This is a genomic window from Bradyrhizobium sp. 137, assembly GCF_023074095.1.
In the GTDB taxonomy this organism is placed as follows: domain Bacteria; phylum Pseudomonadota; class Alphaproteobacteria; order Rhizobiales; family Xanthobacteraceae; genus Bradyrhizobium.
The window spans coordinates 1-56,775 of record NZ_JADPKU010000122.1; the positions used below are offsets into that span (position 1 = coordinate 1).

Below are 56,775 nucleotides of genomic sequence, written 5' to 3' on the forward strand. Positions count from 1 at the left end.
CGACCAGATCGGCGAGGTGCTGCGCCTGCCCGAGGACGGCAAGGAAGACAACCCCGTCAACCTCGACCCCCGCATGGCCAAGCTCGCCGGCGGCGTCCACCGCCTCGACGGCCAGCTCATGGTCGTCCTCGACGTCGATCGCGTCCTCGAGCTCGAAACCAAAGTGCAAATGGCTGCGTGAGCCAACCGAAACATCGAAGCCGGAGAACCGAAATGAAGACGTGTTTGGTGGTCGATGATTCCAGTGTCGTGCGCAAGATCGCGCGCCGGATCCTGGAAGGTCTCGAGTTCGAGGTCACTGAGGCCGAGGACGGGTCGAAGGCGCTCGAAATCTGCCAGCGCAAGCTGCCCGATGCGGTGCTGCTCGACTGGAACATGCCTGTGATGGACGGCTTCGAGTTCATGGGCCACATGCGTCGCCTGCCCGGCGGCGACCAGCCCAAGGTGGTATTCTGCACCACCGAGAACAACGTGGCTCATATCGCCCAGGCGCTCAGCGGCGGCGCCAACGAGTACATCATGAAGCCCTTCGACAAGGACATTATCGCCGATAAATTCGCTGAAGTTGGTTTGATCCCGGTCGGACAAGCCATGGTCTGAGTGTGTCTGGCCCGCGTGTTTTGGCCAGAGTGTCCCCTGTACAGTTTCGAAGAGGCCATCAGTGACGCCGACTGAGTATGAGTATTTGCGCAAATTCCTAAAGGATAATTCCGGTCTCGACCTATCCGCAGACAAGCAATATCTGATCGAAAGCCGCCTGCTGCCGCTCGCCCGCAAGGCCGGGTTCTCCGGCATCGCCGAGCTTGTGCAGAAGCTGCAAGCCGGCTCGCGCCCGCTGATCACCGACGTGGTCGAAGCCATGACCACCAACGAGACCTTCTTCTTTCGCGACAAGGTGCCTTTCGATCATTTCCGCGACACGATCATGCCCGAGGTCATCAAGGCGCGCGCCGGCCGCCGCAGCGTGCGCATCTGGTGCGCCGCCGGCTCGACCGGGCAGGAGCCCTATTCGCTGGCGATGTGCCTCAAGGAGATGGGCGCGGCCCTCACCGGCTGGCGCATCGAGATCATCGCGACCGATCTGTCGCAGGAGGTGCTGGAAAAGGCCAAGGCCGGGGTCTACAGCCAGTTCGAGGTGCAGCGTGGCCTGCCGATCCAGATGCTGGTCAAATATTTCAAGCAGACCGGCGAGACCTGGCAGATCAATCCCGAATTGCGGGCGATGATCCAGCATCGGCAGCTCAACTTGCTGCACGATTTTGCCCAGCTCGGCACCTTCGACGTGATCTTCTGCCGCAACGTGCTGATCTATTTCGACCAGGACACCAAGATCAACATCTTCAACCGTCTGGCGCGCCAGATCGAGCCCGATGGCTTCCTGGTGCTGGGTGCGGCCGAGACCGTGGTCGGGCTGACCGACACGTTTAGGCCGATTGCGGAACGGCGCGGCCTCTACAAGCCGAACGATCCGCGCACGGCGGCAGCCAAGCCGGCTCTGGCCGGCGCGGCCCCGCGCCTCGCGGTGATGGCAGGACGCTAAGCATGGCCGAGGATGGAAAAGGTGCGGAGCGCGTGACGTTCAGCCGTGGCTATGACGTCTGCATCATGGCGATCGACGGTACCTGGCGGCGCGACTGCAAGCTCAACGCGATCTCCGATACCGACGCCATCCTCACGGTGGAAGGCTCGATCCAGGGGCTGAACCTGAAAGAGTTCTTCCTGCTGCTGTCGTCAACTGGCCTCGCCTACCGCCGCTGCGAGCTGGTGCGCGTCAACGGCGCCGAGATGGACATCCAGTTCCTGCGTGGCAAGAACCGGAAGAAGCGCGGCGCGGCCGGCGGCCATGACGCCGCGGCCTGATCAGGGCGTGGCTGCCGCCGCGCTTTCCGCCACGTTGCTTTACATTTGCTGAAACATCCGAACCAATTTGCCGAAGCAGCTTTACGTCGTCTAAGCGCGAGCCGTGTAGCCATTGCTGGTCTCAATCTCAGGATACGGCAATGCCCAGAAGCTCTCTCTCTCCGATCCCGTCAAACCTGCCCGACGTCGCCGAGCGGCGTGCGCTTCAGCTCCTGGTGGTCGATGACGATGCCACGCAGCGCAGCCTGATCACGGTCGCCGCCAAGCAGGCCGGCCACGAAGTCACCGTGGCGCCGTCGGTGGCGGAAGCGATCAAGAAGCTCCGCGCCGCGCGCTTCGACTGCGTGACGCTCGATCTCGTGCTGGAAGATGGCGACGGAATCGACGTGCTGCGCGAGATGAAAGAGGCGAAATTCGCCGGCGCTGTGATCGTGATCAGCGGTATGGACGGCAAGCGCCGCAGTGCCGCCCGCAGCTTCGCCCGTTCCGTCGGGATCGAGCTCCAGAGCCTGCCGAAGCCACTGGATCTCGCGGCCCTGCGCATCAGCCTCGCCAATCTCAGCAAGACCGCGATGGGCTTGCCCGCAATCCATACTTGGGGTGGTGTCGCCACCGAGGCGATCGTGGAACGGCACCGCGCCTGAAGCATGATCCGGACCCGAAGGGCCGCGTTAGCGCAAAGTGCGAAGCGGTCATCCGAAAAGATCATGCTCAAACAACAGCCTAAAGGCGCGATGACGATTGATCCTGATCTCGTCGCGCTTTAGCTGCGGAGCTGCCATGCGATCGGATGTGGCGGCTGCGCCGCCGCGCTGATCGCGATCCTATACGTCGCTGGATTCCGATAGGCATTGCAGGGCGTGGCGAAGCCCGGCCCGGCAGGCGCCGAGGGCGGCGCTCGCGCTGGCGTATGGGGGCGTGACGTCGTCGAGGATGAAGACGTCCGCGGAACTTTCCGGATCATCGCCGTGTTCTTGATCCATGGCTGCGGCGATCCGGCGCATGCTGGTCTCGATCTGCGCGATCAGCAAGCGAAGGTCAGCCGCAATCAGCTCACGGCTCTCGACTTCGGGCGTTGCGACCAACGGCGGCGTATCGGCCAAATTTAGCATGGATATTCTCCGTCCTCTGCAATTAGGCGCCATGCCGCTACTTGTGCGTTAAGTCCGTGTCCCGTACAAATACGGGTGGGCCGAATCCGCGCCGAACGCCATAACGGTTGGCGCGGACGCGAGTCCTTCATGCCAACCGGATGTGGCACATGGCCGAACAAAGCTCTCGCGGTGAAATCTTCGTGGTCGACGACGACCCTGCCGTTCGCGACACCTTGTCGATGGTGTTGAAGGCGGCGGGCTATGAGGTGATCTGTTTTGCGGACGGCGCAGCGCTGCTCTCCGTCGCCCGAAACCGCACACCGGCTGCGATCCTGCTCGACGTGCATATTCCCGGAAAGTCGGGCCTCGACATTCTCAAGGAATTGCACGGCGAGGACTATCCGGCGCCGATCTTCATGATCTCCGGGCAGGGCGACATCGCGATGGCGGTGGGCGCGATCAAGAGCGGTGCGCTCGACTTCATCGAGAAGCCATTCCGCGGCAGCGAGATTGTCGGCCGACTAGACGAGGCGATCGGCGCCTATGCACGACGGCAGGCGGAGAACGCGTCGCCGAAATTCGGCTCGCTGCATTTCCCCGGACGCGAGCCGTTGACGCGCAGGGAGCGCGAGGTGCTCGAGCAGTTCGCCTCCGGTGCATCCAACAAGGAAGCCGGCCGTACGCTCGGCATCAGCCCGCGTACCATCGAGGACCACCGCGCCAACATCATGAAGAAGCTCGGCGCGCGCAATGCCGCCGACCTGATCCGCATCGTGATGACCGCAGCCCAGCGCGCCTCGTAGGACGAGATCTCTCTTTCGTGCCCCGGACCCAGCGCGTCACGCAGTGATGCGCTGCCGAGCCGGTGTCCATCTTTTCAACTGATCGCAAGAAGTTTCTGGGTTCCGACTCTGCGGCGCAGCGTTCTACGTTGCGCACTTATCTGGGACACGCGAACATGCCTCACTCGCTCAATGCCTTTCGGATGATCCGCGCCAGATCGGACTTGCGATAAGGCTTGGCCAGCAGCAGCACGCCCGCATCCAGCCGGCCATGATGGATGATCGCATTCTCGGTATAGCCGGACGTGTAGACTACCCTGAGATCGGGGCGGGTCTTCTGGAGCTCGTCGGCGAGCTGACGTCCGTTCATCTTGCCGGGCATGATGACGTCGGTGAACAGGAGGTCGAACGGCTTGCCTGCGGCGACGATCGCGAGCGCCTCGGCCGCGTTCGCGGCCTGCAAGGTGACGTATCCCAGCGAATGCAGCTGAGCCAATACGTAGTCACGGACCAGCCGGTCGTCCTCGACCACAAGGATGGTCTCGTGCCCGCCCTCGATTGGCGCCGCCGTCACACCCTCGCCGACCGCCGTCGGTGTCTTGCCCGGCGGCAAGTACATCTTGATCGTGGTGCCGTGGCCTTCCTCGCTGTAGATCTTGATGTGCCCAGCGGACTGCTTGATGAAGCCGTACACCATTGAGAGTCCGAGTCCGGTGCCCTTGCCCGGGCCCTTCGAGGTGAAGAAGGGATCGAACACCCTGGGCAGCATGTTCGCAGGGATTCCGGTGCCGGTGTCGCTCACGGCAATCAGCGCATAGTGCCCCGGCGGTACGTCGTTGGCGCTGGCATAGACCTCGTCGAGATAGGCGGCGCCCGTCTCCAGGATCAGCTTGCCGCCGCCTGGCATGGCGTCGCGGGCATTGAGCGCGAGGTTGAGGATCGCGGTGGTGAGTTGGTTGGGATCGACGATCGCGACGCAGCTCTCGTCCTCGAATGCCGATTCGATCTGGATCTGCTCGCCCAGCGTCGGGCGCAGCAGTTTCGCGGTGTCGACGATCAGCGAGTTGATGTCGACCTCGCGCGGCTGGAGCGGCTGCTTGCGCGCGAAGGCGAGCAGGTGCTGGGTCAGATCGGCGCCGCGCGCGGCCGCCTCGTCGATCATCTTGGTGATGGCCGCGAGCTGCGGCTCCTTCTCGACCGCCTCCGCCAGGATCTCGATGGTTCCGGTGATGACGGTGAGGATGTTGTTGAAGTCGTGCGCCACGCCGCCGGTAAGCTGGCCGACGGCCTCCATCTTCTCGGCATGACGGATGCGCTCCTCGGCGGCGATCTTATCGGTGAGGTCGCGGTAGAAAACGTTGAACAGCAGGCCCTCGCGGCGCTTCAGCGCGGTGACGCTGAGCTCGGCCCTGAACTCCTTGCCGTCGCGGCGGCGGCACATTAGCTCGCGGCGCCGATTCAACGTCCTGTCGCCCTCGTTTTCCAGGAAGTGCTTCAGGCCGGTCCAGACCCTTTCGCGTTCGCTTTCGGCGACGATCAGATCGATCGTGTTCTTGCCGAGCACCTCGTCGCGGCGCCAGCCGAACAGCCGTTCGGCTTGCGAATTCCAGTTCAGGATGCTGCCGGTCTCGTCGGTCTGCACGAACGCATCGAGCGAGGTCTCGACGATGTTGCGGGCGAGACGTTCGCTCTCGCGCAGCGATTCCTGCGCGAGCCGCGCCTCCGTCATGTCGCGTCCGACGAAGAAGAAGCGCTGCGCCTGCTCGGACCAGTTGCCGAGCCAGGACAGCCAGACCTCGTGTCCGTTCTTGTGGAAGCAGCGCGTATCAGCGAGCTTCGGCCGCTCGCCGCGCCGCATCACGCGCATGTTCTGGCGAGACTGCTCCAGATGGTCGGGATGAACGAAGTCGGCGCCGTTGCGGCCGATCATCTCCTCCGGCGGGTAGCCGAGAATGGCCTCGCTGCTCGGGCTGATCTGCGCGATGTGGCCGTGCGCGTCCATCACCATGATCAGGTCCTGCGACGTCTCGAAGATCTGCCGCCGCTCCTCGAGCTGCTGCTGCAGCGCCCGTTCGGCCCGCCGCGCCTCGGTGAGGCTGCGCGCAGATCCGGAGGCACCGACGATCTCGCCCGACGGTCCCCTGATCGGCGAGAGGCTGAGCGAGATCTCGACCGGAGTGCCGTCCTTGCGCAAGCGCACCGTCTCGAACCGTTCTATTGGTTCGCCCCGGGCGATCCGCTGCAAATAGAGCTTGCCCTGCTCGCGGCGATCGGCAGGTACGATGATCGCGGTGGATTTCCCGATCGCCTCGTCCGCCGAATAGCCGTAGAGGCGTTCGGCAGCCGGATTCCAGCCCGTGATGATCGCATCGAGCGTCTGCATCACGATCGCATCGTCGGATGATTCCACTGCGGCGCTGAACAAGCGCTCGCGCGCCGCATGATGGCTTCGGGCTGCCTCGGTGCGGCGATGCTCCTCGATCTCGCGTTGGAGCGCGGCCGTTTTCGCCCGGGTCTCCTCAACCATCTGGGCAAAGGCCCGTGCCAGCACGCCGGTCTCGCCGCTGGCATCGACCGGTATGTCCGCGGGACGCCCGTCGCCGATGGCTTCCACGGCCGCGGTCAGGCGCCCGATCGGGCGCGTCAGCGAGCGCGCCAGGAGCACCGCGAGTAAAGCCGCAGCGAGCACGGCAAGCCCGCCGACGAGCAAGGACGTCCTTTGAATGGCTGCCGGCACGAGGCCGAATACCGGCGGGGGAATCGTCTCGATGATCGCAACCCATTCCTTGCCCACGAGCAGCGCCGGCGCGATGGCCGCCCCGCTCGGGCGGCCCGATCCGTCGGTCATGAGCCGCGTGGATCCTTCCAGCGTCCCGGCCAAGGCTGCAAAATATGGAAAATCCTTGCGCCAGTCGTTGGGACGATCATGCAATGCGCCGAATTCCCGCGTGCGATCGGGATGGACGAGATAGTCGCCGCGCGAATTCACGACGTAGATCTCTCCTCCTGAGGCAGCGGTCGCTCGGACGCGCTCGAGGGCCGGACGCATGTCGATATTCGCAATGATGATGCCGAACGGCCTGCCGTCCGACGTGAACAGGGGTGTGGCGACGCGCAACGTCGGAACGTGGGAGGCGGTGGTTCCCCCCTGGCGCGTGGCGAGATTGATCGGGGAAACATAGATTTCACCCGCCGCCAGTCGAATCGTCTCCTGGAAGTAGGTTCGTTCGCCCTTGCGCTCCAATTCGTCGCTGGGGACGATCCGCGCCTTTCCATTCGGGCCGGAGCGATCGACGCGGACCAGCTCGCGCTGGTCGTCGTCCAGACCAATGATGCGAAACTGTCCATAGCTGGGCTTGGCGTCGATTTCGGCGGCGAGCCGCGCTGCGATGCGCTCGCGCCAGGTTTGTTCCGAAACGCCGTCGGATGGGTCGATGCCTCCACCAATGTGAGCGCGGATCAGGCCGTTGATGGCTGCGGCAGAGCGGTAGCCGAGCAGATCGCCGCGCGCGCCGGCAACGTAGGATTCGAGATTGGTCGCCAGCAGCCGTGACTGGGCTTCGACGCGTTCCAGCACCCGCGGAATGACGGCCTGGGTGGTGTTTCGATAGCCCAACCATCCGACTGCGGCCACTGTCACCGCCACCAGCAGGATCATCGCGATGGCAAGCCGCGTTGCGAGCGTCATGGGGATATTCGCACCGCCTCCCGAATGGCCGCGGTTCCGGCCTGTAACGGAATGAAGCTCCTTGTCATCGCTGGCCGGTGCTGACATCGGGATTCCCCAGCGATGCCGCCTGTGCCGTGCCTAGGCAACCATCGACCGCCGCGAGCAGTGCGCCTGGTCGGAACGGCTTTTGCAGGCTTGCCTCTGCGCCGAGCTTGGTTGCCATCTTCAGGAAATCCGGCTCCGCATAGGCGTCCGGCGCGGCCGAACGGCCGGAAATGACGATGATCGGGATGGCCGGGGCCAGCGCCCGGATGTGGCGCATCGTTTCCAGCCCGTTCATGCCGGGCATGAAAATATCGAGAAACAACAGGTCGAACCGGCTAGCCTCGAACAGCGCTAGTCCCTTGCGGCCATCGCCGGCGACGGTGACGTGATGACCGGCCCTCTCAAGGAGCAGCCGGATCGTGATCTGCACGGCCGCGTCGTCATCCACGATCAGGATGTTGGCCACGTCTGAAATCCTCCGGACCGGATGGAACATTCCCAGCGGCCCAAATCAAATCATCAAACACGAAATTGTTGCGCGGATTCTGCCCAGCCTGCAAGCACTTCGCGAGCGACACCATTCCGTTCGAGGCCAACCGATCCCGCCGACTATATGCATGCTCTCGTGCATAAGGGGCCCAGCTCGGGACTTCTAGTCGGTCAGATACTCGGGATAGCGGCTTCGAATCTTGTCCAGCTCGCTCAGCGTGCCCGACAGATGCATGCGCAAATGCTGTTGCGCGGCCTCGGCGTCTCCAGCCTCGATCGCGCGCGTGATCAATCTGTGGTGACGGACGATGTTCTGGGCCTTGCCAGGCGAGGGCAAATGCAGCCGTCGCAGTCGATCGATATGTCCGCTGCGGCTGCGCACCAGCGTCCAGAGCTCCTGCTTGCCGGCGGCCGCATAGAGCTGCGCATGAAAATCATTGTCGCCGGCGATGAAGCTCTCGAAGTCGCCGGCCTTGGCGAATTGCTGCTGCAGCGCGATCGCGTGGTCGAGGCGGGTGACGAGAGCCGCGTCATGCCTTTCCGCGAGCAGACGGACGATTTCGAGCTCCAGCGCCTGGCGCAGAAAATGCGCCTGCTCGGCGCGACCGACATCGACCCGGCTGACCACGGTCGCGTGCTGCGGAAACACGTCGACGAGCCCTTCTTCCTCCAGCCGCATCAGGGCGTCGCGGATCGGCGTCGAGCTGACGCCGAATTGCGCTGCGAGATCGGTGCGCGACAGCGGCGCGCCCGGCGGCAGCTCGAGCGCGAGAATCGCGTTGCGCAGCCGCTCGAACACCTGCGGCGCGGCCTGCCGGGCCCGGTCGAGCCGCGCGCCGGCGCGGGCGGCGGCACGGGGTGCGGGATGGGCTGATTCCATGGCGACGGCTCCGGCGGGCTTGCCATTGATGTACTAATGCATTAGTGCATCAATACTATCGCACGTCAATGGCGGCCGGAGGAAACGAACAACAATGATGAAGCAATTGCAGAGTGGGTTTGCAGCCATCGTCTTGATCGCCGCGATCGCCCTGGCGGGCTCGCCGGCCAAGGCTCAGCAGAAGTCCGAAATCGCGCTGTCGCGTCAGCCCGGCATCTTCTACATGCCGAGCCACATCATGGAGAAGCTGAAGCTGATCGAGAAGCACGCGGCTTCCCGCGGCGTATCCGGTGTCACCACCAAATGGATCACCTTCTCCGGCGGCGGGGCGCAGACCGACGCGCTGCTCGCCGGCGGCGTCGACATCCTCAACACCGGCACCGGCAATCTGCTGCTGCTGTGGGATCGCACCCGCGGCGGCGTGAAGGGCATTGTCGCCACCTCGGCGCAGCCGATGACGCTGATCAGCCGCGACGCCAACATCAAGTCGATCAAGGATTTCGGCCCGGGCGACAAGATCGCGGTGCCGACCGTGAAGGTTTCGACCCAGGCGATCGTGCTTCAGATCGCGGCCGCCGAGGCTTTTGCTCCCGACCAATGGTCGAAGTTGGATGCCAGCACCGTGCAGCTCGGTCACCCCGATGCCTATGCGGCGCTGTCCAACCCGAAGCACGAGGTGCACAACCACTTCTCGATCCCGCCCTTCACCTTCCTGGAGCTGAAGAACGTGCCGGGTGCGCATGTGGTGCTGTCGTCGCCCGACGTGATGGGCGGACCGCTCAGCCAGGCCCAATTCTTCACCACGACGAAGTTTGCCGACGCCAATCCAAAAATCATCCAGGCCGTGCGCGACGCCACCAAGGAAGCGCAGGATCTGATCCGCAGCGATACCAAGCAGGCGGTCGAGATCTACAAGGAGATCACCGGCGACAAGACATCGGTGGAAGAGCTGCTCGATCTCCTGAAGGAGCCCGGCATGATGGAGTGGAATCTCGAGCCGCAGGGCACGATGAAATTCGCCGCCCATCTCTACAAGACCGGAACGCTGAAGAATCAGCCCAAGGCCTGGACGGATTACTATCTTCCCGTCGCCCACGATCTGAAGGGCAACTGATGGCACTGCTCGACGTCAGCGGCGTGACGCTGCGCTACAAGACCTCCAGTACCGTCGTCACCGCCACGGAAAAAGTGAGCTTCACCGTCGATCGGTCCGATCGCTTCGTGTTGCTCGGTCCCTCCGGCTGCGGCAAGTCGACCCTGCTCAAGGCCGTCGGCGGCTACATGATTCCGGGCGAAGGCCGCATGACCATCAACGGCCGCGAGATCGTTGGTCCCGGCGCCGACCGCATGATGATCTTCCAGGAGTTCGACCAGCTCCTGCCCTGGAAGACCGTGCTCGCCAATGTGATGTTCCCGCTGCTCACTGCGAGAAAGCTGTCGCGCAAGGACGCCGAGGCGAAAGCGCGAGCCTATATCGAAAAGGTCGGCCTCACCCGCGTTGTCGATGCCTATCCGCACACGCTCTCCGGCGGCATGAAACAGCGCGTCGCGATCGCGCGCGGCATGGCGATGGAGCCGGACATCCTGCTGATGGACGAGCCGTTCGCCGCGCTCGACGCGCTGACGCGCCGGACCTGCCAAGACGAGCTGCTCCAGCTCTGGAGCGAAACCAAGTTCACCGTGCTGTTCGTGACCCACTCGATCGCGGAGGCGATCCGCATCGGTAACCGCATCCTCTTGCTGTCGCCGCATCCCGGCCGCGTCAAGGCCGAGGTGGTCGATGTCGACAAGGTCTCCAATGGCGACGGCAGCGCCGGCCGGCTCGAGAAGGAGATCCACGATCTCCTGTTCGCCTCCGAAGCCGTGGCGCATTGAGGGAGTCTCTGATGGGTGAAGCGAGAATCCTGCTGCGCGACGCTTCGGCTGCCGCATCTACCGGCGCCGGCGACGTCGAGCGCAAGCTCAGCGTGCCTGAGCTGCTGTGGAACGACGGTTTCGTCCGCAAGACCGTTATTATTCTGTTCCTCGCGGCGGTCTGGGAGGCCTACGGCGTCACCCTCGACAATCCCCTGCTGTTTCCGACGTTGCACGACACCTTCGTCACGCTGTTCGAGCGGGTCAAGGACGGCACCATTCCGATGCGGGCCTGGACCTCGCTGAAGGTGCTGTTCATGGGCTACTCGGCCGGCATCGTGCTGGCCGCGATCTTTACCGTGCTCGCCATCTCGACCCGCATCGGCACCGACTTCCTCGAGACCGTGACGGCGATGTTCAACCCGTTGCCGGCAATCGCGCTGCTGCCGCTGGCGCTGATCTGGTTCGGCCTCGGCAATGGCAGTCTCGTCTTCGTGCTGATCCATTCGGTGCTGTGGCCGGTCGCGCTCAACACCCATTCCGGCTTCAAGAGCGTGTCCAACACGCTGCGCATGGTCGGCCGCAATTACGGCCTGCGCGGTCTGCCTTACGTCGCCAAGATCCTCATACCCGCGGCCTTCGGCTCGATCCTCACCGGCCTCAAGATCGGCTGGGCGTTTGCCTGGCGCACGTTGATCGCGGCCGAGTTGGTGTTCGGCGTGTCCTCGGGCCAGGGCGGGCTCGGCTGGTTCATCTTCGAGAACCGCAATCTGCTCGACATTCCTGCCGTCTTCGCAGGCCTCTTGACCGTGATCATCATCGGGCTCTTTGTCGAGAACCTGATCTTCCGCGCCATCGAGCGGAACACCGTCCAGAAATGGGGCACCCAATCATGACCAAGAACAAGAAGAAAACGCCCGACCAGCTCCGCAGCGCGCGCTGGTTCGCGCCCGACGATCTCCGCTCGTTCGGCCACCGCTCTCGCACCATGCAGATGGGCTACGCGCCGGAAGAGTGGAAGGACCGGCCGATCATCGCGATCCTCAATACCTGGTCGGATGCGCAGCCCTGCCACATGCACTTCAAGTCGCGCGTCGACGACGTCAAGCGCGGCATCCTGATGGCCGGCGGCCTGCCGCTGGAGCTGCCGGCACTGTCGCTGTCGGAATCGCTGCTCAAGCCCACCACCATGCTCTACCGCAATCTGCTGGCGATGGACGCCGAGGAATTGCTGCGCAGCCATCCCGTCGACGGCGTGGTGCTGATGGGCGGCTGCGACAAGACGACGCCGGCGCTGCTGCTAGGGGCAACCTCGATGAACATCCCGGCGATCTATCTGCCGGCCGGTCCCATGCTGCGCGGCAATTGGAAGGGCAAGACGCTCGGCTCGGGCTCAGACGGCTGGAAATATTGGGACGAGCGCCGCGCCGGAAAAATCTCCGACAAGGACTGGCTCGATATCGAGGCCGGCATTGCCCGCAGCTACGGCACCTGCATGACCATGGGCACGGCCTCGACCATGACGGCGATCGCGGAAGCGATCGGCATGACGCTGCCCGGCGCGTCCTCGATTCCGGCCGCCGATGCCAACCACATCCGCATGGCCTCCGAATGCGGCCGCCGCATCGTCGAGATGGTGTGGGAGGATCTGACGCCGAAGACGATCCAGACTCGCCAGGCGTTCGAGAACGCGATTGCGGTCGCGATGGCGATGGGGTGCTCGACCAATGCCATCATCCATCTGATCGCTCAGGCCCGCCGCGCCGGCCAGGACATCAGCCTTGACGATTTCGAGATCGCGAGCCGCAAGGTACCCGTGATCGCCAACGTGCGGCCGAGCGGCGATACGTACCTGATGGAGGATTTCTTCTATGCCGGCGGCCTGCCGGCGCTGATGGGCCAGATCAAGCCGCATCTGCATCTCGACTGCGTCACGGTCACCGGCAAGACGCTGGGCGAGAACATCGAGGGCGCCGAGGTCCACAATGCCGATGTGATCCGCTCGGTCGACAATCCCATCTACAAGGAAGGCGCGCTCGCCGTGCTCAAGGGCAATCTCGCGCCCGACGGCTGCGTCATCAAGCCCTCCGCCTGCGCGCCGCGCTTCCTCAAGCACACCGGACCTGCGCTGGTGTTTGACGATTATCCCGCGATGAAGAAGGCGGTCGACGATCCCAATCTCGACGTCACCGAGGATCACATCCTGATCTTGCGCAATGCCGGGCCGCAGGGCGGACCGGGCATGCCGGAATGGGGCATGCTGCCGATCCCGACAAAACTCGTGAAGCAGGGCGTGCGCGACATGGTGCGCATCTCGGATGCACGCATGAGCGGCACCAGCTATGGCGCCTGCATCCTGCACGTTTCGCCTGAATCCTATATCGGCGGCCCGCTGGCGCTGGTCCGGAACGGCGATCGCATCACGCTCGACGTTGCCGCGCGCACCATCAATCTCGATGTCCCCGAAGCCGAGCTGGAAAAGCGCCGCGCCGCCTGGAAACAGCCCGAGCCTCGCTTCGAGCGCGGCTATGGCTGGATGTTCACAAAACACATCAAGCAGGCCAATGATGGCTGCGACTTCGACTTCCTCGAGACAGATTTCGGCGCGCCGGTCGGCGAGCCTTCGATTTACTAGTTTCACCGTCGTTCCGGGCCGATGCGAAGCATCGAACCCGGAACCTCGAGATTCCGGGCTCGCTTCGCGCCCCGGAATGACGAACGAGAGAAAGCACGCCATGACCAAACTTTCCGAAACGACCCGCATCAAGCTCAAATCCGTCTCCACCGCCACGGTCGCCACCGCGCTGTTCAAACGCGGCCTGCGCATCCAAATGATCCAGGACGTGCATCCCCTCAGTCCCGACCAGCCGGCCATGGTGGGCGAGGCCTTCACGCTGCGCTACATGCCGGCGCGCGAGGATCTCAACACCATCGACGTCTTCAAGGACCGCTCCCATCCGCAACGCAAGGCGGTCGAGGATTGTCCGCCCGGGGCGGTGCTGGTGATGGACAGCCGCAAGGACGCGCGCGCGGCCTCGGCAGGAGCGATCCTGGTGACTCGCTTGATGAAGCGCGGCGTCGCCGGTGTCGTCACCGATGGCGGCTTTCGCGATTCCGCCGAGATCGCAAAGCTCGGCTTCCCCGCGTTTCATCACCGCCCCTCGGCGCCGACCAATCTGACACTGCATCAGGCAATCGAGATCAATGTTCCGATCGGCTGCGGCGATGCGCCGGTGTTCCCCGGCGACGTCATTCTCGGCGATTCCGACGGTGTCATCGTCATCCCCGCGCATCTCGCCGACGAGATCGCCAACGAGACGTTTGAGATGACGGCATTCGAGGACTTCGTCACTGAGGAAGTCGGCAAAGGCCGCGGCATCTTTGGTCTTTACCCCGCGACAGACCCGCAGACGCTGACTGATTTCGCGGAGTGGCGGACGAAGAACGGGCGCTAATTTCTTCGCTTGTCCCGGTTGCGGTCGGGCAATGGCACATAGGAGCGATTTCGTCTGTGGCCATCCTTCGAGACGCCCGCCGTTGGCGGGCCCTCAGGATGAGGAAGCGAGTGTGCGGCGGCAGTTCAACGAGCACCAACGCTGCTTAGCCTCATCCTGAGGAGACCGCGAAGCGGTCATCTCGAAGGACGAGGCGCGCGCCCGGGTCGCGCTAAACGCCATATGGTTGCCGGAAAGGGGGAGAGGCAGAAGATCACGCTTCCGCCATCCCCGCCGCCCACAGTGCGAATGCGTAGACGATCGCGACTTCATCGAGCCGGTCGAAGCGGCCCGAGGCGCCGCCATGGCCGGCGCCCATGTTGGTACGCAGCAACACCGGGCCGCCGCCGGTCATGGTGGCGCGCAGGCGCGCGATCCATTTGGCAGGCTCCCAATAGGTGACGCGCGGATCGGTCAATCCGCCCATCGCCAGGATCGCCGGATAGTCCTTCGCCGCGATATTGTCATAAGGCGAGTAGGACAGGATGGTGCGAAAATCCTTCTCGCTTTCGATCGGGTTGCCCCATTCCGGCCATTCCGGCGGCGTCAGCGGCAGCGTGTCGTCGAGCATGGTGTTGAGCACGTCGACGAACGGCACTTCGGCAACGATGCCGGCGAACAGTTCGCCGGCGCGATTGGCGACCGCGCCCATCAGCATGCCGCCGGCCGAGCCACCATGGCCGATAATGCGTTTGGCGCTGGTGTATTTCGCATCAATCAGCGCCCGGGCGCTGGCGGCAAAATCGTCGAACGAATTCGTCTTCTTGTCGCGCTTGCCGTCGAGGTACCAGCCCCAGCCCTTGTCGGCACCGCCACGGATATGGGCGATGGCATAGACGAAGCCGCGGTCGACCAGCGACAGCCGGTTGGCGCTGAACGAGGCCGGCATCGCCATGCCGTAGGAGCCGTAACCATAGAGCAGCAGCGGCGCCGAGCCGTCGAGCGTGAGCCCACGACGATGCAGGATCGACACCGGCACCTCGGCGCCGTCATGCGCCTTTGCCATGATGCGCGTGGTGACGTAGTCGGCGGCATCATGGCCGGACGGAATCTCCTGACGCTTGCGCAAGGTGCGCGTGCGCTTGACCATGTCGTAATCATAGACCTCCGACGACGTCGTCATCGACGAATAGGCGAAACGCAGATTTGTCGTCTCGAATTCGTAGGAGCCCATCGTGTCCAGCGAATAGGCGGCTTCGTCGAAGGCGATGGCGTGCTCCTCGTTCGAGGCGAGATCACGGATCACGATCGCCGGCAGCGCATTGGCGCGCTCGAGCCGTACCAGATGTCCGGCATAGAGATCGAGGTCGATGATGTAGATGCCGGGACGATACGGGATCAGGTCGCGCCAGTTCTTGCGCTCGGGCGCGCGAAGCGGCGCCGTGACGATCTTGAAGTCGATGGCTTCGTCGGCATTGGTGAGAATGAAGAGCTCGTCGCCGCGATCGGCCAGCGAATATTGCACGCCCTCTTCGCGCGCTGCGACCAGGCGCGGCGGCGTCTCGGGATTTGCGAGGTCGATCAGTCGCTGCTCGGAAGTCTCGTGGTCGCCGCCGGCGATCACGCAGAAGCGGCCGCTGGTGCTCTCGTGCAGGTGGGTGAACCAGCCGGCATCCTGCTCCTCATAGACAAGTGTGTCGTCGGCCTGCTTGGTGCCGAGCCTGTGCCGCCACACCTGCATCGGCCGATGATTGTCGTCGAGCTTCACATAGAAGAAGCTCTTGCAATCTTTGCTCCAGACGATGCCGCCGTCGGTCTCCTCGACAATATCGTCAAGGTCCTTGGCCGTAGCCCAATCACGCACGCGGATCGAAAAATATTCGGAGCCCTTGGTGTCGGCGCTCCAGGCCTGGAGCTTGTGGTCGTGCGAGTGCCGGCTGCCGCCGAATTTGAAGTATTTGTGGTCCTTGGCGAGTGCGTCGCCGTCGAGCACGATCTGGCCGTCGCCGCCGTCACGCGGCATGCGGCCGAACAGCTCGTGCTGCCCGTCCTTGCGAAACCGGCGGAAATAGGCGAAGGGTCCGTCGGGCGAGGGCACACTGGAATCGTCCTCCTTGATCCGCCCCCGCATCTCGCGAACCAGCGTCTTCTGGAGAGTGGCGGTGTGGCCAAGCAGGCTCTCGGTGTAGACGTTCTCCTCAACCAGATATTTCCGGATGTCGGGATCGAGCACGCTGGGATCGCGCAAAACCTCCTGCCACCTCTCGTCCTTCAGCCAGGCATAGTCGTCGGTCACGGTGATGCCGTGCCGCGTGAAGGGATGCGGCCGGCGCGGGGCGACGGGCGGCTGGGAAGGTATTTTGGCCTGTGTCACTCGATCCTCGTTCATGTCTCGTCGGAACCCAGATCGTCATGCGCGGGCTTGACCCGCGCATCCATCAAGAACGAAGTTCGGAGTGATGGATTGCCGGGTCAAGCCCGGCAATGACGGCCATGGGCGGCGGCAGGTCGCGCATCATATGGCGACGGGACCGCGAATTGCTAGCGCAGCTAGCGGCAAGGACCGTGCCAGCTCACCGGGTTGTTGACCTCGCCCTGGTATGCTTTACGGCCCATATCCCCGCCGCCGGTGCAGCCTGATGCTGTTCAATTCCTATCCGTTCATCCTGTTGTTCCTGCCGCCCGTGTTGGCTGGCTACTTCTGGCTCGGGCGGCGCAGCAATCTGGCGCCGGTGATCTGGCTGGCGGCGGCCTCGCTCGCTTTTTACGCCATCGGCAGCTGGCAATTCCTGACCCTGTTGCTGATCTCGATCGCCTTCAACTCTGGCGTCGGCCATCTCCTCATCGTGGCGAAGCTCACGTCGCCGCACCGAAAGGCGGCGCTCGCTCTTGGTGTCATCGGCGATCTCCTCGTGCTCGGCATCTTCAAATATGCCGGCTTCGTCACCGAGAACATCAATGCGCTGGCCGGCACGCATTTCGCGGTCCACATCCTGCTGCCGGTCGGCATCTCCTTCTACACGTTCACCCAGATTGCGTTCCTGGTGGACGCTTATCGAGGGCAGGTCGCGGCCTATGCGCTGCCGCACTACGCGCTGTTCGTGACCTACTTCCCGCATCTGATCGCAGGACCGATTCTCCATCACAAGGACATGATCCCGCAATTCGAGCGGAAGGAGAGCAAGCTTCCGGATGCGCATCTGATCCTGTGCGGGGTCATCATCTTCGCCATAGGCCTGTTCAAGAAGACGTGTCTTGCCGACGGCATCCAGCCACTGGTCGCGCTCGCCTTCGAGACGCGCTCCCCGAGCTTTGACCAGGCCTGGTGTGGTGCGCTCGCCTACACGTTCCAGCTTTATTTCGACTTCTCCGGCTATTCCGACATGGCGATCGGGATTTCGCTGATGTTCGGCATCTTCCTGCCGGTGAACTTCAACTCGCCCTACAAGGCCGTCAGCATCGTCGAGTTCTGGCGGCGGTGGCACATGACGCTGTCGCAGTTCTTGCGCGACTATCTCTACATCCCGCTTGGCGGCAATCGCAGGGGCCGTATGCTGCGCTACGTCAATCTGATGCTCACGATGCTGCTCGGTGGGCTCTGGCACGGCGCGGCCTGGACGTTCGTGGTGTGGGGTGCGCTGCACGGCGCCTATCTCTGCATCAATCATGCCTTCAACGCGCTGGTGCCGGACGTTCCATCGCTTCTTGCGAGGCCGGTCCGCATCGCCGGCGCCGTGCTGACCTTCCTCGCCGTCGTCGTCGCCTGGGTGTTCTTCCGCGCCGAGAGCGTTGCCTGGGCGTTGCGGGTGCTCCACGCGATGGCTGATCTATCGAACATCGTCTTCGGCCGCGAGGAGATCGCGGCGCTGGTGCAGGTCACGATTTACGCCGCACTGGTGTGGCTGGCGCCGAACACGCAAGGCATCATGGGATACGATCACGCCAACCGCAGGGTCGGCGAGCACTTGCGGGCAGGGCGGATGCGGCCGCTGGTGCTCTATGGCGCGTCGCTGGTGCTCGCGTTCGGCATTCTGGGCATCCAGAGCCACAGCGAATTCATCTATTTCCGGTTCTGATGCGCACGCCGTTCACACACCTAAGGCGTCTTCTGCTCGCGAACATTGCGTGCGTTCTGGGCGCGGCGGCACTCAACTACGTCGTCGATCCCCTGCAACTGTTCCGCCCTTCGTACCTCGTCGCAGCCTTCTATTCCGAGGACACGCGCGTGCAGAATGCCGGGCTGATCCGCAGCCAGTCGTTCGACACCGCCTTCATGGGCACCTCACTCGCGATCCATTTCCGCCAGAGCGAGATCGATCGTGCGCTCGGCGTCCGTTCGCTCAAGCTGGCGATGACCGGCTCCAATTCGCGCCAGCAGGCTTTTGTCCTGGAGCAGGCCATCGAGCGCGGCGCAAAACGGGTGATCTGGGCGATGGACGACTTCATCTTTATCGATGCGGCCGACATCGAGGCCGATCCCTATCTGTCCGTCGATCTCTATCGCAGGACGGCCAGGGGGATCGGGTCTTATCTTTTCAGCGCTGCGATGGCGAAGGAATCCGTGTTCGCATTGCTGCGGTCGGTCGCGTCATTGCGAGAGCCGCTGACCCGGGCGGCGCCCTATCTCCCCCTTAGGTTTGCGCTGTCCGACGTCGATGACATCTACGCGCTGCCGCGGGATTTTGACGTCGCGAGCGGCTACAATGCGCAGCGGGCGCTTGCCGCCTTCGCCTACATCACCGCTCCCGCGCGCAGCCGTTTCCTCGGTGAAGGCTATGGTTACGATGCCATGGTGCGGCATTTCGAGTGCGATGCGCTCGGCCTGATCACGCGCCATCCGGACGTGACCTTCGACATCTACTTCCCGCCCTATTCGATCCTGCAATTCGTCGCGATGCGCGATGCATCCCCCGAGACGCTGAAGATCGTCACCGATCTCACTGCACGCATTGCGCAAGTGCTGACGCAGCTTCCCAACGTGCGCCTGCACGATTTCCGCGCGATCAAGGAGGTGACGCACGATCTCGGCAATTACAGCGACGTCATCCACCATTCGCCGGTGATTGATGCGAAGGTGCTGAAGTGGCTGGCGAGTGGGGAGTATCGCGTCGATCCGAAGGCGCCGCTTGCACCGCTGAATGAGCTAAAGGCGCAGGTCGCGGCGTATCGCATCGGGCACTGACCTTCCCCTCTCCCCTTGTGGGAGAGGGTGGCTCGCCGCGTGAGCGGCGAGACGGGTGAGGGGTTCTCTCCGCGCGCGAAACCGCTTGATGAGTTCGCGGAGAGAACCCCTCATCCGGCGCTTCGCGCCACCTTCTCCCACAAGGGGAGAAGGAAGAAACCCGCGCGGAGCGTGCCGCGCCTACACCGCCACTTCCTCGCCGAGATACGCGACGGCGGCTTCCAGCCCGCCCTTGCCGTGCGGGATCTTCAGCGCATTGAGCCCGATCTCGATCACGCCCAACGTGCCGAGCAGCATCGGCGCATTCACATGGCCCATATGGGCGATGCGGAAGGCTTGCCCCGAGAGATCGCCGATGCCGGTGCCGAGCACGACGCCGCACTTCTCTTTGCAATAGCGTTGCAGCACGGCCGGATCATGGCCGTTGCTCATGGTCACCGTGGTCACGGTGTTGGAGCGCTCGCTGGCTTCCGCCACGTTGAAGCCGAGCACCTGGCCTTCCGACCATACGTTGACCGCGCGGCGCGCGGCTTCGCCGAGCAGGCTGTGGCGGCGGAACGCGTTCTCCAGTCCTTCCTCGTGCAGGAGATCGATCGCCTGGCGCAGCGCGAACAGCAGATGCACCGGCGCGGTGCCGGCATATTTGCGATAGTGCTCGGTGCCCTCGCGCTCGCTCCAGCTCCAATAGGGTGTCGCCATGTTGGCTGTCTTGTGCACCTCGCGCGCACGCGAATTAGCGGCGACGAAGCCAAGGCCCGGCGGCGTCATCAGACCCTTCTGCGAGCCGGACATGGCGACGTCGATGCCCCATTTGTCCATCTCGAACGGCATGCAGCCGAGCGAGGCGACAGTGTCGACCATGTACAGCGCGGGATGGCCGCTGGCCTTGATCGCCTTGCCGATCGCCTCGATGTCGTTCTGCACGCCAGAGGCCGTGTCGACCTGGACGACGACGACCGCCTTGATGGTGTGCTCCTTGTCGCGGCGCAGGCGCTCCTCGACCTCGTGCGGCCGCACCGCGCGGCGCCAGTCGCCCTTGAGCACCTCGACCTCGGCGCCCATCAGCGCCGCCGCATTGCCCCAGCCGATCGCAAAACGCCCGCTCTCCAGCACCAGCACCTTGTCGCCGCGCGACAGCACGTTGCTCAGCGCCGCTTCCCAGGCGCCGTGGCCGTTGGCGATGTAGATGTAGGACTTGCCCTCGGTCGAAAACAGCTTCGAGATGTCACTGAGCAGGCCCTCGGTCAGGTCGGTCATCTGCTTGGAGTAGATGTCGATCGCCGGACGGTGCATCGCCTGCAGCACCTCGTCGGGCATCGTGGTGGGCCCGGGGATGGCCAGAAATTCCCGGCCCGCGCGAACGGTCATTGCTGTTGGTCCTTGTTTTTGGAGGACAGGCTGGTGGGTCGCTGAATCACACTTTTACGCGGCGGCGCGCCCATAGAAAAGCACGTTAAACGCAGGGCTGTAGCGCTTATCTCCTGGTCTCGCGGCAGCCGGCGGCTTCCGCCTCTTCCACCGAGCAGAACCAGCGGGTGCCCTTGCTGATCTTCATCCTGATCTGGGTGTACCAGCGGCTGCTCGGCTGGTGATAGATGCATTCGCCGGCGCTATTGACGTTGCCTTTGATGGTGCAATCAGGCGAAGGCGCGACCGGTCCCGAGGCCGAGGCGAGCAGCACCGCATGGGCGCCGTCGGGCGGCTTGGTGGCGCCCAGGATGGCGGTCTTCTTGTTGCGGACGCGCCAGTCCCAGGGCGCGATGAACGCGCCCTGCCACATCCCGGCCTTGGCCTCCCGTGCAGCGGCTTCGTCCGCATCGTAATCATGGGACATGCGGGTGTAGGCGAGCGCCCAGCCGCTGCGCACCAGCCATTTCTGGATGTCCTCGCCGCCGACCTCGCAGCGGGCCACGGTGCGGCCGCGCCGGTCGATGGCGCGGGTGTGGCAGACCCAGCTCTTGCCCTCGGTATGTTTGGCGAGCTCGTCGCGCGCAGCGACGCCGCAGGTCCAGCGCTCGGTCTTGGTGTTGAGGCAGAGCTGGTCGAGCGCGGGGGCGTCGATGCCGCCGAGCCGGATTCGCGTGTTCCCGATCACGACGGTATCGCCGGCGCGCACTTTTGCCATGCCGGTGATGTCGGCGGCCTGCGCCAGCGAGGGCAAGGATAAGCCGAGCAAGAACAGCGCAATCAGGACTTTTCGCAACATGCCGGTCCGCGTGTGATGAAAATCTCGATAGACCCCGCGATTGTGGTCAGCTTTGGGCCACTCGGCCAGCGCCTGCCTAACAGATGGGCTTTCAACTTCCCGTCATTGTGGCGGCTCACCACTCTCGTGTCCCGGACGCGCTGCAGCGTGAAACGCTGCTGCGCAGAGCCGGGACCCAGAAAATCACGGACATAATTCTTGGTGACATGGGCCCGGCTCTGCAGCGCACCGCTGAAGAAGCGCTGCGCTGCGTCCGGGGCACGAGACCAGCTCACCCCCGCCCCACCATCGCTCGCCGGGCCACCGCCAGCCCCATCAGCACGAAGGCCGACGTCACCTCCGGCCCGCCGACCAGAATTCGCGTCGGCGTCTTCATCTTGTTCCATTCATAGGCACGGAACGGGCCACGGCGTCCGCCTTCGCCGAGGCTCGCGACGATCACGTTCAGCGCCGGCGCGAAGGCGCGCGGGTCGGCGCCGAGATGGCCGAGCGCGATCAGCGCCAGTGCGGCGTCGAACGCGTTCATCTCCGCGGCCATCAACTCGCCTTTGACGTAGGACAGCACGCGGTGGCGGATGAAATCGAAATCGCCGTCAGGATCGATCGCGGCCTGCGCCGCCAAGGGCAGCGCCAGGAACGCTGCGTAACAACGGCCGAAATAGGCACTGTAGAGCTCCGGCAGATAATAAATGTGCGAGCGCGGATTGGCGAAAGCGCCGCTGGCCGCCAATCGCTTCTGGAAACCGATGATGCGATGCACGGTGGCGAGCCGCGATGGCGTCTCAAGAATCTTCCAGCGTGCCAGGTTGCGGAAGCTGACCTCGAGAACGTCGAGATTGAGCGTCGGATCGAGATCGTTGCCGTAAGGACGCTCGCCCGCGAGATTGTCGATCCAGGTCGCAACGCCACCTTCGTAGTCGATATGGTCGTTCAGCGGCACCGTCACGCGCGGCGCGTTGACGCCGGCGCGGACCTGGTAGCCGGCGTAGAAATCCAAGAGCGGCTGGTCGATGATCGGATCGGTGCAGCCGGCCTGCGTCGCTGCCGAGATCGAGCAGGCCGTGGTGTCGCAATCCGGCACGTAGATTCCGAAGCCGAGATCCTGCTTGATCTGGGCGAAGAAGCGGGAGAAGCGCGGATGCGGTGCCGGCGCGAGCGCCGTGATGACATTGAACCGCGCGCCGTCGATGCCCTCGACCTCCTCGCGGCTGATATTGATGCAGAAATCCACCATGTTGGCGATCGCGCGCTCTGCCGCGACCTTGTCGGCGGGTGAGGCCAGTCCGGTTTCGACATAGCTCAGCAGCGCCTCGATGAAGAACGCATCGTAATAGGCCGAGCGGTGGCGGATCTGCACCGGCTCCCACATCGGCTCGGCAACCCCTCGCCAGGGCGGATGGACCACGGCGCGGGCCGGCGAACGCGCGATGAAGACGCGGGCGAGGTTGAACAGCAGCGAGGAGTTCTTGTAGCCGCGCGCGTTGAGGCCCGTGAGCGCCATGATCAGCTCGCGTCCGCGACAATCGGGATCACCGATCAGGTTGAAGGCGGCGTAGGTCGAGAGGAAACCGTTCTTGCGGTACGAGGCGAGCAGGTGCTGTGCGCAGTCGCGGATCACGCCGTCGATCTGCGATTGGTGCGGCGCCTTGCCGACGAACATGGCCGGCGGCGGCCTGGGATGGTCGAGCGCGATGCTGTCGACGAGATCGGCCACGGGCTGGCCGACGGCCGCCCAGTCGGGCTCGGCCTCGTCGCGGGCATGGGCAAGTGCCTGACGCAGCGCCGTCAGCCTCGCTTCGTCGCGCAGCTCGGGCAGTCCGGCCCGTCGCAGCAGCATCCGTAGCGCGGGATTGCCGAGCGCAGTCTTGTAGAATTTGGCCAGATGCGGATCGCCGCTGGCCTGACCCGCCAGCACGGGATCGCAGACCTCATAAAGCGAGGGGCCGTCCTTCCGCGCCGTCAGCGCGTGGCAGGCGGCGCCGGCAAAATATTGAAAGCTCATGAAATACCTGGTCGCGGGGCATGGGCCGGGGGCCGGCCGGCACGCTCCCAGCCGCGCGCCACCCCCTGCAAGTCGTTGAAAAAGCTACCCGGATTCGCAGGAAATACAAACGTGATGGGAGTCACAGAAAAGGCCGGGACGAAGGCTGCCTGATGCCGCCCCGGAAGGCTACGGGGAGCAAAAAATGGATAAACCCAGGTCGGAAGATTAACTAACATCTTCAGCGACTTAGCTCGAATTTTGAGCAATCTATTGCCCGGGAGCCTATATGCGGTTAAAGGTTTGTTTGGTGCGGCGCCGCAAATTGCGCGCAATTCGGGGGCACATCCCCAGCCGATCCCTCAAACCTAAAGACGCTATCGCGCTACTCAAACAGTGTGCGCGCGCTTGGCTGGTCTTTGGCACAGGAACGAACCGAGATGAATGTAAGGCAGCTCGACCTCTCCAGACGCACGATTGCCGTCGCCGCCGCCCTCATCGGCACGGTGTCGCTCGTGATCGGCGCCCATGCTGCTCTCAACATGCGGGCGATCGATGCCGCCAAAGCCGTCTCGACCGACCAGATCACGGGCTCGATCGGCCAGGCCACGCATCTGGCGCTGGTCATCGGCAATGGACATTATCCTGACGCCAACGCGCCGCTGACGCAGTCGATCAACGACGCCCGCGCGCTCTCGTCGTCCCTGCGCAAGAACGGCTTTGACGTCGACATGGTGGAAGACGCAACCAGGGACGACATGGTCCGCGCCGTCAACCGCCTGAAGTCCCGGATCAATCGCGACAGCGTCGTCATGCTGTTCTTCGGCGGCTACGGCGTGCAGGCCGGCCGCGAGAGCTACATGCTGCCGATCGATGCCGTGATCTGGAAGGAAAGCGACGTCCGTCGCCATGGCGTCTCCATCGACGGCGTGCTCGAGATGATGAAGGAGCAGGGCGCCAAGGCCAAGCTCGTCGTCGTCGACGCCTCTCGCCGTAACCCTTACGAGCGCCGCTTCCGCTCCTACAGCCACGGCCTCGCGCCGATCAGCGCGGCCGACAACGCCTTGATCCTCTCCTCGGCCTCGCCCGGCAAGGTCGTCGACGACGGCAAGGGCGAGCACAGCGTGCTCGTCAGCGAGCTTCTCAACAATCTCAATGCGCAAGGTAGCAGCGCCGAAAGCGTCTTCAACAAGACCCGCGTCGCCATCTCCCGCGCCAGCGAAGGCGACCAGGTCCCGAGCATCTCGTCGTCATTGCTCGAGGACGTTCGTTTCGGCGAAGCCGGCGGCTAGTTTTTCTTACCCTCCTCTGGAGGGGGAGGGTCGATCGCGCGTAGCGCGAGCGGGTGGGGTGATCTCTCCCCACGAACAGTGCCCGTGCCGAGAGATCACCCCACCCCGCTTCGCATTTCGCTACGCTGCATGCGAAGCGACTCTCCCCTCCAGGGGAGGGTGAAGCATCGTGCTTCTTCAATCTCTACTTCGCCGCTTCGGCGCTCGCCATCACCGGACGCACCGGATCGCCCTCGCGCAGCAGCGCGCCGGCGCGGGCGACGACGACGTCGCCATCGTTGAGTCCGTCGCGGACCTCGATATTGCCGCCCGCCATCAATCCGATCTCGACGCGCTTGGTCTCGACGCGATTGCGGCGGATCACCTGCACCACGGTGCCGGCCGAGGAATATTGCACGGCCGTCAGCGGCACCGCGACGTTGCAGCTCTGCCCGGTCTTGATCAGCGCGCGGCCGCTCGCATTCAGCAACAGGCGCTTCTGCGAGGAGATGCCGATATAGACCATGCCCTGCTGGATGTTCGGCTCAACGGTCGGTCCGATGCGGCGAATCTTGCCATCGATGTCGCCGGCGCCGGCAATGCGCACGGTGGCCTGCTGGTTGACGGCGAGCTTGCGCATGTCGGTGGTCGCGACCAGGCCGACCAGATCGTATTCGCTGCGCGCCACGATCGTGAACAGGGCCTCGCCTTTGGCCGAGGCGAAATTGCCGATCTGCGCGGTCGACGTGGCGATCACGCCCGCCACCGGCGCGGTGACCTGAAGCGTGCCGCCTTCCGGCAGCGCCAGCCGCGCCAGCACCTGGCCGGCGGTGGTGGTCTGGCCGGCTTCCGCCAGCACCTCGGTCACTTTCAGGCCCGGACGTTCGGGCCGCACCGACGTTTCCTCGCGCGCAATGATCGTGCCGGTGGCCTCGACGATGTCGGAGAAGCAGGATTTCGCGACCTTCAGCACCGTGACTGCCGGCCCCTTGGGGGCATCGTCCTCGGCGGCTCCGGCCGGATATTGGCCGAGAGCGAACACTCCGGCGATGGCTGCGGGAAACAGGCTTCGAGCAACGGCACGGGGCAAATGACGCATCGAAAATTCCACGGGGTTCAAGCCCTTCAATCGATAGCAGATGGCAACGGGCCGGACTACGGCAGCGTTGTCCCACGGTGGGATGCCACGCCGGCGCGGGCCGCCGCGGCAAGTCCTTGATTAGTCGCGGGATTGGCGATCAGGTTCGCTCCCGCCGGATGGGGCAGGTCGCAGCGCAGGACCGGCCGTCAGCTCCGGCGATCGCCGACCGTCATGCCGGTGGAGCGGTCGAGCAGATGATCGTCGCCAAGCCGATGCTGCACGTTCAAGCCGGTCCGGGGGCACTTGAAGACGATCTGACGGTCCATGCCCGGTGATATGAGGCAGGCCGCGCGAAACTACCGATGTTAGCGCAGGCCGGCCGCGCCTCCCTCACGGCAGACTCAGAAACTCCACCCAGTTCGGCTTCTTGCCGGTGGGATAGGATTTCAGCTTGGCGAGCGCGCCGCTGCTCTGGTCGATCGCATAGACCGTCATTCCGTCGGAGAGTTCGCCGACCGCGGCGAGATAGCGCCCCGAGGGATCGACGTTGAAGCCGCGCGGCTGCTTCTCGGTCGGCACGCTGCCGATCGTGGTCAGCTTGCCGCTTGTTGCATCGACCTTGTAGGCGGTGAGCGTGTTCGTGGTGCGCTCGGAGGCGTAAAGGAAGCGCCCGTCCGGAGTGATGTGGATGTCGGCAGCCCAAGGCTTTCCGTTGAAGCCCTCGGGCAGCACGGTGGTGCGCTGGGTCTCGGTCCAGGCGCCGCTCTTGGCCTCATAACTGAACGCCGCGACGTCGCCGTTCAGCTCGTGAACGAGATAGACGAACTTGCCGTTGGGGTGGAACACGAAGTGCCGCGGCCCCGATTTTTCCGGCACCTTGTGGGCCGGTGGATCGCTCGGCGTCAGCGTGCCGGTCGTGGCGTCGAACGCAAAGCTCAGCACCTGGTCGGAGCCGAGATTGGTCGCGAACGCGAAGCGGTTGTCGGGTGAGGGCAGGAAGGCATGCGCGTTCAGCCCGGTCGGGATTATCTGCTTCGGCTCGCCGGCGACGCCGTTTGCGCCAAGCGGATTGAGCGCGACCTTGTTGCCGCCATAGGAGGCGCTGAACAGGAATTTGCCGCTGCGATCGACGGCGATATGGGCCATGCTGTCGGCGAGCGGCCCGTTGCCCACATGACTGAGCCGGCCCGTCTTGGGATCGATCGCGAAGCTCACCGCAAGGTATGGCTGCGAGCGGATTCCGGCGATCAGCACGCGCTTGTCAGGCGTGATCGCGAGCGGCGTCGAGGAGCCCGGCTTTTCGATGCCGGTAAAAGCGGCCGTCTGCACCGGTGTCATCTCGCCGCTCTCGGCCAGCTTGAACACGCTGATGTCGTTGCTGTCGGCGTTGCCGACATAGGCGAAGGTTTCGGCCATGCCGGCACGGACTCCAGGAATGAGGGCGAGAAAGGCGAGGGTGGTGGCGATCGCAGCGCGCGGCAGGCGCCGCGCGATACGTCGGGTCGGTCTCAACATGGTCTCCTCCTCAAAGCCGGTGCGGCATTGTCGTTTTGCCGTTGAGGATAGCGGGAGGCGCGCCGTCACACCAAATTCCAGTTGGGATTGATCGATGCCGAAATTGTATCGGTGGCTCAGGATGGCTACCGCACCGCCGCCGTCACGCTGCGGGAGGGCAAATGCGGGCCGGGCGGGCGATTGGGCGGCCCGAGCACGGTCCATACGGTGACCGCAAGCAGCCCGCAGGTCAGGATGGTCCAGGCGATCAGTCGTCTCCGCATCAGCCCTAATCCGCCGGTCGAAATCGCGATGCCCCGGGCCAACGATCGTGCACCGCAAACCGCGGCGATCCTATGACCTCGTTCACAGGCGAACCAATGCCGCCCCCGCGCATTGAAGCATTATGCCCCGTGAAAACGATCTCGAAGGCAAGCCCGACATGGGCGGCAAGCATGGCGGCCAGAAAGGCCAGCCCAAGCTGCCGCCGCGTCCGCTTGAGGGCGAGCGCGACGAGGACGTCGTGGCAAAGCGCCACACCGGTCAAACCGGTCGCAGCTCCCCGCCGACCAAACAAAAATAGCGCCGCATGCGCACCGGGAACGGCAGCCTCGCCTTGCCGTTATCCTGATCCCCGGGCGGAGGAGATCGAAACGGAGGCTGGCACGTGTTTTGGATCTATTGGGACACCGTCTGGTCGCTGATCATCAGCGGCATCATGTTCGCCACCATCGTCGCCCATCCCGACGCCGAGATCGCCGAAGTCCGTGCCGCAAAAGGCCTGATGTGAGCTTTCGTCCCTCCGCGACGTCATCCTGCATGCTGCGCGAAAAAGCCCGATGAGATCGGGATGTGATCGTCACTGCGCGTCCATTCGTCTTCGAGCATGATGCTGACACCGGCGCACACTCGCTTTCGGAACACGCTTCGTCATTCTCGCTCCCTGATCGAGTCGAGCTTCAAATCAATCGTCGGTACTTGTACGGACCGGTGCGTTCTATGGCTGCGCGGACATCGCGGATGGAGCGGCCGTAATGGAGCGCGCCGCTAAGCCGCCGCGGCCTGCGCCGACAAGAGCTGCTTCAGTTTCGCCGCCGGCACGGCCGGGCTGAACAGCCAGCCCTGCATCTGGCTGCATCCGAGCTGACGCAGCACCTCGCGCTGGGCCTCGGTCTCGACGCCTTCGGCGGTCGTCGCCATGTGCCGCGCGGCAGCCATGTGCACCACGGCCTGCACGATCGGGGAGGAATCATCGGGCTCGCCGATGTCGCTGATGAAGCTGCGGTCGATCTTGATCTTGTCGAACGGGAAGCGGTGCAGATAGCTCAATGACGAATAGCCGGTACCGAAATCGTCGAGCGCGATGCGCACGCCGAGCTCGCGCAGCTGCTGGAGGATCGTCAGCGCCTCCTCGTCGTCGCGGATCAGCACGGTCTCGGTGATCTCAAGCTCGAGCCGTCCCGGCGCCAGCCCCGATTCCGCGAGCGCCGCGGCGACCTTGAGCGCCAGCGTCCGCGATCGGAACTGCACCGGCGAGACATTCACCGCGATGTGGATCTGGCCGGGCCAGCTCGCGGCCTCGGTACAGGCCTGCTTCAGCACCCATTCGCCGATCTCACTGATCAGGCCGGTGTCTTCGGCGACCGGGATGAAGTCCGCCGGCGAAACCATGCCGCGCTCGGGGTGGCGCCAGCGCAGCAGCGCCTCGCAGCCGGTGACGACATTGGCCGCGAGGTCGACCAGCGGCTGGTAGTGCACCTCGAACTCGCCGCGCGCGAGCGCCTGGCGCAGATCGAGCTCGAGCTGCCGGCGCTGCCGCGCCTTGGCGTCGTATTCGGGCGAGAAGATGCGAAAGGTGCGGCGCCCTTCCGACTTCGCCGCATACATCGCAAGATCGGCGCGCTTGAGCAGGTCGTCGATATTGTCGCCGTGATCGGGCGCGATCGCGATGCCGATGCTGGCATCGGTCGGGATTTCCTGGCCCTTGCAATTGACGGGTGCTCGCAGCGCATTCAAGATCGTTTCCGCCAACGCGGCCAGCTGAGCCTGATCGTTGGTGCCGGCCTTGATGATCGCGAATTCGTCGCCGCCGAGCCGTGCGACCATGTCGTTGCCGCTGACGCAGGCGCGCAGGCGACTTGCGACCTGGCGCAGCAGCTCGTCGCCGACCTCATGTCCCAGCGAATCGTTGACGCCCTTGAACTCGTCGACGTCGATATAGAGGATCGCGAACGGCTTGCCCTGGCCGAGCTCGGCGACGCGGCGCTCCAGATGGCCGCGCATCAGCACGCGGTTGGGCAGGTCGGTCAGCGCGTCGTAATGCGCCATATGCGCAATGCGCTCGTCGGCGCGGATGCGCTCGGTGACGTCGTCGTGGGTCGCGAGCCAGCCGCCGGCCGCGCCCGGCTGGTTCTTGATCTCGATCAGGCGGCCGTCGGCGGTCTCGACGATGGCGCTCTGGGTGCGCCCGATATGGCTCAGGATATCGTCGCAATAGGACTCAACGTCGCCGTGGAACGAGCCGGTGTGGTGGCGATGCCGGATCACGTCGCGGAAATGGACGCCTGGCTTCACCACGTCGGCGGACAGCGCGTACATTTCGATATAGCGCCGGTTGCAGACGATCAGCCGCTCGTCCTGATCGAACATCAACAGGCCCTGCGTCATGGTGTTCATCGCGGTGTCGAGTCGTTGCTTCTCCAGCGAGAGCCGGTGCGTCACCTGGCGGAAGATCAGATAGAGCGTCAGCACGAGCAGGCCGATCGACAGCACGGCCACCGTGACGAAGAACTTCGTCTGCGTGCGCCAGGTCGCCAGCGTTGCATCCAGTGACTTGGTCGCGACCACGACCAGCGGCTCACCGGTGAGGAGGCGCGCGGCGACGATGCGGTCCTTGCCGTCGATTGGGCTTGCGAGCTGGGTGGTGACGAAGGTGCGCTCGAACACCGCCATCTGCTCGGGCGTGCCCTTGCGGAAGTTCTGCCCGATCATGTCATCGACATGCGGGATGCGTGCGAGCAGCTGGCCGTTCTGGTGGTGCATCGCAATCGAGGATTCCTCGCCGAGCCCGGTCGAGGCGAAGAAGGATTCGAGCTGCTCCGGCGCGATCGCGCGCGAGACCAGCCCGAGGAATTCGCCGTGCGGGCCGGAGACGCGCCGCGCAAACACGATCGCCGGTCCGTTGCCGAGCCGGCCCCGTACGATCTCGATCTCTTCCTGCGCGGCCGGATCGTTCTTGAGGCGATTGAAATAGCCGCGGTCGGCCACCGAGATCGCGGCAACCGGCCAGCGCCGCGACGAATTGATCAGCACACCCTCGGAATCGAACACATTGGCGCCGGCGACGTCAGACCAGCCGCTGGCCTTGGCGCGCAGCACCTCGTGCACGGCGAGCGTGCCCATCTCGCTGCGAAAGACCTCAGCGGATTCGATGCCATGACTTTCGAGCTCGGCGATGATGCTCTTCTGGAGCACCGCAAAGTCCTCGAACTCACGGTCGAAATGCCGGGCGAGCATGCGGACGGAGTTTTGCAGGCTCTCGCGGCCGCTCTCGATTGCATTCTGCCGAAAGCGGTCGACGGTGAGCGCGGTGCCGACGGCGGTCGCGGCCATCAGCACGAAGCCGCCGACGATCAGCCATGTCAGCGGTGCCCCGCGCCAACGGCGCAGCAACGCGCGCATCCGCGCAGTCGATCCAATCGATGTGCCCATCCAGCCCTCCCGTGGAACGCAAGATGCAGCAAAACCGCCAAGACCCCGTTACCAGCGAGGGTTAGGGAAGGATGAATTGGAACGCGCGGGCTGGCGCCGGTCATCCGGGGCGCGCCTGAACGGAGGCTTGTCATCCCAATGATCGTCTTGCTGCCGCAGCCAAATCGGCGCAATTTGCCGCGTCCGCTGATTTGCGACCCAGGTTCTGACTAAGGTTCATTTTCGATGATCACCGCATCCAAGGCCTTCATTGCATTGTCTCTGCTCGCGGTGGGCGGTACCGCGCTGGTGATCGGCCCCACCGACCTGCGCCGCCTGCTGCTGACGGGCGAGGCGAACACCGAAGTCGCCGCCAAGCCGGCGGCAAAGGTCGAACCCAAACCGGAACTCAAACAGGATCCCAAGTCGGAAGAGCCGAAGCTTGCCGCCAGCGCGCCGGCCGCAACCGTCTCGCCGGTGCCCGAGCCGAAGGTGGGTGCGTTGGCCGAGACGCAGAAACAGGTCGCGGCGCTGGCCGATCTCGCGCCGGTCAAGCCGCCGGCGGCTGCGACCGATGCGGGCCCCCGTTTCGACGTTGCGCGGATCGACGATCATGGCGAAGCCGCGGTGATCGCCGGCCGGGCCACACCGGGTGCGAAGGTCGAGCTCTTGCGCGACGGCAAGCCGCTCGATTCGGTCGTGGCCGATGCGTCGGGGCAGTTCGTGATGACCCCGCCGCAGCTTCCTGCCGGTTCCTATGAGCTGACCCTGCGGGCGAAATCGACCGACGGGACCGTCACGCAATCCGCCCGCTCCATGCCGGTGACGATCGCCGAAGCCGCGCCGCCGCCCGCGCGCCCGATACCGGCCGCGCGGCAGGAAGCGAAGCAAGAAGCGAAACAAGCGCCGAACCAGGCCGAGAAACCCGACGACAGGCCTGAAGTCGTGGCCTCCTTGCCCTCGGCGGCGCCACGCCTGGCCTCGGCACCCGACGGGCCCGCGGCTCGGCCCAGATTGACTGGCGCGCCGAAGCCGAAGGTCATGGCCCGCGCACCGGCGGCGACCGCAGTGGCATCGGCTTCGCCGGCGGACGCACTCAATCTCAATGGTGCACCGGCGGAAGCGGGTGGCAGCCGCGTGATCTCCCGCGGCGACAGCCTGTGGGCGCTCAGCCGGCTCGTCTACGGTGACGGCGCCCGCTACGCCGTGATCTTCAACGCCAACCGCAGCAAGATCCATAATCCCAATTTGATCTATCCCGGCCAGACCGTCGTGATGCCGCCAAAGGCGCAGTGACGCGGTTTTTCTTCTTTCGCTCTTCTCTGCGGCCATCCTTCGAGACGCCCGCCTCAGGCGGGCCCTCAGGATGAGGACGATGAGCGCGGCAGCAGTTTCAACGGGCACCGATGCTGCCTAGCCTCATCCTGTAAGGAGACCGCGGAGCGGTCGTCTCGAAGGACGAGGCGTGCCCTCAGGCCCGGCCAAGCGCCATATGCGCGATAGTCCTGACGCAAGCGGGGAGCTGCCGCGACGCTTTGCCCTGTGCCGCTCCGGAACAATCGGTTCCGCCAGGCGTCATTGTGATGCGGCGTGGTGCGCGCTTGGCGCTGGGAGGAGGCCGAGGTGGTCGGGTCAGCTTTCGTGTCCGGACGCATGGGACTGGCGTTGGCGGGCGCTGCCCTCATGTGTGTGGCAGTGCTGCTGCCTGACAAGGCCGAGGCCCAGTTCGGATTGCGCGGCGGTCCGCTCGGCGTTGCACGTTTTGCCGTCGGCCACATGATCGGCATGTCGCGCTTGCGCCATACCCGCATGGCGGTGCGCGGTGGCCGATATCGCGCGGCCGCGCTGAGGTCGCAGGATCCCCGCGGCGCCGAGCGCGGCCAGCCTGCCAACCCTTACGTCCTGCGTGCGGCGCTCACGGCGCAGGCTGCGCTGTCGGGCTGGCAGGGCGGTCGCCGTCCGCAGGGATGGTGGCGCCATCCCGACGGCAGCTATGGCTGGGTCGGCCCGGTGTTCTGGCCGTTCGCGCATGATGATCTCACCACCGCGATCATCTTCGGCGACACCACCAACCTCTCGCTCTATGGCTATGGCGACATCTATGCGGCGATCTTCGCGCCCTACGCCGCCACGGAGCTTGCCGCCTACATCGCGCCGCAAGGCCGCCGCGCGCGGCGAATTCCGTCCGCGGAGACTCTTTGCGAAGCCAGCGACGCCGGCGGCCTCCCCGTCGAGCGGGTCACCGCCGCCGTGGCGCCGAACGAATCGCAGCGCACCGCGCTCGACGAGCTCGCATCCGCCTGGACCGCTGCGCGCGACACCATCCGTGCCGCCTGCCCGACGCAGGCCCCGGCCACGGCCGCCGAGCGCCTCGGCCTGATCCGCGAGCGGCTTGAGGCTATGACCAAGGCCATTGACGCGATTGCGCCGCCGCTTTCGAAGTTCGTCGGTCTCCTCAATGACGACCAGAAGGCAAGACTCAATGCGCTCGCCAATGAGCGTCGCGCCGCGCTTGCGGCGGCGCTGCCCAAGGACGCGCAGGCGGCCGCCGCCTGCAAGCCGGACTATGATCCTCGCTATGACGAAAAGGCGCAGCGCCAATACGAGCAGCTCGTGCAGCAGCAATGGCCCGTTGCCGAGATTGCTTCCGCGCTCAAGCTCGACGAGGTCGCCCGCGCCCGCCTTGACGTGCTCCAGGACACCACACTGCGCACCATGGAGACATTGAGCGCCTGCCCGGCGGAGGCCGCCGCGACACCGCAGGCCCGCCTTGCCGCCGTGAAGGCGCGGCTGGAGACAATGCTGCAAGCCGTCAGCGGCGTCAGCGATGCACTCGACGATTTCGAGGCGGATCTGAGCGACGAGCAGAAGGCCGGCTTCGAAGCGATCGGGCCGAAGCGGGGGGCGTGATCACCCAGCTCCAAGTATCTGCAACGCAAATGTCGGCGATGCTGCGCACCACAGGCAATCCATGCCCGCCTTCGAAGGGCTGCCGTCCTGCAGATCCTGCGGATGAGCCCTGTGCTCCTGCCGCGGCACTCGGATGTTCTTCCTTAGGCGACGAAGGACGCCGGACGCATCGATAAGTCGGGTACTGGGCCTCTTGAAACTGGATGATATCCAGGCTATGATATACAACGATGTTGTATATCGCGAGGGTTCCATGCTCGTTTCCAAGTGGGGAAATAGCCTGGCCGTTCGCCTGCCCAAGGCACTCGTTGAGGCTCTGAAGCTTTCACCAGGCGACGAACTCAATGTGGTGGCAGCCTCGAAGGGCCAGCTCGAAGTGGAGAAGATCGACAAGCGGGCGGAATTTCTCAGGCAGGCGGAGCAATTCCAGTTTCCGCTGCCCGAAGGCTACAAGTTCGACCGCGACGAGGCGAACGAGAGGTGAGCGCCTTCTTCGATAGCAACATCCTGATCTACGCCTACTCGACCGACGCCCGGCGCCAGAGGGCGCTGACTACGATCGCCGGCGGTGGCGCTATCAGCGCGCAGGTGCTGAACGAGTTCACCAACGTGTTGCGCAAGAAGCAGAAGCAGGACTGGCTCGTGATCGACGCCGCTGTGCAATCCCTCAGCTTTCGTTTTCCCGACATCGTGCCGCTGACATCAGACACGCACGCTGCGGCGCTTGCGCTTGCCCGCGATCACAGCCTTGCGTTCTATGATGCTCTGATCGTTGCCGCGGCAATCGAGGCCGGCTGTGACACGCTCTACAGCGAAGACCTGCAACACGGCCGCAGCATCGGCGGGCTCACCATCGTCGATCCGTTTCTTGGGGACACGCCGTGAACGCTCGCGCCAGCACGGCCTCGCGGATTTCTGGGTCATCGAGCGCTCCGCCGTCATTGTGATCGGGCGCGGTGGCAAGAACGACACCGCGACGATGTCCGCGCCATGCACGCGATAATCCTCCGGCAGAAGAAGCGTGAAGCCGTGCATCAGCGGATAGCCGCTGACCGGATCGAGCGGCCATTGTTCGCTCGTGATGCCCGGCGGCAGCCAATAGACCCAGCCGTGATCGCGCGCACGTCGGCGGGACGGTCCAGCATCTGCAAATCATACGCACGCGAAGGCAAGGCAAACGCCACGATCGTCTCCATCCGATTCTGACCTCGCCGTTGAGGCGATGGTCAGTCGCGAGGAGGCGGGATGTGGTTCGTGGGGATGTGGGGGATGCTGCCATCCTGCCAGTGTTTTGCCCGACGTGTCAAACCACGCCAGCACCCGCGCGAGGCCCTCGTAAGTCATTGATCTTGCAGCCCCCGCCTACTGTGCATGGGGTTGTTTTCGCACTTTTGTCTTGGCTAGCCTCGCCGCCGCACCGCGGCCGCATTCACCACGTTCTCCACCTCCTCGCGCCAGGACAAGATTTCCATCGCGAGCACGGGGTGATTGAAGCCCTTGAGATGGAGATCGTCGAGGGCGCGGGCTTCGACCCAGGGTTCGACCATGCCGTAGACGCGGCGGCTCACCACGATCTGGTTGGGCTTGGCCTCGCCGCAGAGGCGGGAGGCGAGGTTGGTGACGCTGCCGATCGCGGCATATTCCAGCCGCTGCTCGAAGCCGACCTGGCCGAGCGTCGCATAGCCGAGCGCAATGCCGATGCCGAAGCCGAGGCTATGGCCGCGGTTGCGCCAGCGCTCGGTCAACGGGCCTATGGTGTCGCGCATCTCCGCCGCCATCTTCACGGCGCGCTTTGTGTGGTCCTCGAATTGAATCGGCGCGTTGAACAGGATCATCACGCCGTCGCCGGCATATTTGTCGAGCGTGCCCTCATACTTGAAGATCAGCTTGCCGAGCGCGGCGTGATATTCGCGCAGCACGTTCATCGCCTCTTCCGGCTCGGTCGCTTCCGTGAACGCGGTGAAGCCGCGCAGGTCGCAGAATACCACGGTCACCTCGCGGCGCTGGCTGGTGAGCAGCCCCTCGGGGCTGTCCGAGGAGGCGATCAGCTGCGCGACCTGCGGCGCCAGGAAACGCTCGAGCTTGCGGATGCGCTCGATCTCGCCGAGCTGGGTCTTGACCCGCGCCTCCAGCGACTTGTTCCAGTCCTTGAGCTGCTCGGTCTGCTCGCGCAGCTTGTCGGCCTGGGCGCGCACGGTCTCGTTCGCCGCCTCCAGCGCGCGGCTCTTGTGATCGACCTCGGTGAACAGCCGCGCATTGCGCATCGCCAGCACCGCCTGGTTGGCAAAGGTGCGCATCAGGCCGATGATGCTGGGGGCGAATTCGCCGCTTGCGCGGCGCAGCACCACCAGCGAACCGAGCGTGCCCTGCTGGTCGACCAGCGGCACCACCAGCACCGAATGGAAGCCGGCATTGACGGCGACGTCGCGCAACGGCTGCTCGAAGGCATGGTCGAGATCGGCCAGCGCGATCGGCTCGCCGCTCACCGCCGCATCGCTCAGGATGTTCTCGCCTTCGTCGATGATGAGGTGGGCACCGTCGGCCGATTTGCCGATGCCATTGGCCTCGACGAGGCTGAAGCGGCGCTGTTCCGCGTCATAGCCGAAGATCAGCACGGCATCGGCACGGGTGATCTCGATGGCGCGGGCGGCGATCGTCGGCAGCACGGCATCGAGATCGAGCGAGGAGGCGACCGCGCGGCCGACCTCTTCCAGCACCTTGAGCTCGTGGATCGACTGCGCGAGATCACGGGTGCGCTCCTCGACCTTGGTCTCCAGGTTCGAATAGGTCTCCTGGATCTGATCGGCCATGCGGTTGAACTGGCTTGCGAGGTCTTCCAGCTCGTCCGAGGTGCGCACATCGATGCGATGACTGAAATCTCCCTCGCCAAGCTTGTGGGCGCCGTCGCGCAGCGCCGTGATCGGGATGATCATGCGGCGGGCGAGCAGCGTGCCGGCGAGGATCGCGACCATCAGGCCCATGCCGATCAGGAGCGCGATGCGCACGAGCTGGTCGCGGATCGGCATCAAGGCCTGTGTGGCCGGCTGCTCGAACAATACGCTCCAGCCGAGCTTCGGCACCGTGCTCGCGGCGCTCATCACCGCATGGCCGTTGAAGTCGGTGCCCGACGTGTCCGGCTCGCCGCCGGGCGCGATCGCGGCCGCGACCTGCGGCAGCTTCGACAGATCCTTGCCGACATCGGGCCCTCTAGAGGACGTCGCCAGCACGCGGCCACGCGGGTCGACCACATAGGCAAAGGCGGCCTTGCCGACCTGGGCGTCGGACAGGAGCTCGGAGAGGAAGCTGAGATCGATCTCGGCGACAGTGACGCCGGCGTTGAAGCCGGAATGCGCCACCGAGATCGACATGTAAGGGGTTCGGTCGGCGAACCAGGCCGGCGCGTAGCTGACGCCGCGGGCGACGGTGTCGGTGAAGCGCATGTCGCGGGAGAGGTCGGCATTGCTCCCCGTCGTGGTCGACTGGCGCGAGACGCGCAGCACCTCGCGGCCCTCGCCGTTGAGCTGGAACAGTTGGCTGACGACCGAGACCTGGTGCAGGAGCGACGCGTAGTCGGCACGGCGCTTCTCGAGCGTATCCTGGCTCGCCCGCGTCACCCAGCTGATCTGGCGCTCGAGCTCCGAGATCGACTGCTCGACCCGCCGGCCAGCGCCTTGCGCCTTGTCCTCCAACCCGTCGATCAGCGACGTCCTGGTGGCGCGGTAGGAGATCCAGGTCTCCATCGCGCCGTTGACGGCGAGCACGAACACGACGAGGCCGACGAGGGAGACAACGTATTTGGCGAACAGGCCCTCGCGTAAAAACCGTGTCTTGTCGTTCGCTCCTGCCATCCCGATCCTCTCGCGCCGCCATTGACGCTGCGCGCTACGGGCCGCACCGGCCCTGGCAGCCTTCTACCACAATTCGGGCCAAGGATTGCCAAGGGGCCCGACCGAGCCGCCGTTGTGGTTACCCGCTGTGGGCGCCGGGGCAGGTGGAAAGGCAGCGCGTGGAAAAGGGGTGAATTGCAGCGGCTTCCTCCATACGGAGAGAAGCCGGGGCAGGCAGGCCGATGTAAGGGATCGCTGTGGAGCCCAGTGCGCGGGTCCGTCAATCATCGATTGAAGAGCTGCCGCAGCACGTCGTTCATTGGCTGACTGTCCTGCTGTACCACCGGCGGGTCCTCCAGGGCGGGGGCGGCAGGCGAGGCCTGTGGCGCCGGCGTGGGTGGCGGCGCCGGCAGGCTGCGGCTGCGGCCGGTGCCAGCGCCGGCCCCGGCGCCGCTGGAAAGCCCCTGCTGGATTAGATTGCCGATGGCTTCGCCCAAGGGGCCGCCGAGCAGATTGTTCTGTCCCGGCTGCGAACCTTGTGGATTGGCGGTCGCGTTGCCACTGCCCGGTGCGGTGCCGCCCAACCCCAGGCCGCCCAGGATATTGCCAAGCCCGCCGCCATCGGGGCCGAACAGGCCCTTGCCCATCTCGCGCAGCTTGGCATAGGCGGCATCCGGATTGTCGAGCACGCCGGCCATGTCGGGATAGATCCGCGGCTGCGACCAGGTGCCCTGGATCATCACGGGGATGCCGAAGCCGACCGGATCGGAGGTACGGCCCTGACCCTCGGTCGTCATCACGAGCTTGGGCTCGACGCGGAAGCCCATCATCTTGGTGTCAAGGGCGATGGTGCCGGCGCCGGTGACGCGCACCAGCGGCCCGATCAGATTGAGATCGGTCGTCACCGCCTGGCCCTTGTCGATGCGGAAGGAGGCCGAGAGCTGCGACAGGTCCGTGCTCTGGTCCCGGCTGGGGTCCTGGTCTTGTTGCCAGCCGGACAGCGTGCCCGTGGTCAGCGAGCGGATCATCTGCGCAACGTTGATGCCGCGGATCGCGCCGTCCTGGAAATTGACGAAGGCCGTGCCCTGCATGTTCGCCATCAGCGCGCGCTGGCTGGTGCCGGCGCTGCGCAAAGCGAGCTTGGCCTGCAGCTTGCCGTCGATGCGGTCGAATTCGGCAAGCCCCTGGAGCAGCGGCAGCGCGCGCACGCCCACGAGGTCGGAATGCATGGCGAAGCTCGGCGCGCCGGTGGTCGCGTCCAGGATCACCTCGCCCGAGACCTGGCCGCCATAGGCGCCGAGATTGGCGGTGCCGGCCTTCAGTACGCCGCCGGCGAGTTTTGCATCGAGCGCGAGCGGCGAAAGCCGCGCATCACTGATCACGGCTTCGTTCGCCGAGATCCTGATCTGGGCATCGACATAATTGAGCCCGGAGACGTCGATCGGCGCATTGCTCCAGGGTTGTCCGGCTGCGCCCTCCGGCGATTTCGCCAGCGGAATCGCGAGCCGCTGGAAGTCGAGATCGACCTTGACCAGCGGCTTGCTCGCGATATCGACCGAAGCCCAGCCGTTGAAGGGACTGTCGCCGAGCCTGCCGTTCAGGCCGTTGATCATCAAGATGTCGCCGCTCAGCCGGATCTCGGCGTGACCTGCGAGCTGGGACTTCAGCACGTCAGGCATGTCGATGGCGAAGTCGACCGGGATCGTCGGCCGGTCGCCGGCCGCCGCCGGCGTAGTCCCCTTGATGTCGAACTTGGTTGGATGTTCGCCGACGCGCGCGGCGCCGGTGATGTTGACTTTGCGATCGCCACCAACGATCGCCTCGGCGTTGATGGCGCTGATGCGGCCCTCGACGCGATCGCGCACGCGCGCGAATGCAATCTCGCCGTCGGTGATCTTGACGCGGTCGATGGTCGCGCCATTCGTGTCGAGCGCGAGCGGCTTCGTCGCGGTGCCGGCATTCGGCAGGCGCTCACGCAGCAGCGGCTGGTAAAGCACGGGATGGGTGACGACGAGCTCGCTGATCTTCGGCCGGCCCGACCACACGCTGGAGAGCGACATGTCGGCCTGCACGCTAGCGACCGTCAGGCGCGTGATGCCGCTGCGGTCCTTCGGGTCTTGCAGCGTGAGGTCGCCCAGGGTGACGTTCAGCGTCGGCCACAGGCTGATCTTCGTGGTGCCGTCGATCGACAGGCGATAGCCGGTCGCGCTCTCGACCCGCGTGGCAATCGTCGAGGTTAGGAAGCCGGAGGGGATTCCGACCACCAGAAGGACTGCGATCACGATGATGACGGCGGCTATTGCCGCGCCGACGAACTTCATAGCTCTCATGTCGACTTCCCAGCGACGGACAATCGGCGGCGAACCCGGCAGATTACCGTCATTTGCACGTGAGTTTATCCCGGGACGGGAAGCGGCTCCAAGCGCGCAAAAATAGTCGGGAGGTGCTGCAAAGTTATGTGACTTATGCCACACTTCTCCGGCGCGGTTTACGCGATCCTAAGCTGATGGTTCCAAGCGATTTGCCAAAGACATTCACGAGTAAATTGACAAGGACATTGAAATGAGCAAGCAGGCCGAATTTGCGGTCATCCTGAAGATGAACGCGATGTTCGCTGACCTCGGCGCGGACGAACTCCAGCGGCTGTCCGGTCTCTGCCACACCGAGCATCTGGCGAGCGGCGAGGTGCTGTTTCAGAAGGGCGATCCAGGAGACGCGCTGTTCGGCGTGCGCCGCGGCCAGGTCCGCATCGAGACCGGCGCCTCCGACGGCAGCCGGCTGACGCTGAACTTCATGGGGCCGGGCGACCTGTTCGGTGAGGTCGCGGTGCTGGACGGCCAGAGCCGCACGGCCGATGCGACCGCGGGCGAGGCGAGCGAATTGTTCGTGCTGCGGCGCGAGGATTTCCTCGGTTTCCTCGAGCGCGAGCCGAAGGTCGCGATCAAGATCATCGCGCTGCTCTGTCAGCGCATCCGCTGGCAGAGCGAGCGCATGGAGGAATCCATGCTGCAACCGCTGCCGGTCCGGCTGGCGCGGCGGCTCTGCGCGCTCGCCGCCGATTTCGGCTCGGAGGTGCACATCTCGCAGGAGCAGCTCGGCGTCTTCGTCGGCGCCGCCCGTGAAAGTGTCAACCGCCAGCTTCAGGCCTGGCGCAAGGAGGCAATCCTCGATCTCCAGCGCGGCCGGATATTGCTGAGGAACATGACGAAGCTGACCGCGATCGCACGGAACGAGTAGAATCAAGCGATCGGGAGTCTGCGCCGACGCACACGTTCCCGGTCGATCGTGATGATGCTATCCTGGATTTCGTTCTCAGGCAGGGCAGATAAAACCTCCGCCAATCGGGCCCGGACGGCCGCTTCCGTCCAGTCGCCCCCTCGGAATAGAATGAGACTTGGGCTGTCACTTCCCGCAGTCGCGATCAGGCGAGGGTAGTCGAGATCCGCCGTGATGATCGTGCGATCCTCCTGTCTGTCACGATCGATGATCTCCACATCGCTTGCAGAATGAAAGCCAATCGCGGAAGCATGCACCGCATCATGCCCCATCTCTGCCAGCCAGTGCGACAGTAAGGGCGAGAGGGGCATGTCGATGATGAATTTCACTTCGCCGTAACAGCGGGGTGCAGCTCGACGGATTCATCCTCGGCAAGGAAGGCCGCGTAGCGCAACGCTTCGTCGATGTCTTCACGTTCGAGATACGGGTAGTCGTTCAACACGGATTCACGTGTTTCGCCGGCAGCCAACAAGCCGAGCAGCCGCGCGACCGGAAATCGCATCCCGCGAATACAGGGCTTGCCGGTGCAGACCGCAGGATCGATCGTGATACGCGAGAAAGTCATGGGGCTAACATAGCGCATGGAGGCGCCGTTCGCCAGTGTGTGCTCTGGTTAGCTCGCCGGGATTTCACTCCGCCGCTGGGCGCGCGATGTTCTTCGGCGTCGGCGCCGCTTCCGCCGGCGCTGCTCCGTGATGACCGGGGGCTATCGCGTCCTCGCTGTGCACGATCAACCGCTTGGCGAAGCGCCAGATCAGGGCGCCGAGATCGTCCATCACCATGAACATTGCAGGCACGAACACCAGCGACAGGATGGTCGAGAAGATCAGGCCGCCGATCACCGCGAGCGCCATCGGTGAGCGGAACTCGCCGCCCGCGCCTACCGCGAGCGCGCTCGGCATCATTCCCGCGGCCATTGCGATCGTGGTCATCACGATGGGGCGGGCGCGCTTCATGCCGGCGTCGATCATGGCCTCCTCGCGCGGCTTGCCGGCGCGAATGGCTTCGATGGCGAACTCCACCAGCATGATCGCGTTCTTGGTGACGATGCCCATCAGCATCAGGATGCCGATCCACACCGGCGTGGTGAGCTGCTTGCCGGTGACGAGCAAGGCGGCGATCGCGCCGCCGATCGAGAGCGGCAGCGAGAACAGGATGGTGATCGGCTGGAGGAAAGTGCCGAACAGCAGCACCAGCACGGCGTAGACCATCATCAGGCCGGCCGTGATCGCGGTCGCAAAACCGTCGGACAGCTCGTTCAGGCTCTCGGCGTCGCCGGAGGGTGAGACTTTCACGCCTTTCGGCAGACTCTTCATCACCGGCAGGTCGTAGATCTTCTTGGTGGCATCGCCGAGCGCGGCGGAGCCGACGAGGTCGGCCGCAACGGTCGCCTGCCGCTCGCGGTCGTAGCGGTTGATGCTGGTGGGGCCTTGGTCGAGCTTGACGTCGGCGATGACCGAGAGCGGCACGCCGCCCTTCTCGCCGTGCTCCCCGAGCGGGACACGGAGCTGCTCGAGCGTCTTCAGATTGCCGCGCGCGGCGTCTTCGAGCTGCACGCGGATCGGCACCAGGCGGTCGCCGACGTCGAACTTGGCGAGTGCAGGCCCGACGTCGCCGATGGTGGCGACGCGGATGGTCTGCGACAGGCTTTCGGTCGAGACGCCGAGCCGCGCGGCGAGATCGGCGCGCGGCTCGATGCGCAGCTCGGGTCGCTCCAGCGAGGTTTCCGAGATCACGTTGGAGATGGTGGGAATGCGCTTCATCTGCGTCGCAAGCTCGCTCGCGACGTTGTTGACGATGTTGGGATCCACACCGGTCACCACCAGCGAGATCGCGCGCAGGCCGTTCTCGTCGAGGAACCAGAAGCGGATGTCGGGAACGTTCTCCAGCTCCTGGCTGATCGAGAACTCGAGCTCGCGCTGGGTAATGTCGCGGCTGTCCTTGGGCGTGTAGTTGATGATCAGGGCGGCGCGCCGGACTTCCTGGGTGCCCGGCGGGACGCGCCCGCCGTCGACGAAGATGCTCTTCACCTCGGGCCGCTTACGCAGCCGTGCGACGATGTCCTCGGTGACCTTTTCGGTATAGGCGAGCTGAGTGCCAGGCGGCAGCTCGAGGGCAAGCAGCGAGCGGGCGCTGTCCTGCGCCGGCAGGAAGCCCTGCGGCAGCAGCGTTATGCTCCAGATCGAGGCGGCGAAGACGCCGAGCCCGATCAGCACCGTGATAAAATGGTGCTTCACCGACCAGGCCACGATCCCATGATAGGACCGCAAGATGCGGCCGGGCGGCGGCTCCACATGCGTGTGGTGCTTGAGAAAGTAGGCGGCTAGCACCGGGGTGACGAAGCGGGCCGCCAGCAGCGAGAAGAATACTTGCACCGAAACGGTGATGCCGAACTGCTTGAAGAACTGTCCCGCGATGCCCGACATGAAGCTCGCGGGTGCGAAGATCGCGATGATGGTCAGCGAGATCGCGATCACCGCGAGGCCGATCTCATCGGCGGCCTCCAGCGCGGCACGGTAGGGCGACTTGCCCATGTTCATGTGCCGGACGATATTCTCGATCTCGACGATGGCGTCGTCGACCAGAATACCCGTCGACAGCGTGATGGCGAGAAAGCTGACGAGGTTCAGCGAGAAGCCGAGCAGGTCCATCGCCCAGAACGCCGGGAAGATCGACAACGGCAGCGAAATCGCGGCGATGATGGTCGCGCGCAGGTCGCGCAGGAACAGGAGCACAATGACGACGGCGAGGATGGCGCCTTCGAACAGGGTCGAGATCGCAGCGTGGTAATTGCCCTTGGTATATTCGACCGAAGTGTCGATCAGCTTCAGATCGACGTCGGGATAGGAGGCCTTCAGCGCGTCGATGCGCTTTTGCACGGCCTCGGCTACCTTCACGTCGCTGGCGCCCTTGGAGCGCTTGATGCCGAGCGCGACCACCGGCTCGCCGTTGAAGCGGGCGAAGGTGCGACGGTCGGCAATGGTGTCGGTGACGGTGCCAAGATCGTCGAGCCGGACCTCGCCGCCGCCGAACAGCGGGATCATTGTGCCGGCAAGATCGCCCAGCGTCTTGGCGCCGGCGAGCGTGCGGATGGCCTGGTCGTTCTTGCCGATCTCGGCGCGGCCGCCGGCGACGTCGACATTGGTGCCGCGCAGGCTCTGGCTGACATTGACCGCGGTCAGTCCCATCGCCTGCAATCGATCGGGGTCGAGCGAAACCAGGATCTCGCGCTCGACGCCGCCGATGCGCTCGACCTGGGCGACGCCGCGCACACCCTGCAGCGCGCGCTTGACCACGTCGTCGACGAAATAGGAGAGCTGCTCGGGCGTCTTGCCGGGCGAGATCGCGGCATAGGTGACAATCGGCAGGCCGATGACGTCGACGCGCTGGATCAGCGGCTCAGTGACGTTCTGCGGCAGGTTGGAGCGCACGCGCGTCACCGCGTCCTTGACGTCGTTGAGCGCGCGGTCCGTGTTGGTCTCCAGCGCGAACTGGATCGTGGTGACCGACAGGCCGTCGGTGATCGAGGAGGTGATGTGCCGCACGCCCTCGACGCCGGAGACGGCGTCTTCAACCGTCTTGGTGACCTGGGATTCCAGCTCGGCAGGCGCAGCGCCGAATTGCGATACGGCGACCGAGATCACGGGAATGTCGGCCGACGGCAGCCGCGTCACCGCAAGCTTGGTGAAGGAGGTCCAGCCGAGGATCAGGAGGATGATCGAGAAGACGACCGACGGCAACGGATTGCGGATCGACCATGCCGAGATATTGAGAGCCATCAGCGTACCCGCGTGCGATCGAGTTCATCGGCGAACATGGTTTTGATCTGGTCGCCATCATGGAGCGAAGAGCCGGCGTCGGCGACAACGATTTCGCCGACCTCGAGCCCTTCCAGGATTTCCGTCGCGCTGTCGGACGATAGTCCGACCCGCACCTTGCGCGTCTCGACAATGTTGCCCTTGACGACTTGCACGGTGAGATGGTCGATCGCGGTCTTGGGGATCGAGACGCCGCAGCTTCGCTTGGCATCGATCGAGGCGCGGGCGAATACGCCGACCTTCAGCGAGGGATTGTTGGTGACGCTGATGCGGACGCGCCCGAGCTGGGTCGTGCGGTCGATTTCGGGCGCAACCAGCCGGACCCGGCCGATCAGATCGGGCGCGTCGTCGCGGCTGATGCGCACGGTCGCGCCGGAGCTGAGCTTGGGCATGTGAACCGCCGGGACCTGGGCGTCGAGCTCGATCTCGCTGTTGACGGCGATGCGGAACATCGGGCCGGCCTGCGGCGAGGCCGGCGCGCCGACGATGGTGCGGACCTCGGTGATGAGGCCCGGCGCGGGCGCCTTCAGCGAGATCGGGCCTTGCGGGCCGGGCCGCTGCGGTTGGCCCGGGATCTGCGGCGGCGCGGTCAGGCGGGCCAGTTCCTGATTGTCGGTGACAACAGTGCCTTCGGTGACGAAGAGGTCCGTAACCCGAGAGCCTTCCTGGTCGGCCACGACCACGGCCTCGCGGCGCGGCACGAAGAAGCCGGTCACCCGCACGAGATCGGAGAAGCAGGCATTGGTCGACTTCGTCACGATGACGAGCGCCTCGCCCGGCGTTTCCTTCGCCTCAGGGCGATGCCGATGCTCAAACAGATAATAGCCGAGGCCGAGCGCCACGACGAACACCACCGTTCCCGCCGGCTTGAGATATTCGGAAAGGTTCATCGCCGGATCATCCTGGCCTGGCTCACGGCCGTCCGTACGAGGCCTATCGAGAGCGTTTCCCTGAAATAAAGTGGCGTCCCGCAAGGCTGCGGGACGCGCCCTGGAAGCGAGACGTTACACCACATCACGACTTGTCACTGCAAAGGATTGCGTCGTGCTTACTTGGATGCGGTGGTCTTGTTTTCCATGTTGACGACCTGCACGCGGCGGTTGACCTCCGCCATCGGCTGGTTCGGATCCTTCAGCTTGCTCTTGCCGTAGCCGACGGTGACGAGGTCGGTCGCGGAGATGCCGTACTTGTCGACGAGGTAGCGCTTAATCGAATCGGCGCGGCGCTCCGACAAGTCCTGGTTGTAGGCTTCGCCGCCTGCGGCATCGGTGTGCCCGGCGACCACGAAGGTCGAGCCCTTGAGGTCGGGGCTGGTCAGCGCCCGGCCGAGCGCCTGCACGGACGGCATGGACTTGGCGCTGATATTGGCGGAGTTGTAGTCGAACGTGATCTCGAGATCGATGTTCGGCTTGTCCTTGGCGACCGAGGCGATTTCCTCGCGCTCGGTCGACGACAGCGAACGCGTCGAGCGGCCACGCACGGACTGGATCAGCTTGGTCTCCGCCGCGTTCGGCGCGGGATCGGCCTGCTGAGCGATCGAGAGGCCGCGCGTCAAAGGCTTCTTTGCCGGCGGCGCGAGCGCGCGGACGATCTCGTCCTCGGTGACGTTCTTGCTGTTGCTTTCGTCGCCCGCGACGGCGGGCGAAGCCGGCAGCGACAGAGCGGCGCCGATGGTGATGATGGACAGGATCGCGGTAAGTCCCTTTGCAGCCAATCTCATAGCAGTCCCTCCTGCGCGGCCAGCTCGCGCGTTTCCAAATTCCTGCAATAAGCCCTCGGGAAAGCCCCCCTTGCGGCATCCGCCCATTAGTCTTCCCTGGGCTGTTCAAGGTTCGAGGCGTGTCTTCCCTCAACTCAAAAAAATATCAACGCACTCCGTAACTTGCGAATTCCTGAACGATGTTCGGATCCATCGCCTTGGCATTGGCGATGTCGAGCGCACCTTCCTGGGCGGAGCCGTTGCGCTGCTTGGCAAGGCCGCGTCCGTAGAGCGAGGAGGTCAGGCGGGGATTGATCTTCAGGGCCGCGTCGAAATCGGCGATGGCGTTCTTGACCGCTCCCGATTTCAGGTTGACGAGCCCGCGGCTGTCCAACGCATCGACGAAGTTCGGCCGCAGCCGCAGCGCCTCGTTGCAATCCTTGAGTGCTCCCTGAAGGTCGCCGACCACGGTGCGGGTCCAGCAGCGGTTGTTCAGCGCCTCGACGTCCTTCGCGTTGATGCGGAGCGTATCGTCGAAATCCTTGATGGCGAGGTTGTAGGCGCCCTTGCTGGCATAGACCTGGCCGCGCCGGTACAGCGCGTTCACGTCGTCCGGATTGGCGGCAATTTTGGCTGTCAGGCTCTTGATCGTGGGGTCGTCAGCCAGGACGGCGGGGCTCGGCCCGCCGTCCGCGTTCGGCGCGGGAGCGGGATCAGCCGGCTTCGCGGGCGGCGGCGGTGGCGGCAGGGCGGCCTCGACCTGCGGCTTCGGCGAGGGTGCCGGTGCAGGAGGAGGGGGTGGTGCAGGCGCCGCAACCGTGTCGGCCGGCTTCGTCGGCGGAGGCGGTGTCGGCGGCGCGGGTGATGCCGGCGGCGGGTTGTTGGCGACCACGGCCGGCGGCGCCGGTGGTGGCGTCGTCGACGGCCGCGATCCGCCGGCCCCCGGAATGAACGAGAAATCTTCAGCCAATGAAGAGGATATCCATGGCACCTGCTCGCCGCGCGAGGCGCGAGTAACGCCCATCTTGGTGCGGTTCAGCGTCTCCTCGGCCATCAGATCGGGGACGCGAATTTCCTTCAGCAGCTCCTGGACGAACAGGCTGTGCTCGCCGCCGGCATCCGAGACCACCGAGGCCAGCGCCGCCGAATACATCACCAGGGTGCCATTCGGCGCGATGACCGGGGTCAGGCCGGCCGAGAAGCTGCGGAACCGGCGCTCGAACGGGTTGCGCCTGGAGGCATCGATCAGCGCGATCTTGACGCCGGCACCGCGGGTGTTGAGCTCGCCAAGCACGCTCTCCAGGCTGAACCCGTCGCGGCGCACGTCGGATTCGGTCCAGATCTGCGCATCGACCGGCAGCAAATAGCTTTGACGCGCGGACTGGATGCCGAACCCGCTGAAGAACACCAGCGCCACCGAACCCGGCTTGATCTTACCGTAGAGCTTGTCGAAGGCGCGGTGCATGCCGTCGCCGGTCAGGTTCTCGCCGATCTCGACGGAAAAGCCGTCGCGCTTGAGCTCGTCGGCGACGTCGCGCGCATCGTTTATCGGTTCCTTCAACGGGGCATCCGCATCCGGATATTTGGCGTTGCCGATCACCAGCGCAAAGCGGTCGCCAGCCGCAAGCGTCGGAGCAGTCGGGATAAGCGAGATGAGCAGGGGCAGCAGAAAAAGGAAGCGAATTTTCATAATCAGCGCGGTCCAGCCAAAAAGGCGCCGTTCCAGCTTGCGCCGCGGCGACCTTAACTTACGCTTTAGACATTATCAAACCGGGGACAGGGGGCGTCAACCGCTTGGACATTCGGCTTTATTGCGACGATCGACCCAAAGGCATAGGCACGCTGCGAGTGGAATAAAGGGGGCTGTCATGGTTGTGCTCGATGCATCTGGTGCGATCCTATCTGCGGGATGTTAGGGCAGCCAGGGCGACGAAAATGTGATTGCTCTCACATTGCAGGACCGCGGCCGTCGCAACCCCAGGTGTTTGACCTTTGCTGCGGACAATGGCTTGGTGCGCCGGCTCGTCCCGCAGGTCCACTCAGAAAAAAAACAAAGAGCAGAGGCATGGGAAACGTCTACGAGATCTACGCACTGCGCTATGCGACGATGTCGCCGCGCACTCCTCACATGAACTTCCTCGTGCCCGACCCGCATGACAGCGCGGCACAGGACCTCGATTACTTCGTCTGGCTGATCCGCGGCGGCGACCGCGACATCCTGGTCGATACCGGCTTCAACGCCGAGGAGGCGAGCGCGCGGGCACGCAAGCTGACGCTCAATCCTGTTGACGCGCTGGAGCGCTTTGGTGTCGCCGCGGCCGCGATTCGCGATGTCATCGTGACGCATCTGCATTACGACCATGCCGGCAATCTCGATCGCTTCCCGCATGCGCGCTTCCATCTCCAGGAGCGCGAGATGGCTTACGCGACCGGCCGCTGCATGTGCAATGGCCTCTTGCGCCATCCGTTCTCGGTCGAGCACGTCACGCAGATGGTGCGCCATGTCTATGGCGAGCGCGTTACGTTTTATTCGGGCGACGGCGAGGTCGCGCCCGGCGTGACCGTGCATCGGGTCGGCGGCCATTCCGACGGCTTGCAGGTCGTCAGGGTCGAGACCGCGCGCGGACCGGTGGTGCTGGCGTCCGATGCCGCGCATTACTACGCCAATCTTCAGCGCAAGAGCCCATTCCCGATCGTCTACAATGTCGGCGACATGGCGCAAGGCTGGGAGACGATCGAGCGCCTCGCCGGTCACCCTGATCGATTCATTCCCGGTCATGATCCGATCGTGACGGAGATCTATCCACGCGCCAGCGACAAGATCGATGCCTGGGCGCTGCACCTGCCGCCGACGAGATCGTTTGCGAAGTGACGCGGTAGCGTCATTCCGGGGCGCGCGGAGCGCGAACCCGGAATCTGGAGGTTGTAGCGCGAGATTCCGGGTTCGCCGCTGTCGCGGCGCCCCGGAATGACAGCATCGCCTAATACGCCTGCTTGGCGTCCGCCTCTTCGCTGGTCTGGATCAAGTCGAGGCTCTCTTCGATCTTGCCGAGCAAGGCCGAGAGCTGCTTGCGCTCCTGCGCGGAGAGGCAGGCGAGGATCTCGTCTTCCCGCCGCAGCAATTGCGGGAACAGCTCCTCATAGAGCGCGCGGCCCTTTTTCGTCAGTTGCAGGCGAAATTCGCGGCGATCGGCTTCGTTCTCGACCCGCTCGATCAATCCCTGCTGCAGCAGCGCCGTCACCGCACGGCTGATGGTCGATTTGTGCGTGCGGGTGCATTGCGAGATGAATTGCGCGCTACAGGCGTCGTTGCGGAAGCCGAGCGTGGCGATCACGCGCCACGCCGGAATATCGAGGCCGTGCCGTTCCTGATATTCCACCGCGAGCGCGGAACTCACCTCCGCTGCGAGCCGGTTGAGGCGGAACGGCACGAACTTGAACAGATCGAGCCGAAGCTTTGGCCGCGATGAAGCCTCTTCGGCTTCGCGTGTCCTCAGCGCGATGTCACCGGATGTCCTTGCCAAGCAGAGCGCTCCGAATTCAGTTGACGGCCGGCCGGCTCCGGTCCAAAATAGTTGCACGTGAGACTATCTAGCAGATCAGTCCTCTCCTGACCAGAGCCGAGGTTAGTGCATGGCGCAGGCCAAATCCCAGTTCGGCTACCAACGCCACCCCGATCAGGCTCGTTCGGGCCAGGACCCGGCCGCGCATCCGGTCGTGGTCGTCGGTGCGGGCCCGGTCGGGCTGTCGCTGGCGATCGACCTTGCCCAGCGCGGCCAGCGCGTCGTTCTTCTTGATGATGCCGACCGCATCGGCGAAGGCTCGCGCGCGATCTGCTTCTCCAAGCGTTCGCTGGAATATTGGGACCGGCTCGGCGTCGGCGACCGCATGGTCGAGAAGGGCGTGGTCTGGAGCGTTGGCCGGATCTTCCACGGCGAGTCGCAGCTCTATCAGTTCAACCTGCTGCCTGAGGACGGTCACAAGCGGCCGGCTTTCATCAACCTTCAGCAATATTACGCCGAAGCCTATCTGGTCGATCGTATCCAGGATCTGCCTGCGATCGACCTGCGCTGGCGCAACAAGGTGACGGCGCTGGAGCAACGCAACGATGCCGTCGCGCTGACGATCGAAACGCCCGAGGGCGCCTATCGCCTGCACGCGCGATATGTGGTCGCCTGCGATGGCGCGCGGTCCTCGCTGCGGCAGATGGTCGGTGCCGAGTTCGCGGGACAGGTGTTCGAGGATCAGTTCCTGATCGCCGACGTCAAGATGACCGCCGAATTCCCGACTGAGCGCTGGTTCTGGTTCGATCCGCCGTTCCATGCCGGACGTTCGGCGCTCTTGCACCGGCAGCCTGATGATGTCTGGCGCATCGATCTCCAGCTCAATCGCGACGCCGATCCCGTCGTCGAGAAGAAGCCGGAAAACGTGCGGCCGCGCATCGCGCGCATGCTCGGGCACGACAAGTTCGAGTTCGAGTGGATCTCGCTGTACAAATTCCAATGCCGGCGGATGGACCGGTTCATCCACGGCCGCGTGATTTTTGCCGGCGATTCCGCTCACCAGGTCTCGCCCTTCGGCGCACGCGGCGCGAACTCGGGACTCGAGGACGCCGAGAATCTCTCCTGGAAGCTCGACCGTGTGCTGCGCGGGACTTCGCCCGCGAGCCTGCTCGAGAGCTATCATGCCGAGCGCAGCATGGCGGCTGACGAGAACATCCGCGAATCCACCCGCTCGACCGATTTCATGGCGCCGAACTCGCACCAGGAAGCGCGGCTGCGCAAGGCGGTGCTGTCGCTCGCCAAGGAGACCGAGTTCGGCAAGCGCATGGTCAATGGCGGCCGGCTCTCGGTGCCGTGCAGCTACGACTCCCCGCTGTCCTCGCTCGATGCGGATACGTGGCACGGCGGACCGTCGCCCGGCTGTTCCATGCTCGACGCGCCCGTCGCAACGCGCGCCGGCGAGCAGATCTATCTGACGGATGCCTTCCGCAAGGGTGGAACGGACTTCACCTTGCTGTCGTTCAGCAATGGCGCGCCGACCGATGTGCCCGATGGCATCAAGGGCATCCGCATTGGAGATGAGGGCGGATTTGCCGATCCGTTGGGCCTGGTCGCGAAACGCTACGGCGCCGAGCCGGGCGCCGCCTATCTGCTGAGGCCTGACGGTTATGTTGCGGCGCGCTTCCGCCGCCCGACGCGTGCGACGATCGCGGCCGCGCTGGCGCGGGCCGAAGGCTTGTATTGAGGTTCTGATGCCGCTCTCCACCAGTTCCAACTTCGCGCGCCCCGACGATGCCTTTCGCGCCATCGTCGAGGCCCATCGCGGGCTCACCGACGAGCAGAGTGCCGATTTCGACGCGGCGCTGGTGCTGATCCTCGCCAACCATATCGGCGACATCGACGTGCTGCGGGAGGCGATCGGGCTTGCAAAGCGGCGCATGATCGACGGCCAGCAGCAACAACAGCAACAACAATAACCCAGTGACTTGAAGGACGAATTGATGGCGAAGAACTTCGCATCCACCGGCGATCTCTCCGAGAAGAAGATCACCTTCTCCGAGATCGGTACCGATCTCTATGCGTTCACCGCCGAGGGCGATCCCAACACCGCAATCATCGTCGGCGACGACGGCTGTCTCGTGTTCGATGCGCAGGCGACGCCCGCAATGGCGAACAAGGTGATCGAGCGCGTGCGCACCGTGACCGACAAGCCGATCAAATATGTCGTGCTGTCGCACTATCACGCGGTGCGCGTGCTTGGCGCCTCCGCCTACAAGGCGCAAGGCATCGTCGCCTCGCAGGAGACCTATCGGCTGATCGAAGAGCGCGGCAAGCAGGATTGGGATTCCGAATACGGCCGCTTCCCGCGCCTGTTCCAGGACGCGCAGAGCATTCCAGGCCTGACCTGGCCGACCCTGACCTTCGAGGGCGAGATGTCGATCTATCTCGGCAAACGCGAGGTGCGCCTGATCCAGTTAGGTGCCGGCCACACCTCCGGCGACATCGTCGCCTGGGTGCCGGACGCCGAGGTGATGTTTTCCGGCGATCTCATCGAATATCGCTCGGCCTGCTATTGCGGTGATGCGCATTTGCGCGAATGGCCGCTGACGCTGAACGAGATCCGCAACTTCAATCCCAAGGCGATCGCGCCGGGCCGCGGTGATGCCCTGAAGGGCACAGCCACCGTGCGCGAGGCCATCGCGATGACGCGTGATTTCGTCACAACGCTTTATGGGGCCGCGGAAATCTCCGTCGCCAAGGGGCGCACGCTGAAGGAGACGATGGCGGCGACGCGCGAGGTGATGGATCCGAAATTTTCGAGCTTCGCCATCTACGAGCACTGCCTGCCGTTCAACGTGTCGCGCGCCTATGACGAAGCGTCGGGAATCGACGATCCTGTGATCTGGACCGACAAGCGCGACCAGGAAATGTGGGCAGCGTTGCAAGGAGGAGGATAGTCATGAACATCAACACCTCGCCCGATCAGATCATCCGCAGTTCCGCGCAGGTGACGCCGGGTTACATGTCCGGCTTCGGCAACAGCTTTGAGACCGAGGCGCTGCCGGGCGCGCTGCCGATTGGGCGTAATTCGCCGCAGCGCTGCGCCTACGGGCTCTATGCCGAGCAGCTCTCCGGCTCGCCCTTCACGGCACCCCGCGGCAGCAATGAGCGCTCCTGGCTTTATCGCATTCGTCCATCGGTGAAGCATTCCGGCCGCTTCGAGAAGATCGATGCCGGGCTATGGCGCTCGGCGCCGTGCCATGAATACGATCTGCCGATCGCGCAGCTGCGCTGGGATCCGGCACCGATTCCGCAGGAGGAGATGACCTTCCTGCAGGGCGTGCAGACCATGACGACCGCCGGCGACGTCAACACGCAGGCCGGCATGGCGGCGCATGTCTACCTCATCACCAAGTCGATGGTGGACCAGCACTTCTACGATGCCGACGGCGAGCTGATGTTCGTACTTCAGCAGGGCAATCTGCGTATCGTCACCGAATTTGGCCGCATCGATGCCGAGCCCGGCGAGATCGTGGTGATCCCGCGCGGCGTCAAGTTCCGCGTCGAGATCCCGAACGGTCCGGCGCGCGGCTATCTCTGCGAGAACTATGGCGGCGCTTTCACACTGCCGGAGCGCGGCCCGATCGGCGCCAACTGCCTCGCCAATGCGCGCGACTTCCTCACGCCGGTCGCAAACTACGAGGACAAGGACACGCCGACCGAGCTCTACGTGAAATGGGGCGGCTCGCTGTTCAAGACGCAGCTCGCCCATTCGCCGATCGACGTCGTGGCCTGGCACGGCAATTACGCGCCGTACAAGTACGATCTGCGCACGTTCTCTCCCGTAGGCGCGATCGGCTTCGACCATCCCGACCCCTCGATCTTCACGGTGCTGACCTCACCCTCCGAGACCGCGGGCACCGCGAATATCGACTTCGTGATCTTCCCCGAGCGCTGGATGGTCGCCGAGAACACCTTCCGCCCGCCCTGGTATCACATGAACATCATGAGCGAATTCATGGGGCTGATCTACGGCGTCTACGATGCCAAGCCGCAAGGCTTCGTCCCCGGCGGCATCAGCCTGCACAATTGCATGCTGCCGCACGGGCCGGATCGCGACGCCTTCGAGCACGCCAGCAACGGCGAGCTGAAACCCGTGAAGCTGACCGGCACCATGGCCTTCATGTTCGAAACCCGCTACCCGCAGCGCGTCACTGCGCATGCGGCGAAGTCGTCGACGCTCCAGGACGATTACGCCGATTGCTGGAAGGGCCTGGAGAAGCGGTTCGATCCGAACAGGCCGTAATGCCTCTTACCCTCCCCTGGAGGGGGAGGGTCGCTACGCATGCAGCGAAGCGGAATGCGTGGCGGGGTGGGGTGACGGCTCTCCGCAAGGAACACCGCCCGTGTTGAGAGATCACCCCACCCCGTCTCATATTTCGCTGCGCTCAATATGAGCCGACCCTCCCCCTCCAGGGGAGGGTGACACCGTCACCGCTGCGCCACGGAAAACCTATGCCTCACCCCAACGAACCCAGCCTCCGCTCCTTTATCGACATCGACCCCGCCTCGGACTTTCCGATCCAGAACCTGCCTTATGGTGTGTTCTCGACTGCGGCCAATCCGACGCCGCGCGTGGGCGTCGCGATCGGCAACTACGTGCTCGATCTCTGGGAGCTCGAGCAGGACTCGCGGCTCGATATCAGTCCACTCGGCGTGTTCTCCGGAGCCTCGCTCAATCCGTTCATGGCGCTGGGACCAAACGTCTGGGCCAAGACGCGGGCGCGGATCAGTGAGCTCCTGCGCCACGATCATCCGGAGCTGCGCGACAACGAGGAGCTGCGCAAGCAGGCGCTCGTGCCGATGCGCGATGCAAAACTGCATCTGCCCTTCACCATCTCCGGCTACACCGACTTCTATTCCTCCAAGGAGCACGCCACGAATGTCGGCGTGATGTTCCGTGGCAAGGACAATGCGCTCCAGCCGAACTGGCTACATATGCCGATCGCTTATAATGGCCGAGCCTCGACCGTCGTGGTGTCAGGCACGAAGGTGAAGCGCCCGCGGGGGCAGCTGAAGCCGCCGAATGTGGACTTGCCGAGCTTCGCGCCGTGCAAGCGGCTCGACTTCGAGCTGGAGATGGGCGTCGTCGTTGGTCAGCCGTCGCCGATGGGCGGCATGCTCACCGAGAGCCAGGCCGAGGAGATGATCTTCGGGTTCGTGCTGCTCAACGACTGGAGCGCGCGCGATATCCAGCAATGGGAATATGTGCCGCTTGGTCCGTTCCTGGCAAAAGCATTCGCAACCTCGATCAGCCCATGGGTCGTGACGCGCGAAGCGTTGGAGCCATTCCGGCTCAAGGGGCCGGAGCAGGAGCCGGCGCCGCTCGATTATCTCAAGCAGAGCAAGCCGCAGAACTACGACATCGCGCTCGACGTGTCCTTGCGCACCGCCGGTGCCAACGCCCCCGCCAGCATCAGCCGCACCAATTTCAAGTACATGTACTGGTCGTCGGTGCAGCAGCTCATGCACCACGCCTCCAGCGGTTGCGCCATGAACGTCGGCGATCTCCTTGGGAGCGGCACCATCTCCGGCCCGGAGAAGAACCAGCGCGGCAGCCTCTTGGAAATCAGTTGGAACGGCACCGAGCCCGTGGAGTTGCCCGGCGGCGCCAAACGCTCCTTCCTGGAGGACGGCGATTCGCTCGTCATGCGCGGTTGGTGCCAGGGCAACGGCTATCGCGTGGGGTTTGGCGAAGTGGAGGGGACGATTTTGGCGGCGGAATAACTGGGGAGCGTGGCGCGAGGCTCTATCCACATTCTCCGTCATTGCGAGCCAACGGGTCCGCGCGAAGCGCGGCCCGATGACAGGCTCCGCGAAGCAATCCAGAATCTTTCCATGGCGGCAGTCTGGATTGCTTCGTCGCAAGGGCTCCTCGCAATGACGGCGCGGAGAGAGTTCACCGCTTCTCCGGCGGCACCTCGCGTATCCTCGCGCAATGCGCAGCGACATCTTCCAGGCTGTACTTCAGATGCACCCGCTTGTCGGAGGGCGCCTGCCTGGTCGTGCAGACGCCCGGCCGCCATTCTTGCGTGGGGCGGATCGGGCGCGGCGTAAAGCCGCCGCCGCAGTTTGGGCAGACATTGAAGAGCCTGGTCTCGACGCAGTGCGCGCAGAACGTGCATTCATACGAGCAGATCCGCGCGTCGGTCGCATTCGGCGGCAGGTCGCGATCGCAATATTCGCAGTTCGGTCGAAGCTGGAGGGCCATGGTCGAATCTCCGCGGACTGGCATCAATCATCGCAGATCCCATGCCTAGCGCGAATGCCGGATTTCCCTCGATTTCAGCCCGGCTTGATCTCCTTGAGCGGCAGCCGCGTGCTCTCCTTCAGCCTGTCGAGCACGATTGAGGAGCGCACATGCGCGACGCTCTGATGCGGCATCAGGACGTCGTTGACGAGGTTGGAGAGACCCTTGAGGTCGCGCAGCACGGCTTTCAGCACATAGTCGGCATCGCCGGTGAGCGAATAGGCCTCCTGGATTTCGTCGATTCGATTGACCAGCGCGCGAAAGCGCTTGGCGTTGTCCGGCGAGTGCGTCGCCAGCGTCACCTGGATGAAGGCGACCACGCCGAAGCCGAGCGTCTCGCTGGAGAGATCAGCGTGGTAGCCCGCGATCACCTTCTCCTCTTCAAGCCGCATCCGACGCCGCGAGCATTGCGAGGCAGA

At 64.6% G+C, this 56,775-nt stretch carries 50 protein-coding genes and 1 pseudogene (1 of these 51 only partly in view); 28 read left to right on the forward strand and 23 right to left on the reverse strand.

Translation table 11 applies throughout. The features are described 5' to 3' along the window. The 5 genes and pseudogenes from IVA78_RS30515 to IVA78_RS30535 form a co-directional block, all read left to right on the forward strand. A pseudogene (locus IVA78_RS30515) lies at window positions 1-181 on the forward strand (chemotaxis protein CheW); the annotation flags it as partial. 32 nt (window positions 182-213) lie between these two features. Continuing rightward, window positions 214-600: a response regulator gene (locus IVA78_RS30520; protein ID WP_027577509.1), complete on the forward strand. Its 387-nt coding sequence runs from the start codon at window positions 214-216 to the stop codon at window positions 598-600. A gap of 61 nt (window positions 601-661) precedes the next feature. After that, window positions 662-1,540: a protein-glutamate O-methyltransferase CheR gene (locus IVA78_RS30525; protein ID WP_247469144.1), complete on the forward strand. Its 879-nt coding sequence runs from the start codon at window positions 662-664 to the stop codon at window positions 1,538-1,540. A 2-nt stretch (window positions 1,541-1,542) separates the two neighbouring features. Further along, on the forward strand, window positions 1,543-1,860 hold the full coding sequence (locus IVA78_RS30530) for a hypothetical protein (protein ID WP_011083221.1): 318 nt from the start codon (window positions 1,543-1,545) through the stop codon (window positions 1,858-1,860). Window positions 1,861-2,000: 140 nt separating this feature from the next. Beyond that, window positions 2,001-2,504 (forward strand): response regulator, encoded by a 504-nt coding sequence (locus IVA78_RS30535; RefSeq protein ID WP_247279754.1) that lies wholly within the window; start codon window positions 2,001-2,003, stop codon window positions 2,502-2,504. Window positions 2,505-2,684: 180 nt separating this feature from the next. Here IVA78_RS30535 and IVA78_RS30540 read toward each other — a convergent pair whose 3' ends face one another. Then, a complete protein-coding gene (locus IVA78_RS30540) occupies window positions 2,685-2,972 on the reverse strand; it encodes a hypothetical protein (RefSeq protein ID WP_247469146.1) in 288 nt (95 codons plus the stop codon). 149 nt (window positions 2,973-3,121) lie between these two features. On the opposite strand from IVA78_RS30540, the gene IVA78_RS30545 reads away from it, so the two are divergent. Continuing rightward, a complete protein-coding gene (locus IVA78_RS30545; protein ID WP_091897867.1) occupies window positions 3,122-3,757 on the forward strand; it encodes a response regulator in 636 nt (211 codons plus the stop codon). A gap of 160 nt (window positions 3,758-3,917) precedes the next feature. Here IVA78_RS30545 and IVA78_RS30550 read toward each other — a convergent pair whose 3' ends face one another. The 3 genes from IVA78_RS30550 to IVA78_RS30560 form a co-directional block, all read right to left on the reverse strand. Then, window positions 3,918-7,511, reverse strand: a complete 3,594-nt coding sequence (locus IVA78_RS30550; protein WP_247469148.1) for a PAS domain S-box protein — start codon at window positions 7,509-7,511, stop codon at window positions 3,918-3,920. Next, window positions 7,489-7,917, reverse strand: coding sequence for a response regulator (locus IVA78_RS30555; RefSeq protein WP_247469149.1), 429 nt, complete (start codon window positions 7,915-7,917; stop codon window positions 7,489-7,491). The genes IVA78_RS30550 and IVA78_RS30555 overlap by 23 nt, the downstream gene beginning before the upstream one ends. A gap of 186 nt (window positions 7,918-8,103) precedes the next feature. Then, the gene (locus IVA78_RS30560) at window positions 8,104-8,820 is read right to left on the reverse strand and encodes a GntR family transcriptional regulator (protein WP_247469151.1); all 717 of its coding nucleotides are present in this window, start codon (window positions 8,818-8,820) and stop codon (window positions 8,104-8,106) included. A 94-nt stretch (window positions 8,821-8,914) separates the two neighbouring features. Here IVA78_RS30560 and IVA78_RS30565 point away from each other — a divergent pair, with 94 nt between their 5' ends. The 5 genes from IVA78_RS30565 (at window position 8,915) to IVA78_RS30585 (ending at window position 14,129) form a co-directional block, all read left to right on the forward strand. After that, a complete protein-coding gene (locus IVA78_RS30565) occupies window positions 8,915-9,934 on the forward strand; it encodes an ABC transporter substrate-binding protein (RefSeq protein ID WP_247469153.1) in 1,020 nt (339 codons plus the stop codon). Further along, window positions 9,934-10,695 carry an ABC transporter ATP-binding protein gene (locus IVA78_RS30570; RefSeq protein ID WP_247469155.1) on the forward strand — a complete coding sequence of 254 codons (762 nt, stop codon included), beginning with the start codon at window positions 9,934-9,936 and terminating at the stop codon, window positions 10,693-10,695. Before IVA78_RS30565 ends, IVA78_RS30570 begins: the two co-directional genes overlap by 1 nt. An 11-nt stretch (window positions 10,696-10,706) precedes the next feature. After that, window positions 10,707-11,570, forward strand: a complete 864-nt coding sequence (locus tag IVA78_RS30575; RefSeq protein WP_247469157.1) for an ABC transporter permease — start codon at window positions 10,707-10,709, stop codon at window positions 11,568-11,570. Then, window positions 11,567-13,309, forward strand: a complete 1,743-nt coding sequence (gene araD, locus IVA78_RS30580; protein ID WP_247469160.1) for an L-arabinonate dehydratase — start codon at window positions 11,567-11,569, stop codon at window positions 13,307-13,309. The genes IVA78_RS30575 and araD overlap by 4 nt, the downstream gene beginning before the upstream one ends. 100 nt (window positions 13,310-13,409) lie before the next feature. Further along, window positions 13,410-14,129: a ribonuclease activity regulator RraA gene (locus tag IVA78_RS30585; protein ID WP_247469161.1), complete on the forward strand. Its 720-nt coding sequence runs from the start codon at window positions 13,410-13,412 to the stop codon at window positions 14,127-14,129. Window positions 14,130-14,382: 253 nt separating this feature from the next. Here IVA78_RS30585 and IVA78_RS30590 read toward each other — a convergent pair whose 3' ends face one another. After that, window positions 14,383-16,482 carry a S9 family peptidase gene (locus tag IVA78_RS30590; RefSeq protein WP_247469165.1) on the reverse strand — a complete coding sequence of 700 codons (2,100 nt, stop codon included), beginning with the start codon at window positions 16,480-16,482 and terminating at the stop codon, window positions 14,383-14,385. 265 nt (window positions 16,483-16,747) lie between these two features. Between IVA78_RS30590 and IVA78_RS30595 the strand changes: the two genes are divergently transcribed. Beyond that, the gene (locus tag IVA78_RS30595; protein WP_247469167.1) at window positions 16,748-18,184 is read left to right on the forward strand and encodes an MBOAT family O-acyltransferase; all 1,437 of its coding nucleotides are present in this window, start codon (window positions 16,748-16,750) and stop codon (window positions 18,182-18,184) included. Then, entirely contained in the window at window positions 18,184-19,290 is a 1,107-nt protein-coding gene (locus IVA78_RS30600; protein WP_247469169.1) for a hypothetical protein, read from the forward strand. The genes IVA78_RS30595 and IVA78_RS30600 overlap by 1 nt, the downstream gene beginning before the upstream one ends. Window positions 19,291-19,470: 180 nt before the next feature. On the opposite strand, the gene IVA78_RS30605 is transcribed toward IVA78_RS30600, so the two are convergent. The 3 genes from IVA78_RS30605 to IVA78_RS30615 all read right to left on the reverse strand — a co-directional run bounded on the left by IVA78_RS30605 (window position 19,471) and on the right by IVA78_RS30615 (window position 23,498). Next, the gene (locus tag IVA78_RS30605) at window positions 19,471-20,658 is read right to left on the reverse strand and encodes an aminotransferase class V-fold PLP-dependent enzyme (protein WP_247279741.1); all 1,188 of its coding nucleotides are present in this window, start codon (window positions 20,656-20,658) and stop codon (window positions 19,471-19,473) included. Between the two features lie 106 nt (window positions 20,659-20,764). After that, window positions 20,765-21,496: a thermonuclease family protein gene (locus tag IVA78_RS30610; RefSeq protein ID WP_247469171.1), complete on the reverse strand. Its 732-nt coding sequence runs from the start codon at window positions 21,494-21,496 to the stop codon at window positions 20,765-20,767. Window positions 21,497-21,767: 271 nt separating this feature from the next. After that, window positions 21,768-23,498 carry a hypothetical protein gene (locus IVA78_RS30615; RefSeq protein WP_247469173.1) on the reverse strand — a complete coding sequence of 577 codons (1,731 nt, stop codon included), beginning with the start codon at window positions 23,496-23,498 and terminating at the stop codon, window positions 21,768-21,770. A 419-nt stretch (window positions 23,499-23,917) separates the two neighbouring features. Here IVA78_RS30615 and IVA78_RS30620 point away from each other — a divergent pair, with 419 nt between their 5' ends. After that, window positions 23,918-24,769: a caspase family protein gene (locus tag IVA78_RS30620; RefSeq protein ID WP_247469175.1), complete on the forward strand. Its 852-nt coding sequence runs from the start codon at window positions 23,918-23,920 to the stop codon at window positions 24,767-24,769. A gap of 184 nt (window positions 24,770-24,953) precedes the next feature. Here the strand turns inward: IVA78_RS30620 and IVA78_RS30625 are convergent, their stop codons facing one another. After that, window positions 24,954-25,847 carry an HlyD family efflux transporter periplasmic adaptor subunit gene (locus IVA78_RS30625; RefSeq protein ID WP_247469177.1) on the reverse strand — a complete coding sequence of 298 codons (894 nt, stop codon included), beginning with the start codon at window positions 25,845-25,847 and terminating at the stop codon, window positions 24,954-24,956. A 158-nt stretch (window positions 25,848-26,005) separates the two neighbouring features. On the opposite strand from IVA78_RS30625, the gene IVA78_RS30630 reads away from it, so the two are divergent. After that, entirely contained in the window at window positions 26,006-26,164 is a 159-nt protein-coding gene (locus IVA78_RS30630; protein WP_247469179.1) for a hypothetical protein, read from the forward strand. 55 nt (window positions 26,165-26,219) lie between these two features. Here the strand turns inward: IVA78_RS30630 and IVA78_RS30635 are convergent, their stop codons facing one another. Beyond that, window positions 26,220-27,344: a beta-propeller fold lactonase family protein gene (locus tag IVA78_RS30635; RefSeq protein WP_247469181.1), complete on the reverse strand. Its 1,125-nt coding sequence runs from the start codon at window positions 27,342-27,344 to the stop codon at window positions 26,220-26,222. A gap of 125 nt (window positions 27,345-27,469) precedes the next feature. Next, window positions 27,470-27,607 carry a hypothetical protein gene (locus IVA78_RS30640; RefSeq protein WP_247278648.1) on the reverse strand — a complete coding sequence of 46 codons (138 nt, stop codon included), beginning with the start codon at window positions 27,605-27,607 and terminating at the stop codon, window positions 27,470-27,472. Between the two features lie 122 nt (window positions 27,608-27,729). Here IVA78_RS30640 and IVA78_RS30645 point away from each other — a divergent pair, with 122 nt between their 5' ends. Then, the gene (locus IVA78_RS30645; protein WP_247469182.1) at window positions 27,730-27,906 is read left to right on the forward strand and encodes a hypothetical protein; all 177 of its coding nucleotides are present in this window, start codon (window positions 27,730-27,732) and stop codon (window positions 27,904-27,906) included. Window positions 27,907-27,990: 84 nt separating this feature from the next. Continuing rightward, on the forward strand, window positions 27,991-28,113 hold the full coding sequence (locus IVA78_RS34450; protein ID WP_346275330.1) for a hypothetical protein: 123 nt from the start codon (window positions 27,991-27,993) through the stop codon (window positions 28,111-28,113). A gap of 257 nt (window positions 28,114-28,370) precedes the next feature. Here IVA78_RS34450 and IVA78_RS30650 read toward each other — a convergent pair whose 3' ends face one another. Then, complete coding sequence (locus tag IVA78_RS30650; protein WP_247469184.1) at window positions 28,371-31,034, reverse strand: EAL domain-containing protein; 2,664 nt, start codon at window positions 31,032-31,034, stop codon at window positions 28,371-28,373. Window positions 31,035-31,259: 225 nt separating this feature from the next. On the opposite strand from IVA78_RS30650, the gene IVA78_RS30655 reads away from it, so the two are divergent. The 4 genes from IVA78_RS30655 to IVA78_RS30670 all read left to right on the forward strand — a co-directional run bounded on the left by IVA78_RS30655 (window position 31,260) and on the right by IVA78_RS30670 (window position 34,808). Continuing rightward, on the forward strand, window positions 31,260-32,309 hold the full coding sequence (locus IVA78_RS30655; RefSeq protein ID WP_247469186.1) for a LysM peptidoglycan-binding domain-containing protein: 1,050 nt from the start codon (window positions 31,260-31,262) through the stop codon (window positions 32,307-32,309). Window positions 32,310-32,666: 357 nt separating this feature from the next. Continuing rightward, window positions 32,667-33,923, forward strand: a complete 1,257-nt coding sequence (locus tag IVA78_RS30660) for a Spy/CpxP family protein refolding chaperone (protein ID WP_247469322.1) — start codon at window positions 32,667-32,669, stop codon at window positions 33,921-33,923. 253 nt (window positions 33,924-34,176) lie between these two features. Further along, window positions 34,177-34,407, forward strand: a complete 231-nt coding sequence (locus IVA78_RS30665) for an AbrB/MazE/SpoVT family DNA-binding domain-containing protein (RefSeq protein ID WP_247469188.1) — start codon at window positions 34,177-34,179, stop codon at window positions 34,405-34,407. After that, window positions 34,404-34,808: a PIN domain-containing protein gene (locus IVA78_RS30670; protein WP_247469190.1), complete on the forward strand. Its 405-nt coding sequence runs from the start codon at window positions 34,404-34,406 to the stop codon at window positions 34,806-34,808. Before IVA78_RS30665 ends, IVA78_RS30670 begins: the two co-directional genes overlap by 4 nt. Before the next feature lie 515 nt (window positions 34,809-35,323). On the opposite strand, the gene IVA78_RS30675 is transcribed toward IVA78_RS30670, so the two are convergent. After that, window positions 35,324-37,771: an adenylate/guanylate cyclase domain-containing protein gene (locus IVA78_RS30675; protein ID WP_247469192.1), complete on the reverse strand. Its 2,448-nt coding sequence runs from the start codon at window positions 37,769-37,771 to the stop codon at window positions 35,324-35,326. A 263-nt stretch (window positions 37,772-38,034) separates the two neighbouring features. Continuing rightward, the gene (locus tag IVA78_RS30680; RefSeq protein WP_247469193.1) at window positions 38,035-40,080 is read right to left on the reverse strand and encodes an AsmA family protein; all 2,046 of its coding nucleotides are present in this window, start codon (window positions 40,078-40,080) and stop codon (window positions 38,035-38,037) included. A 232-nt stretch (window positions 40,081-40,312) separates the two neighbouring features. On the opposite strand from IVA78_RS30680, the gene IVA78_RS30685 reads away from it, so the two are divergent. After that, entirely contained in the window at window positions 40,313-40,987 is a 675-nt protein-coding gene (locus IVA78_RS30685; protein ID WP_247469195.1) for a Crp/Fnr family transcriptional regulator, read from the forward strand. A 2-nt stretch (window positions 40,988-40,989) separates the two neighbouring features. Here IVA78_RS30685 and IVA78_RS30690 read toward each other — a convergent pair whose 3' ends face one another. From IVA78_RS30690 to IVA78_RS30715, 6 genes are all read right to left on the reverse strand, one after another. Next, window positions 40,990-41,355 (reverse strand): DUF5615 family PIN-like protein, encoded by a 366-nt coding sequence (locus IVA78_RS30690; RefSeq protein WP_247469197.1) that lies wholly within the window; start codon window positions 41,353-41,355, stop codon window positions 40,990-40,992. Further along, window positions 41,352-41,609, reverse strand: a complete 258-nt coding sequence (locus IVA78_RS30695; RefSeq protein ID WP_247469199.1) for a DUF433 domain-containing protein — start codon at window positions 41,607-41,609, stop codon at window positions 41,352-41,354. The genes IVA78_RS30690 and IVA78_RS30695 overlap by 4 nt, the downstream gene beginning before the upstream one ends. A 46-nt stretch (window positions 41,610-41,655) precedes the next feature. After that, window positions 41,656-44,805 carry an efflux RND transporter permease subunit gene (locus IVA78_RS30700; RefSeq protein ID WP_247469201.1) on the reverse strand — a complete coding sequence of 1,050 codons (3,150 nt, stop codon included), beginning with the start codon at window positions 44,803-44,805 and terminating at the stop codon, window positions 41,656-41,658. Further along, window positions 44,805-45,734 carry an efflux RND transporter periplasmic adaptor subunit gene (locus IVA78_RS30705; protein ID WP_247278658.1) on the reverse strand — a complete coding sequence of 310 codons (930 nt, stop codon included), beginning with the start codon at window positions 45,732-45,734 and terminating at the stop codon, window positions 44,805-44,807. The genes IVA78_RS30700 and IVA78_RS30705 overlap by 1 nt, the downstream gene beginning before the upstream one ends. A 158-nt stretch (window positions 45,735-45,892) precedes the next feature. Then, window positions 45,893-46,564: an OmpA family protein gene (locus IVA78_RS30710; protein ID WP_247469202.1), complete on the reverse strand. Its 672-nt coding sequence runs from the start codon at window positions 46,562-46,564 to the stop codon at window positions 45,893-45,895. Window positions 46,565-46,709: 145 nt separating this feature from the next. Beyond that, entirely contained in the window at window positions 46,710-48,233 is a 1,524-nt protein-coding gene (locus tag IVA78_RS30715; RefSeq protein ID WP_247469205.1) for a caspase family protein, read from the reverse strand. A 375-nt stretch (window positions 48,234-48,608) separates the two neighbouring features. Between IVA78_RS30715 and IVA78_RS30720 the strand changes: the two genes are divergently transcribed. After that, on the forward strand, window positions 48,609-49,415 hold the full coding sequence (locus IVA78_RS30720; RefSeq protein WP_247278661.1) for an N-acyl homoserine lactonase family protein: 807 nt from the start codon (window positions 48,609-48,611) through the stop codon (window positions 49,413-49,415). 109 nt (window positions 49,416-49,524) lie between these two features. On the opposite strand, the gene IVA78_RS30725 is transcribed toward IVA78_RS30720, so the two are convergent. After that, complete coding sequence (locus IVA78_RS30725) at window positions 49,525-50,067, reverse strand: MarR family transcriptional regulator (protein WP_247469207.1); 543 nt, start codon at window positions 50,065-50,067, stop codon at window positions 49,525-49,527. A 109-nt stretch (window positions 50,068-50,176) separates the two neighbouring features. Here IVA78_RS30725 and IVA78_RS30730 point away from each other — a divergent pair, with 109 nt between their 5' ends. The 5 genes from IVA78_RS30730 to fahA all read left to right on the forward strand — a co-directional run bounded on the left by IVA78_RS30730 (window position 50,177) and on the right by fahA (window position 55,833). After that, window positions 50,177-51,790, forward strand: coding sequence for an FAD-dependent oxidoreductase (locus IVA78_RS30730; protein ID WP_247469209.1), 1,614 nt, complete (start codon window positions 50,177-50,179; stop codon window positions 51,788-51,790). Window positions 51,791-51,797: 7 nt separating this feature from the next. After that, on the forward strand, window positions 51,798-52,022 hold the full coding sequence (locus tag IVA78_RS30735; RefSeq protein WP_131874472.1) for a DUF2783 domain-containing protein: 225 nt from the start codon (window positions 51,798-51,800) through the stop codon (window positions 52,020-52,022). Window positions 52,023-52,046: 24 nt separating this feature from the next. Beyond that, complete coding sequence (locus IVA78_RS30740) at window positions 52,047-53,003, forward strand: MBL fold metallo-hydrolase (RefSeq protein WP_247469211.1); 957 nt, start codon at window positions 52,047-52,049, stop codon at window positions 53,001-53,003. Between the two features lie 2 nt (window positions 53,004-53,005). Then, the gene (gene hmgA, locus IVA78_RS30745) at window positions 53,006-54,352 is read left to right on the forward strand and encodes a homogentisate 1,2-dioxygenase (RefSeq protein ID WP_247469213.1); all 1,347 of its coding nucleotides are present in this window, start codon (window positions 53,006-53,008) and stop codon (window positions 54,350-54,352) included. 209 nt (window positions 54,353-54,561) lie between these two features. Beyond that, the gene (gene fahA, locus IVA78_RS30750; RefSeq protein WP_247469215.1) at window positions 54,562-55,833 is read left to right on the forward strand and encodes a fumarylacetoacetase; all 1,272 of its coding nucleotides are present in this window, start codon (window positions 54,562-54,564) and stop codon (window positions 55,831-55,833) included. 172 nt (window positions 55,834-56,005) lie between these two features. Here fahA and IVA78_RS30755 read toward each other — a convergent pair whose 3' ends face one another. Then, window positions 56,006-56,317: a DUF1272 domain-containing protein gene (locus IVA78_RS30755; RefSeq protein WP_247469217.1), complete on the reverse strand. Its 312-nt coding sequence runs from the start codon at window positions 56,315-56,317 to the stop codon at window positions 56,006-56,008. Window positions 56,318-56,391: 74 nt separating this feature from the next. Further along, window positions 56,392-56,775: the 3' portion of an Lrp/AsnC family transcriptional regulator gene (locus IVA78_RS30760; protein WP_247469220.1), read on the reverse strand. 96 nt of this gene lie beyond the right edge of the window; the window shows 384 of its 480 coding nt (coding positions 97-480); its start codon lies beyond the right edge, outside the window; the stop codon is at window positions 56,392-56,394.

Excerpts from the sequence above, each read along its gene's own strand:
- IVA78_RS30680 (WP_247469193.1), bottom strand. The coding sequence starts at position 40,080 with ATGAGAGCTATGAAGTTCGTCGGCGCGGCAATAGCCGCCGTCATCATC.
- IVA78_RS30645 (WP_247469182.1), top strand. The coding sequence starts at position 27,730 with ATGCCCCGTGAAAACGATCTCGAAGGCAAGCCCGACATGGGCGGCAAG.
- IVA78_RS30570 (WP_247469155.1), top strand. The coding sequence starts at position 9,934 with ATGGCACTGCTCGACGTCAGCGGCGTGACGCTGCGCTACAAGACCTCC.
- IVA78_RS30625 (WP_247469177.1), bottom strand. The coding sequence starts at position 25,847 with ATGCGTCATTTGCCCCGTGCCGTTGCTCGAAGCCTGTTTCCCGCAGCC.
- IVA78_RS30615 (WP_247469173.1), bottom strand. The coding sequence starts at position 23,498 with ATGAGCTTTCAATATTTTGCCGGCGCCGCCTGCCACGCGCTGACGGCG.
- IVA78_RS30610 (WP_247469171.1), bottom strand. The coding sequence starts at position 21,496 with ATGTTGCGAAAAGTCCTGATTGCGCTGTTCTTGCTCGGCTTATCCTTG.
- IVA78_RS30710 (WP_247469202.1), bottom strand. The coding sequence starts at position 46,564 with ATGAGATTGGCTGCAAAGGGACTTACCGCGATCCTGTCCATCATCACC.
- IVA78_RS30530 (WP_011083221.1), top strand. The coding sequence starts at position 1,543 with ATGGCCGAGGATGGAAAAGGTGCGGAGCGCGTGACGTTCAGCCGTGGC.
- IVA78_RS30595 (WP_247469167.1), top strand. The coding sequence starts at position 16,748 with ATGCTGTTCAATTCCTATCCGTTCATCCTGTTGTTCCTGCCGCCCGTG.
- IVA78_RS30630 (WP_247469179.1), top strand. The coding sequence starts at position 26,006 with ATGGGGCAGGTCGCAGCGCAGGACCGGCCGTCAGCTCCGGCGATCGCC.
- IVA78_RS30700 (WP_247469201.1), bottom strand. The coding sequence starts at position 44,805 with ATGGCTCTCAATATCTCGGCATGGTCGATCCGCAATCCGTTGCCGTCG.
- IVA78_RS30605 (WP_247279741.1), bottom strand. The coding sequence starts at position 20,658 with ATGACCGTTCGCGCGGGCCGGGAATTTCTGGCCATCCCCGGGCCCACC.
- IVA78_RS30685 (WP_247469195.1), top strand. The coding sequence starts at position 40,313 with ATGAGCAAGCAGGCCGAATTTGCGGTCATCCTGAAGATGAACGCGATG.
- hmgA (WP_247469213.1), top strand. The coding sequence starts at position 53,006 with ATGAACATCAACACCTCGCCCGATCAGATCATCCGCAGTTCCGCGCAG.
- IVA78_RS30715 (WP_247469205.1), bottom strand. The coding sequence starts at position 48,233 with ATGAAAATTCGCTTCCTTTTTCTGCTGCCCCTGCTCATCTCGCTTATC.
- IVA78_RS30635 (WP_247469181.1), bottom strand. The coding sequence starts at position 27,344 with ATGTTGAGACCGACCCGACGTATCGCGCGGCGCCTGCCGCGCGCTGCG.
- IVA78_RS30730 (WP_247469209.1), top strand. The coding sequence starts at position 50,177 with ATGGCGCAGGCCAAATCCCAGTTCGGCTACCAACGCCACCCCGATCAG.
- IVA78_RS30675 (WP_247469192.1), bottom strand. The coding sequence starts at position 37,771 with ATGGCAGGAGCGAACGACAAGACACGGTTTTTACGCGAGGGCCTGTTC.
- IVA78_RS30655 (WP_247469186.1), top strand. The coding sequence starts at position 31,260 with ATGATCACCGCATCCAAGGCCTTCATTGCATTGTCTCTGCTCGCGGTG.
- IVA78_RS30755 (WP_247469217.1), bottom strand. The coding sequence starts at position 56,317 with ATGGCCCTCCAGCTTCGACCGAACTGCGAATATTGCGATCGCGACCTG.
- IVA78_RS30735 (WP_131874472.1), top strand. The coding sequence starts at position 51,798 with ATGCCGCTCTCCACCAGTTCCAACTTCGCGCGCCCCGACGATGCCTTT.
- IVA78_RS30565 (WP_247469153.1), top strand. The coding sequence starts at position 8,915 with ATGATGAAGCAATTGCAGAGTGGGTTTGCAGCCATCGTCTTGATCGCC.
- IVA78_RS30650 (WP_247469184.1), bottom strand. The coding sequence starts at position 31,034 with ATGGGCACATCGATTGGATCGACTGCGCGGATGCGCGCGTTGCTGCGC.
- IVA78_RS30705 (WP_247278658.1), bottom strand. The coding sequence starts at position 45,734 with ATGAACCTTTCCGAATATCTCAAGCCGGCGGGAACGGTGGTGTTCGTC.
- IVA78_RS30520 (WP_027577509.1), top strand. The coding sequence starts at position 214 with ATGAAGACGTGTTTGGTGGTCGATGATTCCAGTGTCGTGCGCAAGATC.
- IVA78_RS30695 (WP_247469199.1), bottom strand. The coding sequence starts at position 41,609 with ATGCGCTATGTTAGCCCCATGACTTTCTCGCGTATCACGATCGATCCT.
- IVA78_RS30620 (WP_247469175.1), top strand. The coding sequence starts at position 23,918 with ATGAATGTAAGGCAGCTCGACCTCTCCAGACGCACGATTGCCGTCGCC.
- IVA78_RS30660 (WP_247469322.1), top strand. The coding sequence starts at position 32,667 with ATGGGACTGGCGTTGGCGGGCGCTGCCCTCATGTGTGTGGCAGTGCTG.
- fahA (WP_247469215.1), top strand. The coding sequence starts at position 54,562 with ATGCCTCACCCCAACGAACCCAGCCTCCGCTCCTTTATCGACATCGAC.
- IVA78_RS30640 (WP_247278648.1), bottom strand. The coding sequence starts at position 27,607 with ATGCGGAGACGACTGATCGCCTGGACCATCCTGACCTGCGGGCTGCTT.
- IVA78_RS30665 (WP_247469188.1), top strand. The coding sequence starts at position 34,177 with ATGCTCGTTTCCAAGTGGGGAAATAGCCTGGCCGTTCGCCTGCCCAAG.
- IVA78_RS30575 (WP_247469157.1), top strand. The coding sequence starts at position 10,707 with ATGGGTGAAGCGAGAATCCTGCTGCGCGACGCTTCGGCTGCCGCATCT.
- IVA78_RS30720 (WP_247278661.1), top strand. The coding sequence starts at position 48,609 with ATGGGAAACGTCTACGAGATCTACGCACTGCGCTATGCGACGATGTCG.
- IVA78_RS30740 (WP_247469211.1), top strand. The coding sequence starts at position 52,047 with ATGGCGAAGAACTTCGCATCCACCGGCGATCTCTCCGAGAAGAAGATC.
- araD (WP_247469160.1), top strand. The coding sequence starts at position 11,567 with ATGACCAAGAACAAGAAGAAAACGCCCGACCAGCTCCGCAGCGCGCGC.
- IVA78_RS30600 (WP_247469169.1), top strand. The coding sequence starts at position 18,184 with ATGCGCACGCCGTTCACACACCTAAGGCGTCTTCTGCTCGCGAACATT.
- IVA78_RS30540 (WP_247469146.1), bottom strand. The coding sequence starts at position 2,972 with ATGCTAAATTTGGCCGATACGCCGCCGTTGGTCGCAACGCCCGAAGTC.
- IVA78_RS30585 (WP_247469161.1), top strand. The coding sequence starts at position 13,410 with ATGACCAAACTTTCCGAAACGACCCGCATCAAGCTCAAATCCGTCTCC.
- IVA78_RS30550 (WP_247469148.1), bottom strand. The coding sequence starts at position 7,511 with ATGTCAGCACCGGCCAGCGATGACAAGGAGCTTCATTCCGTTACAGGC.
- IVA78_RS30560 (WP_247469151.1), bottom strand. The coding sequence starts at position 8,820 with ATGGAATCAGCCCATCCCGCACCCCGTGCCGCCGCCCGCGCCGGCGCG.
- IVA78_RS30535 (WP_247279754.1), top strand. The coding sequence starts at position 2,001 with ATGCCCAGAAGCTCTCTCTCTCCGATCCCGTCAAACCTGCCCGACGTC.
- IVA78_RS30545 (WP_091897867.1), top strand. The coding sequence starts at position 3,122 with ATGGCCGAACAAAGCTCTCGCGGTGAAATCTTCGTGGTCGACGACGAC.